The following is a 57308-nucleotide window of genomic DNA, read 5'->3' as shown; positions in this document are numbered from 1 at the left end:
GGCGTCCGCAAGGCATGCCAGGGCCGGCCCGTCACGGAGGACGCCCTCGCCAAACTCGGCCAGCGGGTCGAGGAGGCGGTGCGTGCCACCGGCAGTGCCGAGCTGACCACCCACGACGTGGGCCTGGCCATACTCGGTCCGCTGCAGGAGCTCGACCTCGTCGCGTACCTGCGCTTCGCGTCCGTCTACCGGGCGTTCGATTCTTTGGAAGACTTCGAGGCCGCCATCGTGGAGCTGCGCGGGCAGCGGCCCACCGCTGAGGAGCGCGGGAGCGGAGAGACCCCCGAGGTCCCCGCCCCCGCCATCGCCGCCGACTGAGCGGTACCGGCCCGTCACCGTCCGGCAGCATGTCCGCCGGCCGGCGACCGGGCGATTCAAGACCTGTTCCCGTGGACCGAGGCGGCCCGCGGGACGACGGACACAACACTGTGCCTGGGAAGAACTGGGCACTTCAGGGCGTTTTTGCCCATATATGGGAGGCGGCATGACAGAGACGGCGAGCGGCCCGGCACGAGGTTCCCGCACCAAGGGCACCAAGGCGAGCAAGGGTCTGCGCATCGAGCGCATCCACACCACCCCCGGCGTGCATCCGTACGACGAGGTCACGTGGGAGCGCCGTGACGTCGTCATGACCAATTGGCGCGACGGCTCGATCAACTTCGAGCAGCGTGGCGTCGAGTTCCCCGACTTCTGGTCGGTGAACGCGGTCAACATCGTCACCAGCAAGTACTTCCGCGGCGCTGTCGGCACGCCGCAGCGCGAGACCGGTCTGAAGCAGCTGATCGACCGGATCGTGAAGACATACCGGAAGGCCGGCGAGGAGAACAGCTACTTCGCCTCTCCCGCGGACGCCGAGATCTTCGAGCACGAGCTGGCGTACGCCCTTCTGCACCAGGTCTTCAGTTTCAACTCCCCGGTCTGGTTCAACGTCGGCACGCCCCAGCCGCAGCAGGTCTCCGCCTGCTTCATCCTGGCCGTCGACGACTCCATGGAGTCGATCCTCGACTGGTACAAGGAAGAGGGCATGATCTTCAAGGGCGGCTCCGGCGCCGGCCTCAACCTCTCCCGTATCCGCTCCTCCAAGGAGCTCCTCTCCTCGGGCGGCAACGCCTCCGGCCCGGTCTCGTTCATGCGCGGCGCCGACGCGTCCGCCGGAACGATCAAGTCCGGTGGCGCCACCCGCCGTGCGGCGAAGATGGTCATCCTCGACGTCGACCACCCCGACATCGAGGCCTTCATCGAGACCAAGGTGAAGGAGGAGGAGAAGATCCGCGCCCTGCGAGACGCGGGCTTCGACATGGACCTCGGCGGCGACGACATCACGTCCGTCCAGTACCAGAACGCCAACAACTCGGTCCGCGTGAACGACGAGTTCATGAAGGCCGTGGAGGCGGGCGGCAAGTTCGGGCTGCGCGCCCGGATGACCGGCGACGTCATCGAGGAGGTCGAGGCCAAGTCCCTCTTCCGCAAGATGGCCGAGGCCGCCTGGGCCTGCGCCGACCCCGGCATCCAGTACGACGACACCATCAACGCCTGGCACACCTGCCCGGAGTCCGGCCGGATCAACGGCTCGAACCCGTGCAGCGAGTACATGCACCTGGACAACACCTCGTGCAACCTCGCCTCGCTCAACCTGATGAAGTTCCTCAAGGACGACGGCCTGGGCAACCAGTCCTTCGAGTCCGAGCGCTTCTCCAAGGTCGTCGAGCTGGTCATCACGGCGATGGACATCTCGATCTGCTTCGCGGACTTCCCCACGCAGAAGATCGGCGAGAACACCCGCGCCTACCGCCAGCTGGGCATCGGCTACGCCAACCTCGGCGCCCTCCTGATGGCGACCGGCCACGCGTACGACAGCGACGGCGGCCGCGCCCTGGCGGGCGCCATCACCTCGCTGATGACCAGCACCTCGTACAAGCGCTCCGCCGAGCTCGCCGCGGTCGTCGGCCCGTACGACGGCTACGCCCGCAACGCCGAGCCGCACCAGCGCGTCATGAAGCAGCACGCCGACGCCAACGCCACGGCCGTCCGCACCGACGACCTGGACGCCCCTGTCTGGGCGGCGGCGACGGAGGCCTGGCAGGACGTGATCCGGCTCGGAGCGAAGAACGGTTTCCGCAACGCGCAGGCCTCGGTCATCGCGCCCACCGGCACCATCGGTCTCGCGATGTCCTGCGACACCACGGGCCTGGAGCCCGACCTCGCGCTGGTCAAGTTCAAGAAGCTGGTCGGCGGCGGCTCGATGCAGATCGTCAACGGCACGGTGCCGCAGGCCCTGCGCCGCATGGGCTACCAGCCGGAGCAGATCGAGGCGATCGTCGCCCACATCGCCGACCACGGCAACGTGATCGACGCCCCGGGCCTGAAGACCGAGCACTACGAGGTCTTCGACTGCGCGATGGGCGAGCGTTCCATCTCCGCGATGGGCCACGTCCGGATGATGGCGGCCATCCAGCCGTGGATCTCCGGTGCGCTCTCCAAGACGGTGAACCTGCCCGAGAGCGCCACCGTTGAGGACGTCGAAGAGGTCTACTTCGAGGCGTGGAAGCTGGGCGTCAAGGCGCTCGCGATCTACCGCGACAACTGCAAGGTCGGCCAGCCCCTCTCCGCCAAGACCAAGGACAAGAAGAAGGAAGAGGTCACCGCGAAGGCCGAGGAGACCATCCGTACGGCGGTCGAGAAGGTCATCGAGTACCGCCCGGTCCGCAAGCGTCTGCCCAAGGGCCGTCCCGGCATCACCACCTCCTTCACCGTGGGCGGCGCCGAGGGCTACATGACCGCCAACTCCTACCCGGACGACGGTCTCGGTGAGGTCTTCCTGAAGATGTCCAAGCAGGGTTCGACCCTCGCGGGCATGATGGACGCCTTCTCCATCGCCGTCTCGGTCGGTCTGCAGTACGGCGTCCCGCTGGAGACGTACGTCTCGAAGTTCACGAACATGCGCTTCGAGCCGGCCGGTATGACGGACGACCCGGACGTGCGGATGGCGCAGTCGATCGTCGACTACATCTTCCGCCGCCTGGCGCTCGACTTCCTGCCCTTCGAGACCCGCTCCGCCCTCGGCATCCACTCCGCCGATGAGCGTCAGCGCCACCTCGACACCGGGTCGTACGAGCCGTCCTTCGAGGCGGACGGTGTGGACTCCGAGAGCCTGGCCCAGTCGGCCCCGGTGCAGCCCGAGCCCCTGAAGGCGGTGGCGGCTCCCCGCGAGTCAGCCGAGAAGCCGGCTCCGGCGACCGCCCACACCTCGGCCGAGCTGGTCGAGATGCAGCTCGGTATCAGCGCGGACGCCCCGCTCTGCTTCTCCTGCGGAACGAAGATGCAGCGGGCCGGCTCCTGCTACATCTGCGAGGGCTGCGGCTCGACCAGCGGTTGCAGCTGAGTCTGAGCACTGCTGCGGCTCGACCAGCGGTTGCAGCTGAGTCTGAGCACTGAGGAGAGGGTGCCGGCCACGGGCCGGCACCCTCTCCGGCGTCCGCAGCCGCCCCTGTCGTTCGGAGAGGCTGCCCTGCCGGGTCGGCGATGCTGCGCTGCTGCCGGGCCCGACGGTCGGACATCGGCCGGGAAGGGAAGCGGCCGCCCTCTCCTGGCACAGGCATTGGCCGGAACTGGCCGGTACCGGTCAGGCCCCGGAGTCGCGGTCGCCCATCACCGCGGCGAACGTGTCGGGATCGGCGTCGAAGCCGCGTACGTCGGCGCGGAACACCCACAGCCCCGAGCCGGTACGGGAGAACTCCGCGACGACCGCCGCCGTCGACCGGGCGACGCGCGTGAAGTCGTCTTCCAGCAGGTTCGTGTAGCCCTCGCGTATCTGCACCGCGGTGCTGCCGACCTGGCCGAAGGTCTTGCGGCCCTCGCGCTGCTGGATGGCGACGCCGACCACCACCCTGCCGTAGGTGTCCGCCAGCCGGTCCAGCTCGATGGTCATGACCTCGTCGAAGCCGAACCCCTGGCCGGTCCTGCTGTCCCGGTTCAGCGTGATGGTGCCGTCCGGCGAGCGGCTGTCGAAATGCACCAGGTAGGAGGGGCGGCCGTACGGTGCGTCCGCCGGGTAGGTCGCCGCGATGATGTCGAGGTCGTTGGCCGGGTCACCGTGCGGGCTGGGGTCCCATTTGACGCGTACTTCGACCTTCTCGATGTCCTTGTTCGGAGTGCTCACCGGACTTCCCCTCCTGGCCGACGGTCCATGGACCGTTCTCATCACCCGATCATGTACGGAACGGGCCGCGCCGCCAACTGCCCCCGGGGCGGACGACGGATTCGGGCCAGGCGCCCACGGTGGGCGGGCGGCGTCGCCACGGTGGTCATCGGGCGAGCGGAACGTCCGGTTCGGGCGGTCCGCGCACGGCCGTGACCCCTGCCATGTTCCGCGCCGTACGATGGCGCGGTGCTGGTGAAGTGGATTCGCTGTTCCGTGGTGGACCGTCATGGTTTCGAGCAGGGGCAGCGGAAGTGGGCGGGGCTGCTCGGCGAGCCGGGGTTCAGGGGGCAGAGCGGCGGGTGGAGCCGAACACGCCCCGATGTCGCCCATGTCTTCGCGTTCTGGGACAACCGCGTCTTCTACGACTCCTTCATGGCCCGCGGCCACGACCGCCCGGCGACCGGGCAGGCGGGCACCTTCCGCGACATGCAGGTCATGCTCTTCGAGCGCCGCTTCGACGTGAAGACGGGCTTCGAACCCGACTTCACGGAAGCGGATGTCGTCAGGGTCGCGCACAGCAGCGTCCACGAGGACCGGGAGGAGCACTTCGTGCTGATGCAGAAGCAGGTGTGGAACCCGGCGATGGCCGGTTCCCCCGGGATGCTGCGCGGGGTCTTCGGAGAGGCGCCCGGCCATGAGTTCCTGGTGCTCTCCATGTGGAAGTCGAGCGCCGAGCGGGGCAAGTACCGCGCCGACGGTGCCCAGCGGCTGGCGGCCCGCGCGCAGACCGAGACGGACGTGGCCGCGCTGACCGGAGACGTCGTCGACCTGGAACCCTCCTGGACGGTCTGACACCGCCCGGTGCGCCTCCCGCGAGGTCTCCGCGGACACCGCGAGGTCCCTATGGATCACCCGCACTCCATGGGGCACGCGGAATGGCCGCACACCGCCTAGGGTCGGTGCATGGCACGACCGCAGCGCATAGTCCTCGTCCGGCACGGTGAGTCCGAGGGCAACGCCGACGACACGGTGTACGAGCGGGAGCCCGACCACGCGCTCCGGCTCACCGCGACGGGCCTGCGGCAGGCCCGGGAGACCGGGGCGCTCCTGCGCGAGCAGTTCGGCGACGAACAGGTGAGCGCCTATATCTCCCCCTACCGGCGGACCCACGAGACGTTCCGGGCCTTCGGCCTCGACCCCGCCCGGGTCCGGGTCCGCGAGGAGCCCCGGCTGCGAGAGCAGGACTGGGGCAACTGGCAGGACCGGGATGACGTACGGCTCCAGAAGGCCTGTCGGGACGCGTACGGGCACTTCTTCTACCGCTTCGCCCAGGGGGAGTCCGGCGCGGACGTGTACGACCGGGTGGGCGCGTTCCTGGAGAGCCTGCACCGCAGCTTCGAGGACCCCGGCCACCCCGAGAACGTCCTGCTGGTCACCCACGGGCTGACGATGCGGCTGTTCTGCATGCGCTGGTTCCACTGGTCGGTGGCCGAGTTCGAATCGCTCTCCAACCCCGGCAACGCCGAGACTAGGACCCTGCTCCTCGGCGAGAACGGCCGCTACACCCTCGACCGGCCCTTTCAGCGCTGGCGCACCCCTGAGTCGTACGGCGTCACCGGATAGAGTGGCAGGGCGATGACCGATGATTCTGCCTCCGAGCGGCGCTTCGAACGCGCCCTGGCCAGCCTGCGCGGCCTGTCCGTGGGAGACGCCCTGGGCTCCCAGTTCTTCGTCCCGGTCAACTACCCGCTGCTCAAACGGCGCGTCCTGCCACCTGGCCCCTGGCAGTGGACCGACGACACCGAGATGGCCTCCTCGGTCCTGGCCGTGCTCGCCGCCCACGGCCGCGTCGACCAGGACGCGCTCGCCCGCTCCTTCGCCGAGCACCACGACTTCGACCGGGGTTACGGGCCCGCCGTGAACCGGCTGCTCCGGCTCGTGCGGGAGGGCGGCGACTGGCGCGAGCTGGCATCGGCGCTCTTCAAGGGGCAGGGGTCGTGGGGCAACGGTTCGGCCATGCGGATCGCCCCGCTCGGTGCCTGGTACGCGGACGACCCGGAGCAGGCCACCCATCAGGCCGAGATCTCCTCGTACACCACGCACCAGCACCGTGAGGCCGTCGTCGGCGCCATGGCCGTCGCGGCGGCCGCCTCGCTCGCCGCTGCCCCGGACGGGCCGCCGAAGCCCGAGGAGCTCCTCGACGGCGTCATCGCGCTCGTGCCCCGCAGCGCCGTCGGCGCCGGGCTGCGCAGGGCCCGGGACATGCTCGACTACCAGGACGCCGGGACGGTCGCCGCGGTCCTCGGCAACGGCCGCCGGACCAGCGCCCACGACACCGTGCCATTCGCCCTCTGGTCGGCGGCCAGGAGCCTCGGCGACTTCGAGGAGGCCTTCTGGCTGACCGCCCAGGCGGGCGGCGACGTCGACACGACCTGTGCCATCGTCGGCGGAGTCGTCGCCGCCGGTACGGCCGGGGCGCCGCCCGCCGCATGGCTGGCACAGACGGAGGAACCTCCCGGCTGGCTGGTCCCGGCGCACCCCTGACCTCCGCCGGGACGACTGTCACGGTCCTGCCACAGGCCTCACTCTGAGTGTTCACGAACACCGATCGAGGATTACTCTTTCGGCCACACCGCCTCTGTTCGATCTTCACGGTCGACCTCCGGCGGCGCGCGCCGAATGAGATGCCGGGACCACGCGCCGCCCGAGGCCGTGCGCGGGTGCCCGGTGGGGGAGGGGTCCCATGTCCGAACGAACGTCCGAGCCGCCCGAGTCGTCCGCGCCGACAGGCCCACCGGCCGACGGCTCGCCCACTCCGCAGTCGTCGACCCCGCAGTCGTCGACCCCGCGATCGCCGTCTGCGCACCAGCCGTCTCCGCCAGCGCCGTCCCGGACGCAGGCGTCCTCGGTGACGGAGACGGCCGCCCCGGCCGCCCCCCTGCCATCGGCCCCGCAGCCCGGCCCCTACACGGCCCAGGGCACCCAGCCGCCGGCCATCCCCGCGTACCTCCACGCCCAGCGGCAACGGGCCCAGGGGGCGCAGCAGCCCTGGCAGCCCGGCCGGCCCTGGCAACCGCCCGTCAAGAGCCCCGGTGCGACGGCCAAGCTCCGTCCGGCCGCACCGACGTCGATCCGGTCCGCCGTCCTCTGGTCGGTCCTGGCCACCGGCGTAATCAGCGCGTTCCTGCTCGGCGACGGCCTCGGTGTGAACCTCCTGATCGTCGCGTTGCCCGCCGCTCTGGCCGCCGCGTCGGCGGCGCGGGGGGCGGGTCGCCGGCTGCGGCCCTGGACCGCCACCTGGGCCGTCGGCGGCCTCGCCCTGCTCGCGGTGCCGGCGCTCCGCGACGCGGGCTGGCCGACCTTCCTGGCCGTCGTGTCGGCCTTCGCGCTGGGCTCGCTCGCGCTGCACGGCAGCCGGACCTGGCTCGGCGTCCTGATCGGTTCCGTGGGCACCCTGGACTCGATCGTGCCGGGCATCCGGTGGGGCTGGCGCGGGGTGCGGGAGAGGGCCGACGGCTCCCGGGGACGCTGGGGCACCGCCGTCCGTACCACGGCTGTCGCCCTCGGGCTCCTGGTGGTGTTCGGAGCGCTCTTCGCCAGCGCGGATGCCGCCTTCGCCGACCTGCTGGGCCGGCTCACCCCCGATGTGTCGATCGTCGACGGCCCGTTGCGGACGTTCCTGTTCGTGGTGGGGCTCGTGGGCGCGCTGGCCGCCGCCCGTACCGCTGCCGCACCGGTGCGCTGGGACGGGCTCACCGTGAAGCGGGGCAAGCCCCGGGGACGTACGGAGTGGGCCCTTCCGCTCATCGTCCTCGACCTGCTCTTCGCCGCGTTCATCGCCCTTCAGCTCGTCGTCCTCCTCGGCGGCTACGACAAGGTGCGCGCGGAGACCGGGCTCGACCACGCCGAGTACGCCCGCCAGGGCTTCTGGCAGCTGCTCTGGGCCACCCTGCTCACGCTCCTCGTGATCGCCCTGGCCCTGCGCTGGGCGCCGCGCGGCGGCAGCCGGGACCGGACGCTGGTACGCGCGGTGCTCGGCACCCTCTGCGTGCTCACCCTCGTGGTCGTCGCCTCGGCGCTGCGCCGCATGGACCTGTACGTCGAGGAGTACGGGTTGACCCGGCTCCGGATCTCCGTGGCCGCGATGGAACTCTGGCTCGGCGTGGTGCTCGTCCTGATCCTGGCCGCCGGGGTCTTCGGCGCCAGGTTCCTGCCCCGCGCGATCGCCGTCAGCGCCGCGGCCGCCGTACTGGCCTTCGGGCTGATCTCGCCGGACGCGGTGGTGGCCGAGCAGAACGTCCGGCGCTTCGCCGACCGCGACTCCACCGACGGCGGCTCCATCGACCTCGACTACCTCAAGGACCTCTCCGCCGACGCCGTACCGGCCCTGGACAAGCTGCCGGAACCCCAGCGCTCCTGTGCCCTGCGGGTCATCCAGCGGGAACTGTGGACCTCCGACTCCCCCTGGTACGCCACCAGCCGGGGCGAGGCGCGGGCCGAGGAGATCCTCCGCAAGCGCCCCGCGACCACCGACCGCCGCCCCTGCTACGGGCTGGGTACGGACGGCGTACGGGAGGGCGAGCGGGACGGCTACGAGCAGGACCACGACGAGTACGACCCGTACTGATCCCACGCCGGCCCCCTGCCCCGGTCCCGGGCTCCGCCGGCCGGATCCCGCCGCCCGTCCCAGGCCGCCGGCCGGAGTCCGGTCTCCGTGTCGGGTTCCGTCGGCCGGATCCCGTGACCCGTCCCGGGTCCGTCGGCCGAATCTCGGTCTGCACGGTGCCCCGGGGTGTTGCTGCCGTCGCTCTCGGCGTACGCTGGCTGGCGCCATGCCGTACGAACCACCCACGCACACCGTCGAGCGCTCGCTTCGCGCTACCACCGGTGCCAGGACCGTTGCCGGTGTCGACGAGGTCGGACGCGGGGCGTGGGCCGGGCCCGTCACCGTGTGTGCTGCGGTCACCGGTCTGCGCCGGCCGCCCGAAGGCCTCACCGATTCCAAGCTGTTGACGCCCCGGCGGCGTGCCGAGCTCGCGCCTCTGCTGGAGAGCTGGGTCACCGCCCATGCCCTGGGTCACGCCACTGCGCAGGAGATCGACGACCTCGGCATGACCGCCGCGCTCCGGCTCGCCGCCGTACGCGCCCTGGAAGGGCTGCCGGTGCGGCCCGACGCGGTGATACTCGACGGCAAGCACGACTACCTGGGCGTCCCCTGGAAGGTCCGTACGGTCATCAAGGGGGACCAGTCCTGCATCGCGGTGGCGGCCGCCTCGGTCATCGCCAAGGTGCACCGCGACCGGATGATGGCCGAACTGGGCGGGGAGTCCGAGCAGTACACAGACTTCGCCTTCGGTGCCAACGCGGGATATCCCTCGCCCGTGCACCGGGCCGCACTGGAGGAGCGGGGGCCCACGCCCCACCACCGCCTCTCCTGGGCCTACCTGGACGCGCTGCCCAGGTGGCAGCACCTGAAGAAGGTCCGGTTCTCCGCCGATGCGGCCGCACTCGAAAGCGGGGGCCAGCTCGGCTTCGAATTCTGACCGCGCGCAGGCGCCCCTCCAGCGACGCCGACCCACCACGTCGGCCCACGACAGACCACCTTCCTGTCTCTCTTCCCCAGGAGCCCCAGATTCACGAGAGTGCCCAGGGTCCCCGCGTAGCTCCGGCCGCCGGCCGTACCGCGCCGACCCCCCGTCCCGTACCCGGCCCGCGTTCCGCGGCCACACCGCGTCCCGGCCGTCCGATCCCCGGCCCCGCGCGCCCCAAGCCTCCGGCACAGCGCGCACATCCCGCACCGGGACCCGCGCCCGCCGCGCCCAAGGGCGTTGCGAGCCGCCCGGAGAATCGTTCCGTGCCGCAGCTCCAGCTGATCCCGGCCCCGGCCGGGGGAGCCCTCGACGCGGCCGAGGAGGCGGTCGACCTGCTGCTGGACTCCGGCCGCGCACCCGGCGACATCCTGGTGCTCACCACCGGGGAGCAGCACCCGTGGGCCACCCACGAGCTGTCCTTCGGCGAAGCCGCCTATTGGGCCCAGCAGGACGCGGGCGACGACGTCTTCTTCGCGGACGCCTCCGCCGTCGACCGGGCCAAGCCCCGGCCGGTGGTCGTCGTGGCGGTCAACGGCGACATTGATGGCACCGTCGCCCGTGCGCTGCCCCTCGCGCGTGACCGTGCCGACGTGCTGCTGATCGTCTGCGGAGACCCGCAGACGATCAACTCCGCACTCGGCGCGGGCGTCTGAACCGTCCGACCGGAGTCCCGGCCGTCCGCGCGGGCGGCCGGGACTCCGGTCGGGTGGATGCTCGGCGTCGTCCGCTCAGCGGGCGGCCGAGCGGCGCAGGGCCTCCGCCGCCCCACCACCGGTCCGCGTCAGAGCGGGCTGCTGTTCGGCGACGGCGTCGGCCAGCGGGGCCGGCTCCGACAGGGAGCTGGGCCGCCGCCCGCCCCGCCCTTCGCCGAGCACCTGCCAACCCCCGCCGGTCAGTGTGATGTACGCGCCGCACCGCAGCCCGTGCAGGGTGCACGCGTCCCGCAGGCCCCACATCCACGCCCCGTCCTCCTCGGTCCACCGTTCGTCGCCGTCGCGGCAGTAGAGCAGCACGGCTGTCCGCACCGGGGTCCGGCGGCGCAGATCGTGCGGAATCACCCGCCGCAGATGCGCGAGCAGGGCGTTACGGAAGTCCCAGCCGTCCGCCGCCACCGTGTCCCGGCGCGTGAACGAGGCGCTCGCCGTGAGCCGTTCCTCGTGATCGAGGACCGCGACCACGGCCGTGGCGGGCGTCGGCCGGTGCCGCGAGTGCAGCCCGCTGACGACCTCCCGCGGGCTGCGCAGCAGCGGTATGCCCGCCGAGGCCCACTCGGCGGGTTCGAGCATCCGGGCAAGGCGGTTGACGGAGTCCGCGCCACCTGGTGGGGTCGAGAACGCCGAGATCGAAGTGGCTGCGGACGGGGCGAATCCGAAGGTCATGGTCCTCCCTTCGCTACGCGCCCATGGTGCGGGCAGGGTCGAGTGAGGGCGCGCCGCGGCACAGCCCTTCCGGGCCCGACGAGAACTGTGCGGGGAGCGGTCCCAATTCTTCCTGGCGTATCGGCAGGCGGCAACGAGCAATTGGCACGGCTGACGGGAATCGGCCGGAATGACACTGATATCCCTGCCCAGCCCCGGTCCGGACGACGCCTCCCCTCACCCCTGAACCGCGAGGACCAGCGGACACACCCCCTGAGCTCCGGCCCGCCGCAGCAGCCGCGCGGCGACGGCCAGCGTCCAGCCGGTGTCGGACAGGTCGTCGACGAGCAGGACCGGCCCGTCGGTGGACTTCAGCGCCTGTGCCAGCTCCGGCCCGACGACGAGGGCTTCGTGCAGGGCCCGTACCCGCTGCGCGCTGTTGGTCTGCGACATCGGCAGATCCTCGGTGCCCGGCGCGTACGTCACGGTCCCGAGCAGCGGCATCCGGCCGATCTCGGCGATGCGTTGCCCGAGGGACCCCACCAGCCGCGGTCGGCGGCGCGAGGCGACGGTGACCACACCGACCGGCCGGGGAGCGGCGTCGGGTGCGCCGGACGCCCAGCCGCCGGGGCCCTTCGCCCAGTCCGTGAGAACGGTGACCACGGCGTCCGTGACATCGTCCGGCACCGGTGCGTCCGGTGCCTGCGCCGCCAGCATGGGGCGCAGCCGATTGCCCCACCCGATGTCGGAGAGGCGGCCCAGCGCCCGGCCGGTGGAGGAGAGTTCACCGGCGGGGATGCGTCCCTTGAGGTCGACGCCGACCGCGGACAGCCCGGTGGGCCACATCTTGCGGGGGGCCACCTCCACACCCGGCCGGCCCAGCTCGTCGCGGGCGCCGTCCAGGGCGGCGGTGGAGACCTTGTCGTCGAAGCGGGCGCCGGCGCAGTTGTCACAGCGTCCGCAGGCGGTCGCCTGCTCGTCGTCCAGCCGCAGCCGCAGGAACTCCATCCGGCACGCCGTCGTGGTGGCGTAGTCCCGCATGGCCTGCTGCTCGGCCGCGCGCTGCCGGGCGACCCAGGCATAGCGCTCGGAGTCGTACACCCACGGCTCTCCGGTGGAGATCCAGCCGCCCTTGACCCGCTTCACCGCACCGTCGACGTCCAGCACCTTGAGCATCGTCTCCAGGCGGGTCCGCCGAAGGTCGACCAGGGGTTCCAGCGCCGGCAGGGAGAGCGGCCGCTCCGAGTGGGCCAGGACCTCCAGGGTGCGGCGCACCTGCTCCTCGGGCGGGAAGGCGACCGAGGCGAAGTACTGCCAGATCGCCTCGTCCTCCTTGCCGGGGAGCAGCAGCACCTCGGCGTGCTCGACGCCGCGCCCCGCTCGCCCGACCTGCTGGTAGTACGCGATGGGGGAGGAGGGTGAGCCCAGGTGCACGACGAAGCCGAGGTCGGGTTTGTCGAATCCCATGCCCAGCGCGGAGGTGGCGACCAGTGCCTTGACGCGGTTGGCCAGCAGGTCGTCCTCCGCCTGCTGGCGGTCCGCGTTCTCGGTCCGCCCGGTGTAGGAGGTGACCGGATGACCGTTCTGGCGCAGGTAGGCCGTGACCTCCTCGGCCGCCGCGACCGTCAGCGTATAGATGATCCCGGAACCGGGAAGCTCCCCCAGGTGGTCGCCCAGCCAGGCCAGCCGGTGCGCCGCGTCGGTCAGCCGGAGCACGCCGAGGCTCAGGCTCTCCCGGTCCAGCGGACCGCGCAGGACCAGCGCGTCCGTGCCCGCGCCCGTGCCCAGCTGTTCCGCGACGTCCGCCGTCACGCGCGCGTTCGCCGTGGCGGTGGTGGCCAGCACCGGCACACCGGCGGGCAGATCGGCGAGCATGGTCCTCAGCCGTCGGTAGTCCGGCCGGAAGTCGTGCCCCCAGTCGGAGATGCAGTGCGCCTCGTCGACCACCAGGAGGCCTGTCGCGGCGGCCAGCCGGGGCAGCACCTGATCCCGGAAATCGGGGTTGTTCAGCCGCTCGGGGCTGACCAGCAGGACGTCGACCTCACCGGCCGCCACCTCCTGCTGGACGCTCTCCCACTCCTCCGTGTTGGACGAATTGATCGTGCGGGCGCTGATCCCCGCCCGCGCGGCCGCCGCGACCTGGTTGCGCATCAGCGCCAGCAGCGGCGAGACGATCACGGTCGGGCCGCTGCCCTGCGCGCGCAGCAGCGAGGTCGCCACGAAATAGACCGCGGACTTGCCCCACCCGGTGCGCTGCACGACCAGCGCCCGGCGTTTGTCGGCGACCAGGGCTTCGATCGCCAGCCACTGGTCCTCGCGCAACCGGGCCTCACCCGTGGCATCCCCGACCAGGCGGGCGAGGACGGAGTCGGCCGAAGCCCTGAGTGCTGCACGGTCTGCGTTGGTCATCCCCCCATGCAACCCGATCACGACCACAAACCGCGAACGCCGGCGCGAGCCTGTGGATAACGTTATCCACAGGGGTCGCGGGATCCGGCGGACCGCGGGACCGTCGAGCCATGAACAAGCACCACGAATCCACCGGCCCGGCCGACGGTCAGCAGATCACCCTGCGCGGCCCCGCCGAACTGGCCGATGCCCTGCCGTATCTGATGGGCTTCCACCCCGACGACAGCGTCGTCATGGTGGCCCTGCACGGTGGCCGAGGCCGGTTCGGCGGTCGGCTCCGGCTCGGAATTCCGCCGGCGCCCGGCGAATGGGGGCCGGTCGCCGATCAGTTGGCGGAGAGCCTGATCTCGGGGAGCGAGCGCCGTGACGGGCGCCCCGACGGGATCGTGATCTTCCTCTGCCAGGACTCGCCGGACGGCGGGAGCGGCCGCTTGACCATGGAGCGCCTGCGCCCGTTCGCCCAGAGCCTGCGCACGGCGTGCGGAGCGCTCGACGTGCCCGTGCTCGAAGCGCTCTGCATCTCGGACGGCCGCTACTGGTCCTACTGCTGCCCCGACGGCCGGTGCTGCCCGACCGACGGAAAACCCCTGGCCATGCCCGGTACGACGGTGATGGCCGCAGCCGCCGCGTACGCGGGGATCCAGGTGCGGGGCACGCTGCGCGACCTGGAGGCGCGGCTCGCTCCCTGGCAGACGCCGGACGAGGCCTCCGCGCAGCTGCGGGCGCTGGACCGGGCCGCGCCGTCGCTGGTTCCCCGCATCCTCGACGAACGGGCGAAGGCCGGGGTGACGAAGGAGACCCTGGCGCTCGCGCACACCCTCATGGGCCGCCTCGGCAGGACGCGACCCGCTCCGGAAGCCGTCTCCGACTTCGGGGACGACCAGCTGATCAGCGATGACGAGGCCGCCGCCGTCATCCTCGGACTCCAGGACCGGGAGACACGTGACAAGGCCGCCGCCTGGATGGAAGGCCCGGACGGCCACCGCGCGCTGAGGCTGTGGCGAACGCTCGCCCGCCGCTGCGTCGGACCGTACGGCGAGCACGCGGCGGCTCCGCTCACCCTCGCCGGCTGGGTCTCCTGGTCCACCGGCGACGAGCCCGGCGCACGGGTCGCGCTGGCCATGGCGCTCCGCGCGGATCCGGAGTACACCTTCGCGCAGTTGCTGCACCGGGCGTGCAACGAGGGGCTGGACCCGGAGACGTTGCGCCGCTGCCTGCGCGGTGACGGCGAAGCGCCCCAGGGGGCGGTCCCGAGCGCCGATGGCGGCGGGTCGGCGGGCGAGGCCGGGGCCACCGGAGGGCCCGCCCTCCATGTCCGCCGAGTACGGCCGTCGGCGAACCGGGAGCGGCGGCGGGGGAGCGGCCGCCGGGTGACGCAGACCGGCGGGAGGACGCCGGTGCCTAGCCCCGCGCGGCCCAGGACGTCGGGCGGCCGCCGGATGCGGGACCTCCGGCGCTACGGCCGACGGGGCACCGGAATCCGCCGCTGAGGGTGGTGGGGCCGACAGCGCGCCGGGCCGGGCTCCGCTGTTGAGGGCGAGGGCGAGGGCGAGGGCGAGGGGGAGGGGTGGTGCGCTGGGCCGGGCTCCGCCGTTGAGGGTGAGGGGGACGGGTGTGCGGTGGGCCGGGCTCCGCCGCTGGGGGCATGGGGGCCGGCAGCGCGGTCAGCCGGTGGGCCGACACCCGCCCGACGGCACCGCCCGACGAGGACCGGTTAGACGCGTGCGGTCGGCTCCGGTCACGCGCATTCGCTGATCACCGAAGCACCGAAGGGAGTGTTTATCGTCAGGCAGACGACTATGATCGCGGCATGCCGCCCTACGACCCGTCGACCTTCCCGCCCTTCGCCGTCACCGTCGACCTGGTCGTGCTCACGGTGCGCCGCCACGCGCTCTGCGCGCTGGTCGTCCGCCGTGGCGAGACCCCGTTCCAGGGCCGGTGGGCGCTGCCCGGCGGCTTCGTCAGGACGGACGAGGACCTCGCGTCCGCGGCTGCGCGGGAGCTGGCCGAGGAGACGGGACTGTGCGCCCACGATCCGGCGAAACCGGCCGCGGGCAACGGCGCGCACCTCGAACAGCTGGCGACCTACGGTGACCCGGCGCGGGACCCCCGGATGCGGGTGGTCAGCGTCGCTCACCTCGCCCTCGCACCCGACCTGCCCGCGCCCCGGGCGGGCGGCGACGCCAACAGCGCCCGCTGGGCGCCCGTCGAGGACCTCCAGCGCCCCGGCAGCGGGCGGGAGGGCGAGCGGGCGGCACCTCTCGCGTTCGACCACGGGCGGATCCTCGCCGACGGAGTGGAGCGCGCCCGCTCCAAGATCGAATACTCCTCGCTGGCCACGGCGTTCTGCCCGCCGGAGTTCACGGTCGGCGAGCTGCGCCGGGTGTACGAGGCGGTATGGGGCGTGGTCCTCGACCCCCGCAACTTCCACCGCAAGGTCACCGGCACGCCCGGTTTCCTGGTGCCATCCGGCGGGACCACCACGCGACAAGGGGGCAGGCCCGCGCAGTTGTTCCGGGCCGGTGCGGCCACGGTGCTCAATCCGCCGATGCTGCGGCCGGAGATCTGAGGCCGCTCCCGGAAGTCCGAGGCCGCTTCCGGAAGTCCGAGGCCGCTCCGGAAGTCCGAGGCGGCTCCCCGCGCTGAAATGCGGAACACCCGCGGGCGCATTGCTGCACCAAAAGTCGGAAATGTCGCGTTATCTTGCTGCGGTACCCCTCTGCCGCCGAGCGGTCTCACCTTCCGTGAGAGAACGCGAGAGAAGCGATGCTCCAGGCCATCGGACTCACCAGCACCCCCCGCCGCGACGCTCCGCCCGCCGTGGACGACCTGACCTTCGAGGCCCCGCCCGGCCGCGTCACCGCCCTGCTGGGCGCCCCCGGCTCGGGCAAGACCACGGCCCTACGCCTGATGCTCGAACTCGACTCCGGGCGAGGCGTCGCCTACTTCCGTGGCAGGCCGCTGCACCGCATCGCCCACCCGGCGCGCGAAGTGGGCGTGCTGCTCGGTGATGTACCGGGGCATCCCTCCCGTACGGCCCGCGGTCAGCTCCGAATGCTCTGCGCGGCCGCTGGGACGTCCGCCACCCGAGCCGACGAGATGCTCGAAGTCGTGGGCCTCGCAGGGCTCGGGGACCAGCGCCTCGGCACCCTGTCGGTGGGCATGGACCGCCGGCTCGGCCTCGCCTCCGCCCTGCTCGGAGACCCGCACACCCTTGTCCTGGACGAACCCGCCGAGGGGCTCTCACCACGGGAGAACAGCTGGTTGTACGGGCTGCTGCGCGCCCACGCGGTGCAGGGCGGCACGGTCCTGTACGCCACCGCCGACCCCAAGGAGGCGGCCCGCACGGCTGATCGCGTCGTCACGGTCGACGGCGGCCGCCTCGTCGCGGACCAGGAGGTCGCCGACTTCGCCCGCACCCGGCTCCGCCCCCGGGTCGCCGTCCGGACCCCGCACGCCGCCCGGCTCGCCGCGGTCGTCAGCAGGGAGGCACGGGCCGCACAGCGATCCGTCGAGGTGGTCCCCGAAGCCGGCGGCCTGCTGACCGTGTACGGCAGCACCTGCGCGGAGGTCGGGGACACCGCGTTCCGGCACGGGGTCCCGGTGCACCGACTCGCGGACGAGATCGGCGACACCGGCCCCGCCGCCCCGCCCAGCAGCGACGACGCGGCGCGCCGGCCCTCCGCCGTCGCCCTGTCCGAACTGCCGCCGCCGATCCGGGCCCGTCCGGCACGCGGGCCGCTGCGCCCGCTCCGGTACGAACTGCGGCGCTCCCTCGGCGTCAGGACGACGACCGTGATCATGGCCTCCGTGGTGCTGACCTCCGTCGCGCTCTCCGTGCTGCTGGCCCGCACCGGCGGCACCCCCCTGCCGCGCGCGCTCGCCGCCTGGCCCGAGCTGCTGCCGCTGCCTCCCGCCGCCCTGGGCGCGGGCATCCTGGGCGCCCTGTCCTTCGGGGACGAGTTCCGCTACCCGGCGCTCGCCACGGGCCGTGGGACCGTGCCCCGGCGGATCGGCCTGCTGCTGGCCAAGCTGACGGTGACCGCGGGGTTCGCGCTCCTGCTGGCCCTGCTCGCCGTCGTCTGCGGCGCGCAGAGCCTCCGACTCTTCTACGGGCCGGAGTTGGTCACCGTTCCGGTCAATGCCGTTGCACTGGCGGCGAGTTGGGCAGGCCTGACGGTAGGTTGCGCCTGGGCGGGGCTGCTGGCGGCCGGTGTCTTCCGGGTGGCCGGGGCCGGCATCGCCGCCGTACTGGCTGTCCCGGTGCTGGTGGTTCCGCTGGTGCAGAAGGTGTTCGCCGCCCCGTCCGCGCGTTCGGTGACCGGGCTCCCCGGCCGGCTGCGTGAACTGGCCTGGTGGCAGCTGCCGCAGGAGGCGGACCACTGGGTCCTGGCGGTCGCGCGGGTGGTGGCACAGCCCGTGGGTGCCGCACTCACCCTGTCGTTGTCGGCCCTGATCTGTGCGTATCTGTTCACCAGCCTTCGCGGAAAGGTCCGTTGGTGACCGCTGTGGCCCGGCGCCGAGGAGAGGGGACCGTAACTCCCTGAGAAATGCCGGGTTCATTCGCATATGGCGTCAATTGTGGCGTGGGCGCCGATCACCCTTTCGTGTGCTTTTCACCAAAGACCTCAAGGGGCGGGCGAGCTCCGCCGACAAAGGATGCGTGAGTACCCTTGCGCACACCATGATGACCGCCGCCCGCTCCGCCGATTCCGGCCTGGCCGGCTCGGGCGAACTCGATCGCTATCCCTACACGGAGGCGCCGGCCGGCGAGCGCGCCGCGAGCCGGCCCTGGGGCGGCGCCGATTCCGAGTTGGGGCGGGCGAGCCGACGGGGGGCGGCCAGCCGCGGGCGCGGCCTCCACGGCCAACTCGTCCAGCAGCTGGGCCAGATGATCGTCTCCGGCGACCTCGGCGCCGACCGCCCCCTCGTTCCCGAGGAGATCGGCCAGCGCTTCGAGGTCTCCCGCACCGTCGTACGCGAGTCCCTGCGCGTCCTCGAAGCCAAGGGGCTTGTCAGCGCCCGTCCCAATGTGGGTACGCGGGTCCGCCCGGTCAGCGACTGGAACCTGCTGGATCCCGACATCATCGAATGGCGCGCCTTCGGCCCGCAGCGCGACGACCAGCGCCGTGAGCTGGCCGAGCTCCGCTGGACGATCGAGCCGCTCGCCGCCCGGCTCGCCGCCGGCCACGGCCGCGAAGACCTGCAGCAGCGGCTCGGCGACATGGTGGAGATCATGGGCCACGCGATGGGGCAGGGGGACGCGATCACCTTCTCCCGCGCCGACGCCGAGTTCCACGCCCTGCTCATCCAGGCCGCGGCCAACCGGATGCTCGAACACCTTTCCGGCATCGTCTCGGCCGCCCTGCATGTCTCCGGTGGCCCGGTCACCGGCTGTGACCGCCCGGGGGACGCCTCGCTCGCCCACCACGCGCGCATCGTCGACGCCCTGGCGTCGGGTGACTCCGCGGGGGCCGAGACGGCCATGCGCCAACTGCTCGTGGTCCACCCCGACGTGGAGCGTGTGGTTCCCGCGCCGCGCGAGCACTGACCCGTCCACGGCCGGGTGCCCAGGCCCTGTGCCGCCGGACCGCACGGGTCCGGCGGCACAATTGTGCGGGGATGCCCGCCCTGCCACGGTTCGTCGCCAATGGGGTGTGACTCGGGCCACGCGGATTGGCCGTAACACTCCTCGAAGCAGTGCGATGACTTAAGAGGTGACCGCCGCGGAAGGAATACAGCAGCCCCTGGGCGCGCTGTTCAGTTCTGAGGCCAAACCCGCGCCGTCGACGACATCCCCAGTCGACGGTCGTCGGTTCCAGCCCTCTCCAGGGCGGGGCCGGAAGCCGTTTCCATCGTTCCGAGAGGTTGTTCGTGTCGGCCAGCACATCCCGTACGCTCCCGCCGGAGATCGCCGAGTCCGAGTCTGTGATGGCGCTCATCGAGCGGGGAAAGGCTGATGGGCAGATCGCCGGCGATGACGTGCGTCGGGCCTTCGAGGCTGACCAGATTCCGCCAACCCAGTGGAAGAACGTTCTGCGCAGCCTCAACCAGATCCTCGAGGAAGAGGGTGTGACGCTGATGGTCAGTGCCGCGGAGTCGCCGAAGCGCGCCCGCAAGAGCGTCGCAGCGAAGAGCCCGGTCAAGCGCACCGCCACCAAGACTGTCGCGGCGAAGACCACCGTGACCAGGACCGTCGCGGCCGCCGCCCCGGCGGCCGAGAGCGCGGACGCGGTGGCCGACGACGCCGCCGCGGCCGCCCCCGCGAAGAAGGCGGCAGCCAAGAAGACGGCTGCCAAGAAGACCGCCGTGAAGAAGACGGCGGCCAAGAAGACGACGGCGAAGAAGTCCGGCAAGCAGGACGACGAGCTGCTCGACGGTGACGAGGCCGTCGAAGAGGTCAAGGCCGGCAAGGGCGAGGAGGAGGAGGGCGAGGGCGAGAATAAGGGCTTCGTCCTCTCCGACGACGACGAGGACGACGCGCCTGCCCAGCAGGTCGCCGTCGCCGGCGCCACCGCCGACCCGGTCAAGGACTACCTCAAGCAGATCGGCAAGGTCCCCCTCCTCAACGCCGAGCAGGAGGTCGAGCTCGCCAAGCGCATCGAGGCCGGTCTCTTCGCCGAGGACAAGCTGGCCAACGCCGACAAGCTCGCGCCGAAGCTCAAGCGCGAGCTGGAGATCATCGCTGAGGACGGCCGGCGCGCCAAGAACCACCTCCTGGAGGCCAACCTCCGCCTGGTGGTCTCCCTGGCCAAGCGCTACACCGGCCGCGGCATGCTCTTCCTGGACCTGATCCAGGAGGGCAACCTCGGTCTGATCCGCGCGGTCGAGAAGTTCGACTACACCAAGGGCTACAAGTTCTCCACGTATGCCACCTGGTGGATCCGGCAGGCGATCACCCGCGCCATGGCCGACCAGGCCCGCACCATCCGTATCCCGGTGCACATGGTCGAGGTCATCAACAAGCTCGCGCGCGTCCAGCGCCAGATGCTCCAGGACCTGGGCCGTGAGCCCACCCCGGAGGAGCTGGCCAAGGAGCTCGACATGACCCCGGAGAAGGTCATCGAAGTCCAGAAGTACGGCCGCGAGCCGATCTCGCTGCACACCCCGCTCGGCGAGGACGGCGACAGCGAGTTCGGCGACCTGATCGAGGACTCCGAGGCCGTCGTCCCGGCGGACGCGGTCAGCTTCACGCTCCTCCAGGAGCAGCTGCACTCGGTGCTGGACACGCTCTCCGAGCGTGAGGCCGGCGTGGTCTCGATGCGCTTCGGCCTCACCGACGGCCAGCCGAAGACGCTGGACGAGATCGGCAAGGTCTACGGCGTGACGCGTGAGCGCATCCGTCAGATCGAGTCGAAGACGATGTCGAAGCTCCGTCACCCGTCGCGCTCGCAGGTCCTGCGCGACTACCTCGACTAGGAGCGCCCGGCCGGGAGCACCGGTTCCCCGGTAGCACGCGAGTGCACCGGCCAAGGGCGGCCAAGAGCCCGGATCCCCCAGGGGAGCCGGGCCCTTCGGCGTGTCCGGGGGTGCGCAGGCGGACACCCTGGATCACGCTGGGTGGACCGTTGCCACCTCAGTGTCAGGAGCCTTCATGCCCCGTCCCGTCGTCCGTGCCCTGACCGGGGTCTTCGCCCTGACCGCCGCGGCCACCGTGCTGCCGCTCGCCGCACCGCTCCCGGCGGCCGCGGACAGCATCGTCGTCGGCGGACAGCCCGCCCCTGTGGCGGACAGCCCGTGGGTGGTGGCCCTGTCGAGCCGTGACCGGTTCGGAGGAGCGCGCTCGGGCCAGTTCTGCGGCGGTGTCGCCGTGGCGCCCACGAAGATCCTGACGGTCGCCCACTGTCTGGGTGAAGAGGCGCTCGGCGGACCCGTGAGCCGGGTGAAGGACCTGCGCGTCATCGCGGGACGGGACCGGCTGAGTGACGCGGCCGGCCAGGAGATCCCGGTCCGGGGGGTCTGGGTCAATCCGGCGTACGACCCCGCTACCAACGCCGGGGACCTCGCGGTGCTGACCCTGTCCCGGGCCCTGCCCAGGAGCAGCGTCATCCCGATGGCCCGGGCCGGGGACGAGGCGTACCGGGCCGGTACGGGGGCCGCGGTCTACGGGTGGGGGGACACCACCGGAAGCGGTACGTACGCCTCGGTGCTGCGCTCCGCCCGGGTCCAGGTCCTGTCGGACAGCGAGTGCGTCCGTGCCTACCCGGGCGGCCAGGAAGGCACGTACGACGCCTCGGGGATGCTCTGTGCGGGCGATCCGGCCGGGGGGCGGGACGCGTGCCAGGGCGACAGCGGGGGGCCGCTGGTGGCCCGGGGGCGGCTCATCGGCCTGGTGTCGTGGGGGAGCGGCTGCGGGCGCGCGGGCAGCCCCGGGGTGTACACCCGGGTCTCCGCCGTCGTGGACTGGGCCGCGGGCCGCCTCTGAGCCGCTGGGAGAGCGATGTGCGGGTGCCCGTCCTGAGCCGCTGGGAGGCGGCCGGCGCGGGACCCCGCGGAGACGAGAACGGGCGGCACCTCCTGGTGGAGGTGCCGCCCGTCGGCCGGTCCTGGACCGGCCCCTGGCTCGTCGTGGATGCGAGGTGTCAGTGTTGTTCCTCGTCGGCTGCGGTCGCCGGTACGGCGGTGAGCCGATCCGTCTCATCCTGTATTTCCGCGGCGATCTTCTTGAGTTCCGGCTCGAACTTGCGCCCGTGGTGGGCGCAGAAGAGCAGTTCACCGCCACTGATCAGGACGACGCGCAGATAGGCCTGGGCGCCGCAACGGTCACAGCGGTCTGCCGCGGTCAGCGGGCTCGCGGGGGTCAGAACAGTAGTCACGTCGCCTCTTCTCTAGCTCGACGAGCTGTCGTACCAGGGTCAACATCCAACCAGGCCGAAAACGTTCCCGCTCGTGGCTTTTCTTCGAAACTTCTTCTCGGGATGGCTGTCAGTTGCCGGTTGGCGGCGAATGTGCCGTATGCGGAGCGCTACGGTTTCGCGTTGCTTGTCTCGGGGGTGGGTCCCGTCGGCCGGCTTGCCGGTTTGTTCATGAGGACGTGCCCGGAGCCTAAATGGTTCATGCCTCGAAGGGAACGTGATGTGCACGTCACTCCGACGAATGATCGAACATGCATGCGAGCCCGGATGGGGCTCGACTAGCATGAGGATTCCCCGAGGGTGGCGTTACAACCGCTCTACCAGGCCTCTGTAGGCTCTCAGCGGCAACCGAAGCCGATCGTGATACCCACATGAGGCCCAGATGAAATTCAGCGAGGAGCGAACCGCGTGACCGCCGAAACGTCCGTGCCGTCCACCGCGATGCTGACCGCAGCAGGCGGCGACCGGGACAGCTCCAACTACACCGCGCGGCACCTTCTCGTCCTCGAAGGGCTCGAGGCGGTCCGCAAGCGCCCCGGGATGTACATCGGGTCCACCGACAGCCGCGGGCTCATGCACTGCCTCTGGGAGATCATCGACAACTCCGTCGACGAGGCCCTGGGCGGTCACTGCGACCAGATCGAGGTCATCCTCCACGACGACGCCTCCGTGGAGGTCCGGGACAACGGCCGCGGCATCCCGGTGGACGTGGAGCCCAAGACCGGGCTCTCCGGCATCGAGGTCGTCATGACCAAGCTGCACGCCGGAGGCAAGTTCGGCGGCGGCTCCTACGCGGCGTCCGGCGGCCTCCACGGCGTCGGCGCCTCCGTGGTCAACGCCCTCTCCGCCCGGCTGGACGTCGAGGTCGACCGCAACAGCGCGACCCACTCCATCAGCTTCCGGCGCGGCGTCCCGGGCATGTTCACCGAGCAGGGCCCCGACAGCCCCTTCGACCCGGCCAACGGGCTGCGTAAGGGGAAGCGGGTCCCGAAGACCCGTACCGGTACCCGGGTCAGGTACTGGGCGGACCGGCAGATCTTCCTCAAGGACGCCAAGCTCAACCTGGAGACGCTCTACCAGCGGGCCCGCCAGACCGCCTTCCTCGTCCCCGGCCTCACCATCGTCGTCCGCGACGAGCGGGGGCTCGACGGCGAGGGCAAGACCGAGGGGACGTTCCGCTTCGACGGCGGCATCAGCGAGTTCTGCGAGTACCTGGCGCAGGACAAGGCCGTCTGCGACGTCCAGCGACTGACCGGCACGGGCACGTTCAAGGAGACCGTCCCGGTCCTCGACGACCGCGGCCACATGACCGCGACCGAGGTCACCCGGGAGCTCGGCGTCGACATCGCGCTGCGCTGGGGCACCGGTTACGACGCCACCGTCAAGTCCTTCGTCAACATCATCGCCACCCCCAAGGGCGGCACCCACGTCAGCGGTTTCGAGCGCTCCCTCACCAAGACGGTGAACGAAGCGCTCCGCTCCCAGAAGCTGCTGCGGGTCGCCGAGGACGACGTGGTCAAGGACGACGCCCTCGAAGGGCTCACCGCCGTCGTCACCGTACGGCTGGCGGAGCCGCAGTTCGAAGGGCAGACCAAGGAGGTGCTCGGCACCTCGGCGGCCAACCGGATCGTCGCGGCCGTGGTCGCCAAGGAGCTGAAGGCCTTCCTGACCTCCACCAAGCGGGACGCCAAGGCCCAGGCCCGGGCGGTCCTGGAGAAGGCCGTCGCGGCCGCCCGTACGCGGATCGCGGCCCGCCAGCACAAGGACGCCCAGCGCCGCAAGACCGCGCTGGAGTCCTCCTCGCTGCCGGCCAAGCTCGCCGACTGCCGCAGCGACGACGTCGAGCGCAGCGAGCTGTTCATCGTCGAGGGCGACTCGGCGCTCGGCACCGCCAAGCTGGCCCGGAACAGTGAGTTCCAGGCGCTGCTGCCGATCCGCGGCAAGATCCTCAACGTCCAGAAGTCGTCCGTCTCGGACATGCTGAAGAACGCCGAGTGCGGCGCCATCATCCAGGTCATAGGAGCCGGGTCCGGGCGGACCTTCGACATCGACGCCGCCCGCTACGGCAAGGTCATCATGATGACCGACGCCGATGTCGACGGCTCCCACATCCGCACCCTGCTGCTGACCCTCTTCCAGCGCTACATGCGCCCGATGGTCGAGGCCGGGCGGGTCTTCGCGGCGGTGCCCCCGCTGCACCGGATCGAGCTGGTCCAGCCCAAGAAGGGCCAGGACAAGTACGTCTACACGTACTCGGACAACGAGCTGCGCCAGACCCTGCTGGAGTTCCAGCGCAAGAACGTCCGGATCAAGGAGTCCATCCAGCGCTACAAGGGCCTGGGCGAGATGGACGCCGACCAGCTGGCCGAGACCACGATGGACCCGCGCCACCGCACGCTGCGCCGGATCAACATCGGCGACCTGGAATCCTCCGAGCAGGTCTTCGACCTCCTGATGGGCAACGAGGTCGCGCCCCGCAAGGAATTCATCACCAGCTCGGCGGCGACCCTGGACCGTTCGCGCATCGACGCCTGACCCGCGTGACCGCTCGCCCCCGCTCCCCGGACGACCGGGGGGCGGGGGCCGCGTACGTTCGGGGGCTCGCGCAGCCGTCCGGCACTGCTGTCACCTGAAGAGGTGAATTCGGGCGAATGACACGCCTGGGATCCTCCCGCACCGCCCATGGTGGGCCACGCGGCCGACAAGGTCCGCGGACAAGGGAGTTGCCCGGTGGAGAAGGAAGCAGGGCCGACGGCCGCGGGAGTGCGGCTCGACGACCCGTGGTACGAGGCCCCGGCCGCGGGCCGGGGCGAGGCGGACGGGGCGACGGGCACGGCGGCCGACGGCCCACCGCGCCCCGGTGAGCCGCGGCCCGCGCCGAGCGCGGCCGAGATCTACCTGGAGGTGCACCGCAGCCCGGCCTTCCGCGAGGTGCGCCGCCGGTACCGCCGATTCGTGGTGCCCGCCGCCCTCGCCTTTCTCCTCTGGTACCTCGCCTATGTCGTCGCGGCGACCACGGCACCCGCGCTGATGGCCCGCCCGCTGGTCGGCGCGGTCAACGTGGCGATGCTGGCGGGCCTCGGCCAGTTCCTCACCACCTTCCTCCTGACCTGGGCGTACGCACGCCACGCACGGCTGCGCAGGGACCGGGCCGCGCTCGATCTGCGGTGGGACACCCAGGAGATGACGCGAGGGCTGACGGGGCAGTCGGTGGGAGGGACCGTATGGTGAGAGGCGACCACCAGACACTCGCCCTGCTGCTGTTCTGCGCGTTCATCGCGGTGACGCTCTTCATCACCACCTGGGTCAGCCGCAACCGGCAGGGCTCCGCCGAGGAGTTCTACGCCGGAGGACGCCTGTTCTCGCCGATGGAGAACGGTTTCGCCATCGCCGGCGACTACATGTCGGCCGCCTCCTTCCTCGGCATCTCCGGGCTGATCGCCCTGTTCGGCTACGACGGCATGCTCTACTCGGTCGGCTTCCTGGTGGCCTGGCTGGTGGTTCTGCTGCTCGTCGCCGAACTCGTCCGCAACTGCGGCCGGTTCACCCTCGCCGACGTGGTCGCCGCCCGCCTGGCGGAGCGGCCGGTGCGCACCGCGCTCGGCACCTCGTCCGTCACCGTCTCCGTGCTCTACCTCGTCGCTCAGATGGTCGGCGCGGGGTCCCTAATGGCCCTGCTGCTCGGCGGGACGAGCGACGCGGCCCGGTCCTGGACCGTGGTCGGTGTCGGAGCGCTGATGGTGATCTACGTGTCCTTCGGCGGGATGCGCGCCACCACCTGGATCCAGATCGTCAAGGCCGTGCTGCTGATGGGCGGAGCCGTCGCCCTCACCGTGCTCGTCCTGGTCCACTTCCGCGGCGACGTCAACAGCCTGCTGAACACCGCGGCCGAACGCAGCGGCCACGGCAAGGACTTCCTCGCCCCCGGCCTGCGTTACGGCGACGACTGGACCTCACGCTTCGACTTCATCAGCCTGGGTGTGGCCCTCGTCCTCGGCACGGCGGGGCTGCCGCACATCCTGTCGCGCTTCTACACCGTGCCCACCGCCCGCGCCGCGCGCCGGTCGGTCGTCTGGTCCATCGGCCTGATCGGCAGCTTCTACCTGATGACGATCGTGCTCGGCTTCGGTGCCGCCGCCCTCGTCGGGTCCGCCGATGTCCGGGCCTCCAACGCGGCGGGGAACACCGCCGTCCCCCTGCTCGCCCTGGTGCTCGGCGGCGGTGAGGGCTCCACCGGCGGAGCGGTTCTCTTCGCCGTCGTCGCCGCCATCGCCTTCGCCACCATCCTGGCCGTCGTCGCGGGCATCACGCTCGCCTCCTCGGCCTCCGTCGCCCACGACCTCTACGCCTCGTTCCGCCGCCCGGGCCGCAGGCAGTACGGCGAAGTGGCCGTCGCCCGGGTCGCCGCCGCCGGGATCGGGGCGGTCGCCATCGGGCTCGGCCTGCTCGCCCAGAACCTGAACGTGGCCTTCCTGGTCGGCCTCGCCTTCGCCGTGGCGGCGTCGGCGAACCTGCCGGCCCTGCTCTACTCCCTGTTCTGGCGGAACTTCACCACCCGGGGAGCCGTCTGGGCGGTGTACGGCGGCCTCGTCCCCGCCGTCGTCCTGGTCCTGGTCTCACCCGTCGTCTCGGGCAGCCCCACGTCCCTGTTCCCGGGCGTCGACTTCCAGCTCTTCCCGCTGGAGAACCCCGGGCTCGTCTCGATCCCGCTCGGCTTCCTGGCGGGCTGGCTCGGGACGGTCACCTCGCGCGAGGCGTCGGACGCGGCCAAGCACGCCGAGAGCGAGGTCCGGTCCCTCACGGGGGCGGGGGCGGTCTGACCGACAGGCCTCAGGGCGTGTCCGGCGGATCCCGACCGGATCCGGCCCTGATCCGCCGGACAGGCCCTAGGCCCAGGCGTAGCGGTGCTCCGGGCGGCCCGTCTCGCCGTACCGCAGGGTCAACCGGACCTTGCCGGTCCGCTCCAGCAGCTTCAGATAGCGCTGTGCCGTCTGCCGGCTCATCCCCGCGCTCTCCGCGATCTCCTGCGCGGAGAGCGGGCCGTCCGCGTCGCGCAGCGCCCGCCGGACCAGTTCCGCGGTGCTGGGGGAGTGGCCCTTGGGCAGGTCAGGCTCGCCCGCCGCCCACAGGGCGCCGAAGAGCCGGTCGACCTCCGCCTGCTCGGCCTCGCCGCCGCCGTCGAGCGTGTGGCGCAGCGCCGCGTACGCCTCCAGCTTCGTGCGCAGACCGGCGTACGTGAACGGCTTGACCAGGTACTGGAGCGCGCCGTGCCGCATGGCTTCCTGCACGGTGGCCACGTCGCGGGCGGCGGTCACCATGATCACGTCGACCTGACGGCCCAGGCGGCGCAACTCCCGCACGACGGCGAGGCCGTTGCGGTCCGGGAGGTAGTGGTCCAGCAGGATCAGGTCGACGGGCACCTCCTCGACCACGGCCAGCGCCCGGGCCGCCGAGTGCGCCTGCGCGGCCACCCGGAATCCGGCGACCTTGGCGACGTACGCCGCGTTGATCCCCGCCACCCGGACGTCGTCGTCCACGATCAGGACCTGGATCACCGGTTCTCTCCCGTCGTGGCCGGAAGTGTCGTGTCCGGAAGTGTCGCGGCCGCCCGCGCCGTCGTGGCCGGGTCCGGCTCGGCCAGCGCCTCCGGGAGGACGACGGTGAACACCGCACCGCCCCCGTCGGCCCCGGCGACGGTCACGCCGCCGCCCTGCCGCTCCGCGAGCCTGCGGACCAGCGGGAGCCCGAGGCCCCGCTTGCCGTGCGCGGGGAGGTCCTTGGTGGACCAGCCCTCGGTGAAGATCGACGCGTACTGCTCGGGGGCGATCCCGGGGCCGCTGTCCCGTACCCGTAGCACCACCGTACGGCCCTCGGCCCGCAGACCGACCTCGATCCGGGCGTCCCCCGACCCGGCCGCCGCGTCCGTGGCGTTGTCGACGAGGTTGCCGACCACCGTGACCAGGCCGCGCGGGTCGACCACCCGGTCCGGCAGCAGCGTGCCGGGCGCCAGCCGCAGCGAGACACCGCGCTCGGCGGCCACCGTCGCCTTGCCGACGAGCAGGGCGGCCAGCAGCGGATCCCGCACCTTCTCGGTGACCTGCTCCGCCGTCGCCCGGTGGACGCCCACCACCTCCGTGACGAACTGCATGGCGTCCTCGTGCATCTCCAGCTCCAGCAGGCCCAGCAGGGTGTGGAGCCGGTTGGCGTGCTCGTGGTCCTGGGCGCGCAGCGCGTCGATCAGCCCGGTGGTGGAGTCGAGCTCCCGGCCGAGGTGTTCGAGTTCGGTCCGGTCGCGCAGGGTCACCACGGCCCCGCCGTCGTCCGTCTCCATCCGGTTGGCCAGGAGCACCCGGCTGCCCTGGACGGCCAGCAGGTCCTCGCCCCGCACCCGGCCCGCCAGCACATCCGCGGTCCGGCCGCCGTCCAGCACCGCCTCCAGCGGCCGGCCCGCCGCCTCGGGGCCGAGGCCGAGCAGCCGCTGGGCCTCGTCGTTCAGCAGCCGGATGCGGCCCGTGCCGTCGAGCGCGACCACCCCTTCGCGGATCGAGTGCAGCATCGCCTCGCGCTCGGTCAGCAGCGCGGAGATGTCGGAGAACGCCAGGTCATGGGTCTGGCGTTGGAGCCGGCGGGAGATCAGGTACGCGGCGAGCGCGCCGACGGCCAGGGCCCCGCCCGCGTACGCGAGGAGCTCCGGGATCGCCCCCAGCAGGCGGGCGCGGACGCTGTCGTACTCGATCCCGACCGAGACGGCACCGGTCACCTCGCCGGAGACGCCGAGCAGCGGCACCTTGCCCCGGGCGGAGCGGCCGAGGGTGCCGCTGTCGATCTCCATGACCTCCCGGCCGCGGAGCGCCTTCCCGGGGTCGGTGGAGACCACATCGCCGATCCGGTCGCTCTCCGGGTGCGACCAGCGCACGCCCCGGCGGTCCATGACCACGACGTACTCCGCGCCGGTGGACCGCCGGATCCGCTCGGCGGCGGACTGTACGGGGCCGAGCGCGGACGGCTCCGTGGTGCGCAGGTCCTCCGCGATGCCCGGCTGGGCGGCCGTGCTCTGGGCGATGGCCAGTGCGCGGCGCATCGCCTCGTCGTCGAGCTGGGCGCTGAAGGGGGCCAGGAAAAGACCGGTGACCAGCACGGTGACGCCCGTGATGATGGCCAGCTGCATCAGCAGGACCTGGGAGAAGACCCGCTGCGGCCAGCCGAACCGTCGCGGTCCCCGGTCGGAGATCGGTGGGGCGTTCATCGTAGAGACGGTAAAGGGCGCGGGGGCCGCGCGGAAATCCCTGAGCGGGCCTGGAGGCACAAGGGAGGGGATCTCGTCCACCCCTTGCCCGGTGGCGCGCCTTCTGTGAGCGTTCTCCTACGGGCGGTCCGGGAGCGTTGCGGGGAGTTCGTCAGGAGCGCAATCTGCTTGCACTTCTTGCGCTAATCTTGCACTCATGGCGCGACGACTTGCTCAGGTGGCCCAGAAGGTGGGAGTCAGCGAGGCGACGGTCAGCCGGGTGCTGAACGGTAAGCCGGGCGTCTCCGACGCCACCAGGCAGGCCGTCCTCTCCGCGCTGGACGTTCTCGGCTACGAGCGGCCCACCCAGTTGCGGGGGGAGCGGGCCCGGCTGGTCGGGCTCGTCCTGCCCGAGCTGCAGAACCCGATCTTCCCGGCCTTCGCCGAAGTGGTCGGCGGCGCACTCGCCCAGCAGGGGCTCACCCCGGTGCTGTGCACCCAGACCAAGGGAGGCGTCTCGGAGGCCGACTACGTCGAGCTCCTCCTCCAGCAGCAGGTCTCCGGTGTGGTCTTCGCGGGCGGCCTGTACCACCAGGAGGACGCCCCGCACGACCATTACAAGGTGCTCGCCGACCGCAAGATCCCCGTCGTGCTGATCAACGCGGCCATCGACCGTCTCGGCTTCCCGGGCGTCTCCTGCGACGACTCCGTCGCCGTCGAGCAGGCCTGGCGCCACCTCGTCTCGCTGGGCCACGAGCGCATCGGCCTCGTCCTCGGCCCCTCCGACCACGTGCCCTCGCAACGCAAGCTCGCCGCCGCCCGGGTGCTCGCCGACGAGACCGGCACGAGCATCCCCGACGAGTGGGTGGCGCGGGCGATGTTCTCGCTGGAGGGCGGGCAGGCCGCCGCCACGCGGCTGCTGGAGCGGGGCGTCACCGGCATCATCTGCGCCAGTGACCCGCTCGCCCTGGGCGCGGTCCGGGCCGCCCGCCGCCGCGGGCTCTCGGTGCCCCACGACGTATCGGTCGTGGGGTACGACGACTCGGCGTTCATGAACTGCACCGAGCCGCCGCTGACCACCGTCCGCCAGCCCATCGAGGCCATGGGCCGGGCGGCCGTGGAGCTGCTGTCGGTACAGATCGGCGGGCGGACCGTGCCGTCGGACGAGCTGCTCTTCGAACCGGAACTGGTGGTGCGCGGATCCACCGCCCAGCCGCCGCGCGAGAATTCCCTCTGATTCGTAGCTAATTTGCGCTGCCCGCTCCTTGGTCCGGACCGGTGGGGCGGGCAGCGGCTGTGGCGGCCGGGCGCCGGTGTGCTGCCCGCTCGGCCGGATCCGCAGCGGACGCACCCCGTACTCCTCCGGCGCGTGCGCGATCCAGCCCGCCGTGCGGGAGACCGCGAACACCGTCTCGCCCGCCTCCGCCGCCATCCCGCAGGAGACCGAGAGGACGGCGAGCGCCAGGTCGATGTTGGCGTGCAGGGGCACGTGGCGGGCCGTCGTGCCGACCACCTCACGGGCCGCCGCCAGCGCCCCGGCCGCCTGCGGTACGTCCTCCGGCAGGGCGAACAGGGTCCGGGCCCGCGGGTCCTCGCCCTGGTACAGCCGGTGGCCCAGCCCCGGCACCCGGCGCCCGGTCCGCGGCTGGTCGGCGACCACGGGGACCGCGCCGCCCCGGTCCACGGCCTCCTGGAGCATCCGGTGGGCCGACCCGCTCGCGGCGCCGTGCAGCGGACCCTCCAAGACCCCGAGGCCCGCGGAGACCACGGCGTAGGGGTGGGCGTGCGCCGAGGCGGCGACCCGGGCGGCCAGGGTGGAGGCGGCGAGGTCGTGGTCGATCAGGAGCACCAGGGCGGCGTCCAGGACGGCGCGGGCCGGGGCGTCCGCCGGACCCCGGACCGACGTGGAGTTCTACGCCGGGGTCGTCATGGAGCTCTGCGGGCTGCCGCGCGCCATGTTCACGCCCACCTTCGCCGCGGCGCGGGTGATCGGGTGGAGCGCCAATATCCTGGAGCAGGCGGCGGACTCGAAGATCATCCGCCCCGCGGCCCGTCACGTCGGCACACCGCCGCCGCAGCCGGTTCCCGCACCCTGACCGCCCACCGAGGAAGGCCCCCGTTGACCCCGCCCCGCACCCAGCAGATCCCGGTCCTCGTCCTGGCGGGCTTTCTCGGATCAGGCAAGACCACGCTCCTGAACCACCTCCTCCGCAACCGCGCGGGCACCCGGATCGGCGTGATCGTCAACGACTTCGGGTCCATCGAGATCGACGCCATGACCGTCGCGGGGCAGGTCGGCTCGACGGTCTCCCTGGGCAACGGCTGCCTGTGCTGCGCGGTCGACGCGAGCGAACTCGACACCTTCCTGGAGACGCTCACCCGCCCCTCCGCGCGGCTGGACGTGATCGTCATCGAGGCGAGCGGCCTCGCCGAACCCCAGGAGCTCGTACGGATGCTGCTGGCCAGCGAGAACCCGCACATCCTGTACGGCGGTCTGGTCGAGGTCGTCGACGCCGCCGAGTTCGACGGGACCCGCAAGCGCCACCCGGAGATCGACCGCCATCTCGCCGTCGCCGACCTCGTCGTCCTGAACAAGACCGACCGGGTGGGGGAGGCCGAGCGGGACCGGCTGCGCGGGACCGTCGCGGCGCTGAGCGGGCCCGCCGCCGTCATCTCCGCCGTGCACGGCCGGATCGACCCCGAGCTGCTCTTCGATCCCGCGCTGCGGCCGGACGGCGAGGAGAAGGTCCGTCAGCTCACCTTCGAGGACCTGCTGCGGGAGGAGGAGTGCGACGGCCACGACGACGGACACGGGAACCATCTGCACGCGGCGTACGAGAGCGTCGACTTCACCGCGGACATCCCGATGGACCCACGCCGCTTCATGGCGTTCCTCGACTCCCGGCCCGAGGGCCTCTACCGGATCAAGGGGTTCGCGGACTTCGGCGCGGGGGACCGGGACAACAAGTACGCGCTGCACGCGGTCGGCCGGTTCCTGCGCTTCGTGCCGCAGCCGTGGGCACGGGGTGAACAGCGGCTCACCCAGCTCGTCCTGATCGGCGCGGGCGTCGACGCCGAGGCGCTGCGGACCGCGCTCGCAGCCTGCCGGGCCGACGACCGGGAATCGGTGCGGGCCGCCGACGGCCTCGACACCCCTGACGCCGAACGCGGCATGTGGGGCGTGCTCCGGTACGTACAGGAGGCGGAGCCGGCGCCGGAACACGCGCGGGAGGCGGCCGCGGAGGCGTAACCCTCCCGGCCGCTCCCCGTGGGCGTCCTGGACCCGCCTACAGCGGCGGTCCCGCGATCACGGCCACCGGCTGGAGCAGCGGCGTGCCCGAGCCGTCGCGCCGCGGGTCCGGCTCCGGCAGCTTCGCCGGGGTGCCGTTCTTCTGGGCGGCGCGGGCCGGAGTGGCGCCCGCCCAGGCGAAGACCAGGACGTCCTCCCCCTTCAGGAACCGCTGGCAGCGCACCCCGCCGGTCGCCCGGCCCTTGCGCGGATACTGGTCGAACGGCGTGAGCTTCGAGGTCAGCACCGAGTCGTCCAGCGTCCCGTGCGAACCGGCCACCGTGAACACGATCGCGTCCACCGCCGGATCGACCGCCGTGAACGACAGCACCTCGGCCCCCGCCGCCACCTTGACGCCCGCCATGCCCCCGGCGGCCCGCCCCTGCGGACGCACCGAGGCCGCCGGATAGCGCAGGAGCTGGGCGTCGGAGGTGATGAAGACCAGGTCCTCATCGCCCGTACGCAGCTCGGTCGCGCCCACGACGCGGTCACCCGCCCTGAGGGTGATGACCTCCAGCTCGTCCTTGTTGGCCGGATAGTCCGGCACCACGCGCTTCACCACACCCTGGAGCGTGCCGATCGCCAGCCCCGGCGACGCCTCGTCGAGGGTCGTGAGGCAGATCAGCTCCTCGTCCGCCTCCAGGTTGAGGAACTCCGAAATCATCGCCCCGCCCGAGAGGTTGGGCTCCGCGTGGGTGTCCGGCAGCTGCGGCAGGTCGATCACGGAGAGCCGCAGCAGCCGCCCGGTGGAGGTCACCGCCCCCACATCGCCGCGCGCCGTCGCCGCGACCGCCGAGACGATCACGTCGTGCTTGGTCCGCCGGGCGTCCTCGGAGATCTCGACCGGCTCCGCGTTGGCCGTCCGGGCCAGCAGACCCGTCGAGGAGAGCAGCACCCGGCACGGGTCGTCGGCGACCTCCAGCGGTACGGAGGCGATCTGCGAACCCGCCGACTCCAGCAGCACCGTGCGCCGGTCCGTGCCGAACTTCTTCGCCACCGCCGCCAGCTCGGTGGAGACCAGCTTGCGCAGCTCCGCGTCCGACTCCAGGATCGCGGTCAGCGCCTCGATCTCGCCGTTGAGCCTGTCGCGCTCGCTCTCCAGCTCGATCCGGTCGAAGCGGGTGAGCCGGCGCAGCGGGGTGTCCAGGATGTACTGGGTCTGGATCTCGCTCAGCGCGAAGTGCGCCATCAGGCGCTCCTTCGCCTGCGCCGAGTTGTCGCTGTCCCGGATGATCCGGATGACCTCGTCGATGTCGAGCAGGGCGACGATCAGCCCCTCGACCAGGTGCAGCCGGTCGCGGCGCTTGGTGCGGCGGAACTCGCTGCGCCGGCGCACCACCTCGAAGCGATGGTCGAGATAGACCTCCAGCAGCTCCTTGAGGCCCAGGGTGAGCGGCTGGCCGTCGACCAGTGCCACGTTGTTGATGCCGAAGGACTCCTCCATCGGCGTCAGCTTGTAGAGCTGCTCCAGCACCGCCTCCGGCACGAAGCCGTTCTTCACCTCGATGACCAGACGCAGGCCGTGCGCGCGGTCGGTGAGGTCCTTGACGTCGGCGATACCCTGGAGCTTCTTCGCCGAGACCAGGTCCTTGATCTTGGCGATCACCTTCTCCGGGCCGACGGTGAAGGGCAGTTCGGTGACGACGAGGCCCTTGCGGCGCGCCGTCACGTTCTCCACGGCGACGGTGGCGCGGATCTTGAACGTGCCGCGGCCCCCCGTGTACGCGTCCTTGATGCCGTTGAGCCCGACGATGCGGCCGCCGGTGGGCAGGTCGGGTCCGGGGACGAAACGCATCAGCGTCTCGACGTCGGCGCCCGGGTGCTTGATCAGGTGGCGGGCGGCGGCGATGACCTCGCCCAGGTTGTGCGGGGGCATGTTGGTCGCCATGCCGACCGCGATCCCCGAGACGCCGTTGACCAGGAGGTTGGGGTAGGCCGCCGGGAGGACGACCGGCTCGCGCTCCTGGCCGTCGTAGTTCGACTGGAAGTCGACGGTGTCCTCGTCGATCGCCTCGGTCATCAGTGACGTGGCGTCGGCCATCCGGCACTCGGTGTACCGCATGGCGGCCGGCGGGTCGTCGTTGCCGAGGGAGCCGAAGTTGCCGTGGCCGTCGACCAGGGGCAGCCGCATCGAGAAGGGCTGTGCCATCCGCACCAGGGCGTCGTAGATCGACGCGTCACCGTGGGGGTGCAGCTTGCCCATGACCTCGCCGACGACGCGCGCGCACTTCACATAGCCGCGGTCGGGACGCAGTCCCATCTCGTTCATCTGGGAGACGATGCGCCGGTGCACCGGCTTCATGCCGTCGCGGGCGTCGGGCAGGGCCCTGGAGTAGATCACCGAGTACGCGTACTCGAGGAAGGAGCCCTGCATTTCGTCGACGACGTCGATGTCGAGGATCTTCTCCTCGAAGTCGTCCGGCGGCGGGGTCTTCGTGCTACGGCGGGCCATCGCGGCTGCGACTCCTTCACGGATTCTGTTCGGACAACCTGAGCTTGTTCGGCACGACACGAGCTTGTTCGGGGCGACACGAGCTGACAAGTCGAGCTACTGACGCGGACCATTGTGGACCGCCGCACCGACAACGCCGACCTCGACCCGTCCGAAGCGGTCCGGGGGAGGCCGGCCCCGACGGCACCTACGACACCATCGACGGAAACTTCGGCGGAACGGGAACTTCGCCAGGTGCCGGTGCGCTTGCTTAGAGTGGCAGGTCTGGCAGGAAGTCCAGTATCGCGATCGAAGGGACGTACATGCCCATGGGTCACACGGCCACAGCACAGGCCGGCTCCGGCGGCTTGACAGCGACCGAGCACCGCCTGGCCAACGGCCTGCGTGTGGTGCTCTCCGAGGACCATCTGACCCCGGTCGCCGCGGTCTGCCTCTGGTACGACGTCGGCTCGCGCCACGAGGTCAAGGGACGCACCGGTCTGGCTCATCTCTTCGAGCACCTGATGTTCCAGGGCTCGGGACAGGTCAAGGGGAACGGTCACTTCGAGCTCGTCCAGGGGGCCGGCGGCTCGCTCAACGGGACGACCAGCTTCGAGCGGACCAACTACTTCGAGACCATGCCCACCCATCAGGTGGAGCTCGCCCTCTGGCTGGAAGCCGACCGTATGGGCTCCCTCCTCGCCGCGCTCGACGAGGAGTCCATGGAGAACCAGCGCGACGTCGTCAAGAACGAACGGCGCCAGCGCTACGACAACGTGCCCTACGGCACCGCGTTCGAGAAGCTCACCGCCCTCGCCTACCCCGAGGGCCACCCGTACCACCACACCCCGATCGGCTCCATGGCCGACCTGGACGCGGCGACCCTGGAGGACGCCCGCGCGTTCTTCCGTACGTACTACGCGCCCAACAACGCGGTGCTCTCGATCGTCGGGGACATCGACCCCGAGCAGACCCTGGCCTGGGTCGAGAAGTACTTCGGCTCCATCCCGTCCCACGACGGCAAGCGCTCGCCGCGCGACGGCACCCTGCCCGAGACCATCGGCGAGCAGCTGCGCGAAGTGATCCACGAGGAGGTCCCGGCGCGCGCGCTCATGGCCGCCTACCGTCTCCCGCACGACGGCACCCGCGCCTGTGACGCGGCCGACCTGGCGCTGACCGTGCTGGGCGGCGGCGAGTCCTCCCGGCTGCACAACCGGCTGGTCCGCCGCGACCGTACGGCGGTGGCGGCCGGCTTCGGGCTGCTGCGGCTCGCCGGGGCGCCCTCGCTGGGCTGGCTGGACGTGAAGACCTCCGGCGGGGTCGAGGTGGAGCAGATCGAGACCGCGGTCGACGAGGAGCTGGCCCGGTTCGCCGAGGAGGGCCCCACCCCGGAGGAGATGGAGCGCGCCCAGGCCCAGTTGGAGCGCGAGTGGCTGGACCGGCTGGGGACGGTCGCGGGCCGCGCCGACGAACTGTGCCGTTACGCGGTCCTGTTCGGCGACCCGCAGCTCGCTCTGAGTGCGGTGGGACGCGTCCTGGACATCACCGCGGACGAGGTGCGCGAGGCGGCCCGGGCGGCCCTGCGCCCCGACAACCGGGCGGTGCTGGTCTACGAGCCCATCGAGCCGGCCGACGAGGCCGAAGGCACCGACGAGCCCGAGGGGGCGGACAAGTGAGCGACGCCGCCGTGACTGGAGTAGCCATGGAGTACCACCCGCAGCCGACCCCGGGCACCGCCCGGCCGTGGGCGTTCCCCGCGCCCGAGCGCGGCGCCCTGCCCAACGGGCTGACCGTGCTGCGCTGCCACCGCCCCGGCCAGCAGGTCGTCGCCGTGGAGATCTTCCTGGACGCGCCGTTGGACGCCGAGCCCGAGGGCCTGGACGGCGTGGCCACGATCATGTCGCGCGCGCTCTCCGAGGGCACCGACAAGCACAGCGCCGAGGAGTTCGCCGCCGAGCTGGAGCGCTGCGGCGCCACCCTGGACGCGGGCGCCGACCACCCCGGCGTCCGGGTCTCCCTGGAGGTCCCGGCCTCCCGGCTGGCCAAGGCGCTCGGCCTGGTCGCCGAGGCCCTGCGCGCCCCGGCCTTCGCCGAGAGCGAGATCGAGCGGCTCGTCGGCAACCGCCTCGACGAGATCCCGCACGAGCAGGCCAACCCGTCCCGGCGCGCCGCCAAGCAGCTCTCCAAGGAGCTCTTCCCGGCCACCGCCCGGATGTCCCGCCCGCGGCTGGGCACCGAGGACACCGTGCGGCGGATCGACGCCGCCGCCGTGCGGGCCTTCTTCGACGCCCACATCCGCCCGGCCACCGCGACGGCCGTGATCGTCGGCGACCTCACCGGCATCGACCTGGACGCCCTGCTCGCCGACACCCTCGGTGACTGGTCGGGCGACGCCGGCCGGGCCCGCCCGGTCCCGCCGATCACCGCCGACGACACCGGCCGTGTGGTGATCGTGGACCGCCCCGGCGCGGTCCAGACCCAGCTGCTCATCGGCCGCATCGGCGCCGACCGGCACGAGCGCGTGTGGCCCGCGCAGGTGCTCGGCACGTACTGCCTGGGCGGCACGCTCACCTCCCGGCTGGACCGGGTGCTGCGCGAGGAGAAGGGCTACACCTACGGCGTACGGGCCTTCGCCCAGGTCCTGCGCTCCAGCGGCCCCGACGCGGGCGGCGCGGCGATGCTCGCCATCAGCGGTTCGGTGGACACCGAGTCCACCGGCGCGGCGCTGGAGGACCTCTGGACGGTCCTGCGGACGCTGGCGGCCGAGGGGCTGACCGACGCCGAGCGCGAGAGCGCCGTGCAGAACCTGGTGGGCGTCGCCCCGCTGAAGTTCGAGACGGCCGCCTCGGTGGCGAGCACACTGGCCGACCAGGTCGAGCAGCACCTGCCCGACGACTACCAGGCCCAGCTCTACGCCCGCCTCGCCGAGACGGGCACCGTGGAGGCGACCGCGGCCGTGGTCAACGCCTTCCCGGTGGACCGACTGGTCACGGTCCTGGTGGGCGACGCGGCCCAGATCGCGGAGCCGGTGAAGGCGCTCGGCATCGGAGAGGTGACCGTCGTCAGCGGCTGACGCACCGTCGGCACACATCAGAACGAAGAGGACCCCGGCGGACAAGGATTCGCCGGGGTCCTCCCTTATATTCGCCAGGTCCTTTTCATCCCCTTTGCAGGAGAGAGTGACTCTTCGCCCTGTGGGATGCGCGACAAATCCCCTTGTCCGCTTGGTGGTGGGAAGTCTGCCCGCCTAGCGTCGGCCCGGCTGTCCGTCACCCGTATGCCGCATCCGCGGCGCCGGGCAGCCATCGCCGAGTCCCTGTCAGGCGCGAGCCTGGGGAGCCGGGGACCCACGCAGTCCCTGGGGTGAATCGGAAGCCCGTGCCGCGACCCGGCGTGGGAATCCGTAGGAGACCTTCCTGCTCCGAACCCGTCAGCTAACCCGGTAGGCGAGAAGGAAGGAAAGGAACCAGCTCCTCCATGGCGTTCACCCGTGCCACCGGGAAGCACCGTGCCCCGAGCCGCCTGACGCGCCGCGGCGCCCAGGCCGCCGGCATCGCGGCCCTGGCCACCACCGGAGTCCTCGGCTCCCTGGCCTCCCCGGCCGCCGCTGCGGACCCCGAGACCCCCAAGGCCGCCGAGAGCGGCCTCGCCCAGGCCATCGCCCTCGATGCCACGCTCGCCGAGCAGATCGACGCGCAGGCCCAGGTGCAGCACGAGCAGGCCGAGGCCCTGGCGAGGGCGAAGGCCAAGGCGGCCGCCGAGGCCAAGGTCAAGGCCGCGAAGGCCAAGGCGAAGGCGGAGGCCCAGCGCGAGGCCGACGCCCGCGCCGAGGAGGTCCGCGAGGAGAAGACCCGGGCCGCCCGCGCCGCCGAGCGCGCCCGTCTGAACGCCTTCCACCTCCCGGTCGCCGGCTCGTCCGTCACCACCGGCTACAAGTCGGGCGGCGCGCTCTGGTCCTCCGGCAGCCACTCCGGCGTGGACTTCCAGGCCGCCTCCGGCAGCTCCGTCGTCGCGGTCGGCGCCGGCACGGTCGTGGAGGCCGGCTGGGGCGGGGCGTACGGCAACAACATCGTGCTGCGGATGACGGACGGCACATACACCCAGTACGGCCACCTCTCCTCGATCGGCGTCTCCGTCGGTCAGAGCGTCACCTCCGGCCAGCGGATCGGCCTCTCCGGCTCCACCGGCAACTCCACCGGCCCGCACCTGCACTTCGAGGCCCGGACCACCCCGGAGTACGGCTCGGACATGGACCCGGTCGCCTACCTGCGCTCGCACGGCCTGAACGTCTGACCCCGCCTCGCGCGGCCTCCCCGCCCGAAGGCCCCGGTTTCCCGCCGGGGCCTTCGGCCATGCGCCGGGAAACCGCCGTGACCGACATCTCCGTCCCCGGCCTCCGGCCAGAAGATATCCATCAATTCCGGCCTGCCATCGGAAATTGCTGCGGATTGCAATAGAGTCACGGAACAGGCGTCGGCCGGCCGCGTTTCGCGGGGATTAAGGCGGAGGTTCGGACATGCGCATTCCCGCGCATTCGGTATGCACGGCGATCCGTGACGACATCGTCTCCGGTGTCTACGAGCGCGGCAGCCGCCTCACCGAGGAGCTGCTGGCACGGCGGTACGGGGTCTCCCGCGTCCCGGTGCGCGAGGCGCTGCGCACCCTGGAGTCCGAGGGCTTCGTCGTCACCCGCAGGCACGCCGGGGCCTGTGTCGCCGAGCCCACCGAGCAGGAGGCCGCCGACCTGCTGGAGGTGCGGATGCTCCTGGAGCCGCTCGGCGCCGCCCGGGCCGCCCAGCGCCGCACGGAAGCGCACCTCAAGGTGCTCCGCGGGCTGGTCAGGCTGGGCCAGGAGCGGGCCCGCCGGGGGGAGGGGGAGGATCTGCGGTCGCTGGGCGGATGGTTCCACGAGACCCTCGCCCAGGCCTCCGGCAGTCCTGGCCTCATCGCCCTGCTCACCCAGCTCAGACACAAGATCGCATGGATGTACGCCGTCGAGCAGCCGGCTCGCCCGGTCGACTCCTGGGTCGAGCACGGGGCCATCGTGGACGCGGTGGCGCGCGGCGACGCGGAACGGGCCAGGGCGCTGACCGCCCAGCACGCGGAACGAGCCGTCGGCGCCCACCGGCTGCGCCGCCCGGACCGTCCCGGCCGGCGCGCGGCTCCGCCGCCCCGGGTGAGTTCTTCGCAACATGGCGTAAACATCGCGGGTGTCCGTCATTAACAAGGACGCCGTATACAAAGAGAAGTAATTTCCGAGGGCTTCATTCGTGCTGCCCGAATAGGGCCTGCAATGGCCGACGCTTCGGTGTCAGAAATAACGAAGAAGCCGTGGTCCCCCACAGCGGAACCACGGCTCAGGTCCGTCGCCGTTGTACGGCCCCGGGATCGTCAGACGGTCTCGGGAAGCTCTTCGAGGCCCTCGGCGACCAGCTTCGCCAGACGGTTCAGAGCGGCCTCGGCGTTGTCCGCGTCGGACGAGAGCACGATCTCCTCGCCACCCTGCGCGCCCAGGCCGAGCACCGCGAGCATGGAGGCGGCGTTCACCGGGTTGCCGTCGGACTTGGCGATCGTCACCGGGACGCCGGAAGCCGTGGCGGCACGGACGAAGATGGAAGCGGGGCGGGCGTGCAGGCCCTCGGCCCAACCGACGTTTACGCGGCGCTCAGCCATGGTTCTGCCCTTCACATGTCAACGGTTGTCTAGACCAGTCTCTCACGCGGTGCGCAATGCTGTGCCCGGTCTCCCTCCGGCCGGCCTCCACCCGGTCGTCCTCACACTGCCCCGGTACCGATCCCTCCGCGACCGGGATGCCGGCCGTAGGCTTTGCCCATGGAGCCCACCCCGGAGCAGAGTCCGCATCAGGCGTACCCCGACCACTGGGAAGCGGACGTGGTGCTCCGCGACGGTGGCACCGCGCGCATCAGGCCGATCACCACGGACGACGCCGAGCGGCTGGTCAGCTTCTACGAGCAGGTGTCCGACGAGTCGAAGTACTACCGGTTCTTCGCCCCGTACCCCCGCCTTTCCGACCGGGACGTGCACCGCTTCACCCATCACGACTACGTCGACCGGGTGGGGCTGGCCGTCACGATCGGCGGTGAGTTCATCGGGACCGTCCGCTACGACCGCATCAACGAGCAGGGCAGGCCCGCCTCCGCCCCCGCCGACGAGGCCGAGGTCGCCTTCCTCGTCCAGGACGCCCACCAGGGCCGCGGAGTCGCCTCGGCACTGCTCGAACACATCGCCGCCGTCGCCCGCGAGCGCTCCATCCGACGGTTCGCCGCCGAGGTGCTCCCCGCCAACAACAAAATGATCAAGGTCTTCCGGGACGCCGGCTACACCCAGCAGCGCACCTTCGAGGACGGCTCCGTCCATCTCACCCTCGACCTCGAACCCACCGAGAAGTCCCTCGCCGTCCAGCGCGGCCGCGAGCAGCGCGCCGAGGCCCGCTCGGTGCAGCGCCTCCTCGCTCCCGGCTCCGTCGCGGTGATCGGCGCCGGCCGCACGCCCGGGGGAGTGGGCCGTACGGTGCTGCGCAACCTGCTGGCCGCCGGCTTCACCGGCCGCACCTACGCCGTGAACCGCGCCTTCGACGAGGGCCCGGCCACCCTCGACGGGGTGCCCGCCCACCGCTCGCTCGGCGAGATCGACGAGCAGGTCGACCTCGCCGTCATCGCGGTCCCCGCCCACCGGGTCCCCGAAGCCGTCGCGGACTGCGGCGAACACGGCGTCCAAGGCCTCGTCGTCCTCTCCGCCGGATACGCCGAGCGGGGCTCCGCCGGCCGCGAGCTCCAGCGCGAACTGGTCCGCCAGGCCCGCTCGTACGGCATGCGCATCATCGGCCCCAACGCCTTCGGCATCATCAACACCGCCGACTCCGTCCGGCTGAACGCCTCCCTCGCCCCCGAGTCGCCCGCGCGCGGCCGGATCGGCCTGTTCACCCAGTCCGGCGCGATCGGCATCGCCCTCCTCTCCGGTCTCCACCGGCGCGGCGCGGGCCTCTCCTCGTTCATCTCCGCGGGCAACCGGGCCGACGTCTCCGGCAACGACTTCCTCCAGTACTCGTTCGAGGACCAGGACACCGACGTCGCCCTCCTCTACCTCGAATCGCTCGGCAACCCCCGCAAGTTCACCCGCCTCGCCCGCCGCACCGCCGCCGTGAAGCCCGTCGTCGTGGTGAAGGGCGCCCGGCACAGCGGCACCAACCCGCCCGGTCACGCCGTCCCGGTCAGCCGCATCCCCGACGCCACCGTCTCCGCCCTGATGCGGCAGGCGGGCGTCATCCGGGTCGACACGGTGACCGAGATGGTGGACGCCGGACTGCTCCTGGCCGACCAGCCGCTCCCGGCCGGCCCCCGGGTGGCGATCCTCGGCAACTCCGAGTCCCTCGGCCTCCTGACCTACGACGCCTGCCTCGCCGAGGGCCTCCGCCCGCGCCCGCCGATCGACCTCACCACCGCCGCCTCCCCGCAGGACTTCCGGGACGCGCTGGCGGAGGCGCTCGCCGACGGCACCTGCGACGCCGTGATCGTCACCGCCATCCCGTGGGTGGGCGAGAACGGCGAGGCCGAGACCGGCGACGGCGAGGTGCTGGCCGCCGCCCTGCGCGGAGCCGCCGCCGGGGGACCGGCCAAGCCGGTCGCCGTCGTCCACGTGGAGATCGGCGGCCTCGCGGAGGCGCTGGCCGCCGCGAGCAGCACGGCCGCACCGCGCACCCGACCCACGACGCTCGCCGCCCAGCCCTCCGCCACGTCGGGCACACCCACCGGAGCCACCACGGCCACCCCGGCCGCCCCCACGCAGACCGAAACCGAAGCAACCGCAACCGAAGCAACCGCAGCAACCGAAGCCGAAGCAACCGCAGCAACCGAAACCGCAGCAACCGCAGCAACCGCAGCCGAAGCAACCGACCCCCCCGGCCGCATCCCCGCCTACCCCGCCGCCGAACGCGCCGTACGCGCGCTGGCCGAGGCCGTGAAGTACGCCCAGTGGCGGCGCCAGTCGGCCACCCAGGGCAAGGTGCCCGAGTTCCTCGACGACACCATCGACGAGCCCGGCACGGCCGCCCTGATCGACACCCTGCTCGGCACCGCCCCCGACCCGCGCGGCCGCCCCCTCACCCACGACGAGGCCCGCGAGCTGCTGGACCGCTACGGCATCCCCGTACGCCCCACGCTGCCTGCCCCGGACCCCGGGGCCGCCGTCGCCGCGGCCGCCCGCCTCGGCTACCCGGTGGCGCTCAAGACCACCGCACCCCACCTGCGCCACCGCGCCGACCTCGGCGGCGTACGGCTCGACCTCGCCGACGAGGACGCGCTGCGCCGGGCGTACGGGGAGTTCACCGAGCTCCTCGGCAAGCCCGCCGAACTCCTCCCGGTCGTCCAGTCCATGGCCCCGCGCGGCGTGGACACGGTCGTACGGGCGTCCATCGACGCCGCCGCCGGGGCCATCCTCTCGTTCGGTCTCGCGGGCGCCCCCTCCGAGCTGCTCGGCGACACCGCGCACCGGCTGGTTCCGGCCACCGACCGGGACGCCGCCGAGCTGATCCGGTCGATCAAGGCGGCCCCGGTCCTCTTCGGCTGGCGTGGCTCGGCGCCCGTCGACACCCCGGCCCTGGAGGAGCTGCTGCTGCGGCTGTCCCGCCTCGTCGACGACCATCCCGAAGTGGTCTCCGTGGCGCTCGAACCGGTGGTCGTGGCCCCCCAGGGCCTCACCGTGCTCGGCGCGAGCGTCCGGCTGGCGCCACCGCCCCCGCGCGGCGACCTGGGCCCGCGCCGCCTCCCGAACTACTGACAGGTCCCAGGCAGCCACCGGCCCCCCGTAGGATGGTGCACATGGCAAAGACCGGTACGACGACCCAGGGGCTGCGCGCGGCGATCGAGCGCAGCGGCTACTACCCGGCCCTCGTGGCCGAGGCGGTCGAGGCCGCCGTCGGCGGGGAGCCGGTCGCTTCGTACCTGGTCCACCAGGAGACCACCTTCGACTCCAACGAGGTCCGTCGCCATGCCACGGTCCTCGTCCTGACCGAGCACCGCTTCATCGTCAGCCACACCGACGAGCAGGCCGCCGACACCAGCTCCCCGACGCCGTACGCCACCACCTCCACCGAGTCGGTCAAGCTGGAGCGGATCTCCTCGGTCGTGGTCAGCCGGGTGGTGGCCAACCCGGAGAAGTACGTTCCGGGCACGCTGCCCCGCGAGGTCGTCCTCACCATCGGCTGGGGCGCGGTGTCCCGGATCGACCTGGAGCCCGCCGCCTGCGGCGACGCCAACTGCGAGGCCGACCACGGCTACACGGGCAGCTCCACCGCGGACGACCTGAGCCTGCGCGTCAGCGAGGCCGGGGACGGACCGGACGCCGTCCGTCAGACCCTCGCCTTCGCCCAGTCGCTCTCCGAGGCCACGGCCGCCACCGCGGCGACCGGCCGGTGATGGCCCAGCCCGCCTGGCAGGACCCCGTCCCGCTCGCTCTCGACACCGCCCCCGTCCCCGCGTACGGCAGCGGCTCGCTGGCCGACCTGCTGCCGACGCTCGCAGCCGGGCAGGGGGTGGAGGGCCTCACCGCCACCATCGGCGAACTGACGCCCGCCGACCGCAACTGCGTCTTCCTGATCGACGGCCTCGGCTGGGAGCAGATCAAGGCCCACCCGGACGAGGCGCCCTTCCTGCACTCCCTGCTCCCCACCTCGCGCGGCGGCACGGGCCGCCCCATCACCGCCGGCTTCCCCTCCACCACCGCGACCTCGCTCGCCTCGGTCGGTACGGGGTTGCCGCCCGGCGAGCACGGCCTGCCCGGCTACACCGTGCGCAACCCGGAGACCGGCGCGCTGATGAACCAGCTCCGCTGGAAGCCGTTCACCGCGCCGAAGGTCTGGCAGCCCTACCCCACGGTCTTCCGGCTCGCCGACGCGGCGGGCGTGCACACCGCACAGGTCTCCTCCCCGGACTTCGAGCAGACCCCGCTCACCAAGGTCGCGCTCAGCGGCGGCTCCTTCCTCGGCCGGCTCTCCGGCGAGGAGCGGATGGACGTCTCCGCCCAGCGCCTCGCCGCCGGTGACCGCTCGCTCGTCTACACGTACTACAGCGAGGTCGACGGCAAGGGCCACCGCTTCGGCGTCGACTCCGACGCCTGGCGCGGCCAGTTGATGTACGTCGACGGGCTCGCCCGGCGCCTCGCCGAACAGCTCCCGCCGCGCTCCGCGCTCTACATCACCGCCGACCACGGCATGATCGACATCCCGTTCGACGAGCGGTCCCGGATCGACTTCGACGAGGACTGGGAGCTGCGTGCGGGCGTCGCCCTGCTCGGCGGCGAGGGCCGTGCCCGTCACGTCTACGCGGTGCCCGGCGCCCAGGGGGACGTCCTGGCGGTCTGGCGCGAGGTGCTCGGCGAACAGTTCTGGGTGGCGAGCCGGGACGAGGCGATCGCGGCGGGCTGGTTCGGGCCCGTCGTCGACGAGCGGGTGTACGGCCGGATCGGCGATGTGGTCGCCGCCGCCCATGACGACGTCGTCATCACCGCGTCGGTCAACGAGCCGCACGAGTCGGCGATGGTCGGCATGCACGGCTCCCTGACCCCCGTCGAACAGCTCGTCCCGCTGCTCGAAGTACGCTCGTAACCGCGTTTCTCCGCCGAACGTCTCCCCCTTGCCGCTGTGAAAGGTGCTCGACCCCTCATGCCCGAGCTGGTGTTCTTCTCCGGAACCATGGACTGCGGAAAGAGCACGCTGGCCCTGCAGATCGGTCACAACCGCTCCGCGCGCGGGCTCCAAGGCGTGATCTTCACCCGGGACGACCGGGCGGGCCAGGGCAAGCTCTCCTCCCGTCTCGGCCTGGTGACCGACGCGGTCGAGGCGGACGAGGGCATGGACGTGTACGCGCACATCGTCGACCGGGTCAGCCGCGGCGGCCGGGTCGACTACGTGATCGTGGACGAGGCGCAGTTCCTCGCCCCGGTCCAGATCGACCAGCTGGCCCGGGTCGTCGACGATCTGGGCCTGGATGTCTTCGCCTTCGGCATCACCACCGACTTCCGCACGAAGCTCTTCCCCGGCTCCCAGCGGCTGATCGAGCTGGCCGACCGGATAGAGGCACTCCAGGTCGAGGCGCTGTGCTGGTGTGGCGCCCGCGCCACGCACAACGCCCGTACGGTGGACGGCGAGATGGTCGTCGAGGGCGCCCAGGTCGTCGTCGGGGACGTCAACCGGCAGGCGGGCGAGGTCGGTTACGAGGTGCTGTGCCGACGCCACCACCGTCGCCGGCTGACCGCGGAGACGGCCCGCGCGGGCACGCTCTCCCCGGACGTGCTGCCGGTCGCCGCCGAGGGCTGAGGCCTCCCCCGAAGGGGCGTCGGCTCCGGGCGACCGGCGGGAGGGCGGTCAGCCCTCGGACGTCCGTACGATCGTGAAGACCGCGCCCTCCGGATCGGCCACCGTCGCCAGCCTGCCGCTCGCCCCTTCCCGCGGCGGCCGCAGGACGCGCCCGCCCAGCTCCACCACCCGGGCGGCCGACTCGTCCACGTCGGTGACCTCGAAGTACGTCATCCAGTGCGGGCCCCGGTCGCGCGGCAGCGACTGGCCGACCCCGTGCAGGGCGGCCACCGGGCGGCCGTCCAGGTGCAGGGTCTGGTAGTCGAAGTCGGCGGAGACCACCGCCTCGGTCTCGTAGCGGAAGACCGTCTGGTAGAACTTCGCGACCATCGAGGTCTCCCGGGTCACCAGCTCGTTCCAGACGGGGGTGCCGGGGACGCCCGCCGTCATGGTCCCGATGTGCTCCGAGCCCTGCCAGGCGCCGAAGACCGCCCCGCCCGGGTCCGACGCGATGACGAGCCGTCCCGCCTCACCCGCGTCGAGCGGGCCGACCGCGACCGTGCCGCCGCAGGACCGGATCGCCTCGGCCGTCAGGTCCGCGTCGTCCGTCGCCAGGTAGGTGGTCCAGGCGATCGGGAGGTGCCGGTCGGGCGGCAGCCGGCCGACGCCCGCGACCTCATTCCCGTCGAGCAGACCGCGGACGTAGGGCCCCAGCTGGTCGGGTCCCGGCCGGAACTCCCAGCCGAACAGAGCCCGGTAGAACTCCTGGGTCGCGGTCAGGCCGTGCACGATCAGACTCACCCAGCAAGGTGTTCCGGGCGTGCGCCGGGCAACAGCCTCGGTCATCTTCTTGTCTCTCCTCGGACCGTTGTGTGGCCGTACGGGGGAACGGGGCGGGTACGCCGTCCCGGGTCAGGACGCGGTCCGCACACCCCGTGCAGATGCTCGCACCACCCGGCGCCGGCGCGGCTCCGGCCGCGCCGCGTTCTCCGGCGTTGTTGACGGAGGAAGGCCGATTTGTAGGGGTTTGTCCGTTCGGGTACCGGTACGGGTGCCACCGCCTCTGCGCGAGGATGGCACCCATGAAGCCCATCATCACCGCATCCGAATGCGCGAGCGAGTCGGCGGGACCGCGGCCCCCGGTGCTCCTGGACGTCCGCTGGCAGTTGGGTGGTCCGCACGGCCGCCCCGCCTACGAGGCCGGTCATCTGCCCGGCGCCGTCTTCGTCGACCTCGATACGGAACTGGCCGGACCGGCGGGCAGCGGCGGCCGCCATCCCCTCCCGGACCCGGAGGCCTTCGGCGCCGTGATGCGCCGCGCCGGGGTCGGGCAGGACACCCCGGTCGTGGTGTACGACGGCGGGCAGGGCTGGGCAGCCGCGCGCGCCTGGTGGCTGCTGCGCTGGTGCGGGCACGCGGACGTACGGGTCCTGGACGGCGGCCTCGCCGCGTGGACCGGCGACCTCTCCACCGAGATCCCGCACCCCGCCGAGGGCGATTTCCGGCCGGAACCCGGCGCCCTGCCCACCCTGGACGCGGACGCGGCCGCCGCCCTCGCCCGCACGGGGCTGCTGCTGGACGCCCGGGCGGCCGAGCGCTACCGGGGCGACGTCGAGCCGATCGACCGCGTCGGCGGCCACATCCCCGGTGCCGTCTCCGCCCCGACCACGTCGAACGTCGCCGAGGACGGGCGCTACCTTCCGGCCGGACGGCTCACCGAGCGGTTCGCCGGCCTCGGAGCGGGCACGAGCGGCGAGGCCGTCGGTGTCTACTGCGGATCGGGGGTCTCCGGCGCCCACGAGGTGCTCGCCCTGGAGATCGCCGGAATCCGCGCCGCGCTCTACCCCGGCTCCTGGTCCGAGTGGTCCGCCGACCCGGCCCGCCCGGTCGCCACCGGCCCCGAGCCGCAGTAGGGCCCGGCCCTCCGAGCGGGAAGGCCGCAACGGAGAGGGGCCCGTACGCCATCGCGTACGGGCCCCTCTCCCGCTGACCGGCACTCCCGGTCAGTCCTGCTTCTTGCGGCGGGTGCCGAAGACGATCTCGTCCCAGCTCGGCACGGCGGCCCGGCGTCCCGGCCGGACCCCGTCCGCCTCGGCCTGACGGTCCGTCGTCCCGGTCAGCCGGTCGCGGTGACCGGCCACCGCCCGGGGCATCAGCACATCCGCGTACGCCGAACCGGCACCGGCCGAGGCCGCGGCGGCGGGCGGCTCGTCCGCCTCGACCTCCTCGGCCGCCGGTTCGAGCGCGGGCGGCTCGGGCTGCGTGGGCCGTTCCGGGACGACCATGTCGCCGCGGAAGCTCGGCACCGCCTCCAGCAGGCTGGTCAGCGAGTCGCGCTCGCCGGCCGAGGCGCTGCTGACGAACTCCTCCGGCTCGGCGGCCGGTGCGGGACGCTCGATCTGCCGGTCGAGCGCGCGGTCCAGCGGCCGGTCGCGCGGCAGCCGGGCGATCCGGGGCACGAACGGGAAGCTCGGCTCGGCCGCCGCGCCGTCGGTCTCACCGATCAGCGAGCGCGCCTCGTCGTCGACGGCCTGGACGAGCCGCCGGGGCGGGTCGTACGTCCAGCTCGCCGAGTGCGGTTCGCCCGCCACCCGGTAGACGAGCAGGACTTCCCAGATGCCGTCGTCGCGGCGCCAGGAGTCCCACTGGACGGTCTCCTTGTCGGCGCCGCGCAGCAGGAGCCGCTCCTGCACCGCCTCGCCGAGCTGGGGGCCGGTGTTCTCGCCGGGACGGCGCACGGGGGTCTTCCGGGCCCGCTCGGCCATGAAGGCGCGCTCCGCGAGCACGGGGCCCTCGAAGCGGCGTACCCGGTCGACCGGGATGCCGGCGAACTGCGCGACCTCCTCCGCGGAGGCACCGGCTCGTATGCGCGCCTGGATGTCGCGGGGGCGGAGGTGGCTCTCCACCTCGATCTCGATCTGGCCGAGCCGGGCGCGGTCGTTGCGCACGGCGGCGCGCAGCCGCTCATCGATCGGAAGCGTGTATTCCGTGCTGTCCGCAGCCTTGAGCACCAGTCGTGTGCCGTCGTTGGAGACGGCCACGACACGCAGTTCGGGCATGGGGACCTCCCGGGTGGTGCCTGCCGACGTCACGTGCGTCGCTGCTTCCGCTAGTCGAGTGTGACCTGCCCGGGTGCAGCCTGCCACAACCTTGCCAAGTCGCCCGGCGTGTCGGGCGCTCGCCCCGTAGCCGCGGATACCCACGTGGGAGTCCGCCCCAGGGCTCGTCACAGTACTCCATTCGGGCCACCGGGGTGGACCGGCGCGCCGCCGAACTTCTCGGGAGGCATGGGAGTTGGGTTACCCGGTTCTCCATGAAATGCCCCCGACGCGTGTCGTGCTTCACACAATCACCGGAAACGGAACTGTCCACCTCGCTCATTTGTCCCTTCCTGTTGCATGGTGGGAGAGATGTCAAGCAGAGGCTGGTAATGGTTCAGAAGCCGGAAACTGACGTAGAACCCAAGGAAGGGCGCATAGATCTGAGTCTGCCGCAGGTCGCCGGGAGTGCCGTCGCGGCCGTCGCGGCAGCGGTGGCGGCCTCGCAACTGGGCGTGTACGGCACCATCGCCGGAGCCGGCGTGATGAGCGTCGTCGCCACCTGCGGAGGCTCCGTCTTCCAGCACTTCTTCCGCCGCACCGGCGAGCAGATCCGTGAGGTGACGGTCCAGGTGACCCACCCGGAGGGCCGCCAGGTGACGGTACACACCAAGGAGACGACGCCCTCGGCGCACAGAGGTGCCGAGCGGCGGCCGCAGCCGGAGTCCACGGCCGACGCGACCACGGTGCTGCCCACGGCCGACCCGGGCGCGGTGCCGCGGGTGGTGCCGGACGCGGAGAGCACGCAGCCGCTGAGACCGGCCGCCGACGCGGACCGGACGCAGCTGCTGGACCTCGGCGACGCGCGGAGCCGGATGCCGCGGGCACGGCCCGGCCCGGGCGCGGAGGCCGGATCCCGTCCGGACCGTACGCAGTTGCTGCCCCAGGCCGGAGCGGGCCAGGCCGGCACCGGTGACGTGTCCACCGACGACGCGTTCACCGCAGGCACCACCCACGGCACCCGTCTGCGCGGCTGGAAGCGCCCCGCGCTCGCGGCCGCCGCGGTCTTCGCCGTGTCCATGGCCGGGATCACCGTCTTCGAGGTGATCTCGGGCAACGACCTCAGCGGCGGTCACGGGACCACCCTCAGCTCCGTCGTACGCGGCGGTGGCGACCGCGACCCCGGACCGGCCGGTCCCACGCCCTCCGGAGAGACCGGCCAGGACGGGGGAGAGGACGAGCGGCAGACCCCCGGCGACGGCTCCGGCTCCGCCCCCGCCCCCGATCCGGACGACGGCGCCAGCACCAGCCCCGACCCCGGTACGGGCACGGGTGGCGAGAGCCCGGGCACCGGCTCGGCCCCCGCGCCGACGCCCTCGGACTCCGGCGGCGACGAGATCACGCCCGACCCGGCCCCGACCCCGTCGACCCCCGGCGACAACGGCACCGGCGCGCCCGATCCGACCGGTACGGGCTCCGGCGGCGCCCCCGGCCAGGGGGAGCAGGTCCCGCCGGCCGACGGCACCGGCGGCGAGTGACCGGCCTGCCGCGGACCGGACAGCACATCGGCCCCCTTGCGACGCAAGACGTCAAGGGGGCCGCTGTGCTGTCCGGGAGGTCACTCGCCGAGGACGCGTCGCAGGTAGTCGTTGCCGAACATCCGGTCCGGGTCGAGCCGGTCGCGTACGGCCGTGAACTCGCCGAAGCGCGGGTAGACCCCCGCCAGGTAGGCCGCGTCCCGGGTGTGGATCTTGCCCCAGTGCGGCCGGCCGGAGTGCTCGGCCATGATCCGCTCGACCGCGGTGAAGTACGAGCGGTGGGGCGTGCCCTTGTAGAGGTGCACGGCGATGTACGCGCTGTCGCGGCCCGAGGCCGTCGACAGGGCCATGTCGTCGGCGGGCGCGGTGCGCACCTCGACCGGGAAGCTGATCTTCAACGGTGAGCGCTCGACCATCGCCTTGAGCTCTCGCAGCGCCGCCACGGCCTGCTCGCGCGGAACGGCGTACTCCATCTCCACGAACTTCACCCGGCGCGGGCTGGTGAACACCTTGTAGGGAATGTCGGTGTAGGTCCGGGCCGAGAGGGCGCGGCTGGAGAGCCGGGCGATCGAGGGGATGGTCGCCGGAACCGCCCGACCCACCGAACAGGCCACCTGGAAGATGCCGTTGGAGAGCAGCTCGTCATCGATCCAGCTGCTCACCTTCCCGGGCGGGGCGGCGGGGCCCGCGCTGCGGTTGTTGCGCTTGGTGCTGCAGTTGCCGGTGTGCGGGAACCAGTAGAACTCGAAGTGTTCGTTCTCGGCGACCAGCTGGTCGAACTGGGCGGTCACCCGGTCGAAGGCCATCGGCTCCTCCCGGGCGGTCAGCAGGAAGACCGGTTCCACGGCGAGGGTGACGGCGGTGATCACCCCGAGGGCGCCGAGCCCGACCCGGGCGGCGGCGAACACCTCCGGGTTCTCCCGCTCCGAGCAGACCAGCACCGTGCCGTCGGCGGTGACCAGCTCCAGGGCGTGGATCTGGGCGGATATCGACGCCGAGTCGCGGCCGGTGCCGTGCGTTCCGGTGGCGGTCGCCCCGGCGATCGTCTGCTCCATGATGTCGCCCATGTTCGTGAGCGAGAGCCCCTCGCGGGCGAGCGCGGTGTTGAGGCGCTTGAGCGGAGTGCCCGCCTCCACGGTGACCGTCATCGCCGTGCGGTCGATCTCCCGGATGCCGGTGAGCAGGTCCGGGCGGATCAGTACGCCGTCCGTGGCCGCGGCCGCCGTGAAGGAGTGGCCGGTGCCGACCGGCTTCACCCTCAGGCCGTCCGCGTGCGCCCGGCGCAGTACGTCCACGAGCTCGTCCACGGACGCGGGTGACTCGGCCCGGGCCGGCCGGGCGGTGACATTGCCCGCCCAGTTACGCCACGCGTTCGTCGTCTTCCGTGCGTAGGTGTCGGTCATCTTCCCCGCGCCCTCCCGTAGGAACCGGCTTCGCCAGCCGGCGATACCCCAGGAACGCCACAGCTGCCGCGAGCCCTCCCGCCACGGCGGGCACCGCGTACCCCGCCTTCGCCCCGGCGGCGTCGACCACCCAGCCGGCGGCCGAGGAGCCGAGCGCCACTCCGACCGCGAGCCCGGTACTGGTCCAGGTCATGCCCTCGGTCAGCTTGGTGCGCGGTACGTGCGCTTCGACGAGGGCCATGGTGGTGACCATCGTCGGTGCGATGGCGAGGCCCGCGACAAAGAGCGCCACGGCCAGCAACGCGAGGTTCCCGGCCAGTTGGAGGGGGATCATACTCACGGCCATCGCGCAGACCCCCACCAGCCACCTGGTCGCGGGCTTCCCCTTCAGGTGCAGCAGCCCGAAGACGGCCCCCGCCAGACAGGAACCTAGCGCGTAGACGGCCAGCACCAGGGAGGCCGCGGCCTTGTGGCCGCTCTCCTCGGCGAACGCCACCGTCACCACGTCGACGGCCCCGAAGATCGCTCCCGTCGCCACGAAGGTGATCACCAGGACCTGGAGGCCCGGCGAGCGCAGCGCCGAGCCGCCGGTGTGCAGCGACTTCGGGTGCGGGATGGGCTCGGTGGCACGCTGGGCGGTCAGCCAGAAGACCCCGACCAGCAGGAACGCGGCGGCGATCAGCGGACCGGCCTCCGGGAACCAGGCGGTGGACAGGCCGATCGAGATGATCGGGCCGAAGATGAAGCACACCTCGTCGACGATCGACTCCCAGGAGTACGCCGTGTGCAGCTCACGGCTGGAACCCCGGTAGATCGCCGCCCAGCGGGCCCGGACCATCGAGCCCACGCTCGGCACACAGCCCGCGCCGGCCGCGAAGACGAACAGGGTCCAGTCCGGCGCCCCCTGCTGGGCACAGACCAGCAGCCCCGCCACCGCGGCCACCGAGACCAGCGTGACGGGGCGCAGCACGCGCCGCTGCCCGTACCGGTCGACCAGGCGCGAGACCTGCGGGCCGAAGACCGCGGCGGCCATGGCGAGGGCCGCGGTGAGCGCCCCGGCCAGCCCGTAGCGACCGGTGAGCTGGGAGATCATGGTCACGACGCCGATGCCCATCATGGACAGCGGCATCCGCCCCAGGAACCCGGCGGCGGAGAACCCCCGGGAACCGGGGGCGGCGAAGATGGCGCGGTACGGGCTGGGCAAGGGGTACTCCGGTCATGCCTGTCAGGCGTGTGGCTGGCTGATACAGCTTACGACCGGGCGGCCCCGCCGGACACCGGATTTCCGGGTCGGCCGGGGCGTGGCCGAAAGCGGATTTCCGCCAGTGGCCCGCCGGGTTCCCGACGGGGCGTCGGATGTCGGGTGCCGCGCTGTCAGCGCCGGGTGGCAGGATCGATGCCATGGCCGATCTGCGCGATCCCGCTCCCTACGACGCCCTGCTCCTGCTCTCCTTCGGCGGTCCCGAAGGCCCGGACGACGTGGTTCCGTTCCTGGCGAACGTGACCCGCGGCCGGGGCATCCCCGAGGAACGGCTCAAGGAGGTCGGCAAGCACTACTTCCTCTTCGGCGGGGTCAGCCCGATCAACGCCCAGAACCGCGCGCTGCTGGACGCCCTGCGCAAGGACTTCGCCGACCACGGCGTGGACCTGCCCGTCTACTGGGGCAACCGCAACTGGGCGCCGTACCTGACCGACACCCTGCGCGAGATGACCGCCGACGGGCACCGCCGGATCGCCGTCCTCGCCACCAGCGCCTACGCCTCGTACTCGGGCTGCCGCCAGTACCGCGAGAACCTCGCCGAGTCGCTCGCCGCCCTGGAGGCGGAGGGGCTCGCAGTGCCGCGCGTGGACAAGCTGCGGCACTACTTCAACCACCCGGGCTTCGTCGCGCCCATGGTGGACGGGGTGCTCGCCTCCCTCGCCGACCTCCCCGAGGACGTCCGGGCCGGCGCCCACCTCGCCTTCACCACGCACTCCATCCCGACCTCCGCCGCCGACGCCTCGGGGCCCGAGGAGGCGCACGGCGAGGGCGGGGCGTACGTCGCCGAGCACCTGGACGTGGCCCGGCTGATCGTCCGGGCGGTACACGAGGAGACCGGCGTCGACCACCCCTGGCAGCTCGTCTACCAGTCCCGCAGCGGCGCCCCGCACATCCCGTGGCTGGAGCCCGACATCTGCGACCACCTGGAGACCCTGCACGGCGAGGGCGTCCCCGCGGTCGTGATGGCGCCCATCGGCTTCGTCTCGGACCACATGGAGGTCCTGTACGACCTCGACACCGAGGCGACCGCGAAGGCCGCCGAGCTCGGCCTGCCGGTCCGCCGGTCCGCCACCGTGGGCGACGACCCGCGCTTCGCCGCCGCCGTACGGGACCTGCTCCTGGAGCGGGCCGCGAGCGAGCGGGGCCGGACCGTCCAGCCGTGCGCGCTCGGCTCCCTCGGCCCTTCCCACGACCTCTGTCCGGTCGGCTGCTGCCCGGCCCGGGCCCCCGAGCCGGCCGCCGCGGGCGCCGACAGCCCGTACGCGTGAAGCCTCCGCCCCAGGCGTGCAGCCCCTGTTCTCGTCGAGCCCCTTAGGGAGCACCGTGACCGACCCCGCCCTGACCGAACTGCTCGACCTCGCCCTGGAGGCCGCCCGCCGCGCCGGAGCCCTGCTGCGCGACGGCCGCCCCGCCGACCTGGGCGTGGCCGCGACCAAGTCCAGCCCCATCGACGTGGTCACCGAGATGGACATCGCCGCCGAGAAGCTGATCACCGGCTACCTCTCCGACTTCCGCCCCGACGACGGCTTCCTCGGCGAGGAGGGGGCCAGCTCCCCGGGCAGCACCGGCATCCGCTGGGTCATCGATCCGCTGGACGGCACCGTGAACTACCTGTACGGCCTGCCCACCTGGGCCGTCTCCATCGCCGCCGAGCGTGACGGTGAGCGGGTCGTGGGCGTCGTCGAGGCCCCGATGCGCCAGGAGACGTACCAGGCGGTCCTCGGCGGCGGTGCGTACGCGAACGGCAACGCCCTGCGCTGCCGCCCCGCCCCGCCGCTGGACCAGGCCCTCGTCTCGACCGGTTTCAACTACGTCGCCCACGTCCGCCGCCACCAGGCGGACATCGCCCAGCAGCTGATCCCGCGGCTGCGCGACATCCGGCGCGGCGGCTCGGCGGCGGTCGACCTCTGCGATGTGGCGGCGGGCCGGCTGGACGGCTACTACGAGCGCGGACTGCACCCCTGGGACCTGGCGGCGGGGGACCTCATCGCCCGGGAGGCGGGCGCACTGACCGGCGGCCGCCCCGGGCTGCCGGCCGACGGCGACCTGACCGTGGCCGCCACTCCTGGGGTCTTCGAGCCGCTGCAGGCCGCCCTCGACGAGCTGGGCGCCTGGCACGACTGACACCGAAGACCCTGGTGAGAGCCGAGAGGGCCGCGGCACAGCACAGGGCCCCGGGCGCCGTGACGGCATCCGGGGCCCTGGGCCGTACGACTCAGACGCTGGTGACGCCGATCTCCACGCCGTGCTCGGCCGCGAGGCGGTGCAGGTCGTCCAGCTCGCCCTGCTCGACATCCGCGAGGAAGTCGTCGCCGTCCTCGCGGGCCCGCGTGAGGTCGGACTCGGTCGTCTTGATGCGGTGCAGCAGACCTGCGGTGAAAGCGTCCATGATGCGCCCCCTCATCGTGGGTCGGTGGCACGGGGGTGTGCCCGGAATACCTCCGGCCGGGGTGCCGAAGGTGCGGGTGATCTCGCCGCTTCTCCGGGTACCGGAGAGGGAGTCGTGGACTGCCACGTGCCGGGCGTGATCGCGGGTGTGAACCCCTCATCCCCATGCGCGGTCACGGAGAAACCTCGACCGACCGGTAATTCCGCACCGTCCCCGGGGCCCGGTCGGCCCGACGCCGCCTTACCGCCGGTTTATGGGCGTTGCGGGCAGGATGGACGCACACGGTCGGCCTCCCCGGGAGGCCGTTCGCTGTGTGGACCCGTAGAAGGACCTAGGGAAGGACTGCGCTGTGCGCGTACTCGTCGTCGAGGACGAGCAGCTGCTCGCCGATGCGGTGGCCACCGGACTGCGCCGGGAGGCCATGGCCGTCGACGTCGTCTACGACGGTGCCGCGGCCCTGGAGCGCATCGGGGTCAACGACTACGACGTCGTCGTGCTCGACCGGGACCTTCCGGTGGTGCACGGCGACGACGTCTGCCGCAAGGTCGTCGAGCTCGGCATGCCCACCCGGGTCCTCATGCTCACCGCGTCCGGCGACGTCAGCGACCGGGTCGAGGGCCTGGAGCTGGGCGCCGACGACTACCTGCCCAAGCCCTTCGCCTTCAGCGAGCTGACCGCCCGCGTGCGCGCGCTCGGCCGCCGTACGACGGTCGCGCTGCCGCCGGTCCTGGAGCGGGCCGGCATCAAGCTCGACCCGAACCGCCGCGAGGTCTTCCGGGACGAGGTGGAGATCCAGCTCGCCCCCAAGGAGTTCGCGGTGCTGGAGGTCCTGATGCGCAGCGAGGGCGCCGTCGTCTCGGCGGAGCAGCTCCTGGAGAAGGCCTGGGACGAGAACACCGACCCCTTCACCAACGTGGTGCGGGTCACGGTCATGACGCTCCGCCGCAAGCTCGGCGAACCCCCCGTCATCGTCACCGTGCCAGGCTCCGGATACCGGATCTGAGGACCATGGCCGCCACCCCGCCGCCCCCCACGGCACCCCCGAAGCCCACCTGGGAGCCCAAGCAGC

46 protein-coding genes, 2 pseudogenes and 1 riboswitch (2 of these 49 only partly in view) are annotated in these 57308 nt (G+C 72.2%); of the genes and pseudogenes, 34 read left to right on the top strand and 14 right to left on the bottom strand.

The features are described from left to right. Both nrdR and ACIQAK_RS22655 read left to right on the top strand, forming a co-directional pair. Positions 1–318, top strand: partial view of a transcriptional regulator NrdR gene (gene nrdR / locus ACIQAK_RS22660; protein WP_366390706.1) — the 3' portion only. The gene continues 195 nt to the left of window position 1, outside the view; the window shows 318 of its 513 coding nt (coding positions 196–513); the start codon falls outside the window, past its left edge; the stop codon is at positions 316–318. Positions 319–484: 166 nt separating this feature from the next. Further along, positions 485–3382 (top strand): vitamin B12-dependent ribonucleotide reductase, encoded by a 2898-nt coding sequence (locus ACIQAK_RS22655; RefSeq protein ID WP_366390705.1) that lies wholly within the window; start codon positions 485–487, stop codon positions 3380–3382. A 240-nt stretch (positions 3383–3622) separates the two neighbouring features. On the opposite strand, the gene ACIQAK_RS22650 is transcribed toward ACIQAK_RS22655, so the two are convergent. Then, positions 3623–4159: a TerD family protein gene (locus ACIQAK_RS22650; protein WP_366390704.1), complete on the bottom strand. Its 537-nt coding sequence runs from the start codon at positions 4157–4159 to the stop codon at positions 3623–3625. A 228-nt stretch (positions 4160–4387) separates the two neighbouring features. Here ACIQAK_RS22650 and ACIQAK_RS22645 point away from each other — a divergent pair, with 228 nt between their 5' ends. The 6 genes from ACIQAK_RS22645 to ACIQAK_RS22620 all read left to right on the top strand — a co-directional run bounded on the left by ACIQAK_RS22645 (position 4388) and on the right by ACIQAK_RS22620 (position 10385). After that, positions 4388–4993: a YdbC family protein gene (locus tag ACIQAK_RS22645; protein WP_366390703.1), complete on the top strand. Its 606-nt coding sequence runs from the start codon at positions 4388–4390 to the stop codon at positions 4991–4993. Between the two features lie 111 nt (positions 4994–5104). Then, positions 5105–5764: a histidine phosphatase family protein gene (locus tag ACIQAK_RS22640; RefSeq protein ID WP_366390702.1), complete on the top strand. Its 660-nt coding sequence runs from the start codon at positions 5105–5107 to the stop codon at positions 5762–5764. 12 nt (positions 5765–5776) lie between these two features. Beyond that, positions 5777–6685 (top strand): ADP-ribosylglycohydrolase family protein, encoded by a 909-nt coding sequence (locus tag ACIQAK_RS22635; protein ID WP_366390701.1) that lies wholly within the window; start codon positions 5777–5779, stop codon positions 6683–6685. Positions 6686–6884: 199 nt separating this feature from the next. Beyond that, positions 6885–8768 carry a DUF4153 domain-containing protein gene (locus tag ACIQAK_RS22630; RefSeq protein WP_366390700.1) on the top strand — a complete coding sequence of 628 codons (1884 nt, stop codon included), beginning with the start codon at positions 6885–6887 and terminating at the stop codon, positions 8766–8768. Positions 8769–8973: 205 nt separating this feature from the next. Next, on the top strand, positions 8974–9684 hold the full coding sequence (locus tag ACIQAK_RS22625; RefSeq protein WP_366390699.1) for a ribonuclease HII: 711 nt from the start codon (positions 8974–8976) through the stop codon (positions 9682–9684). A gap of 89 nt (positions 9685–9773) precedes the next feature. After that, on the top strand, positions 9774–10385 hold the full coding sequence (locus tag ACIQAK_RS22620; RefSeq protein ID WP_366390754.1) for a hypothetical protein: 612 nt from the start codon (positions 9774–9776) through the stop codon (positions 10383–10385). 75 nt (positions 10386–10460) lie between these two features. Here the strand turns inward: ACIQAK_RS22620 and ACIQAK_RS22615 are convergent, their stop codons facing one another. Both ACIQAK_RS22615 and ACIQAK_RS22610 read right to left on the bottom strand, forming a co-directional pair. Continuing rightward, complete coding sequence (locus tag ACIQAK_RS22615; RefSeq protein ID WP_366390698.1) at positions 10461–11111, bottom strand: hypothetical protein; 651 nt, start codon at positions 11109–11111, stop codon at positions 10461–10463. A 216-nt stretch (positions 11112–11327) separates the two neighbouring features. Next, positions 11328–13499, bottom strand: a complete 2172-nt coding sequence (locus ACIQAK_RS22610; RefSeq protein WP_366390697.1) for a RecQ family ATP-dependent DNA helicase — start codon at positions 13497–13499, stop codon at positions 11328–11330. A 110-nt stretch (positions 13500–13609) separates the two neighbouring features. Between ACIQAK_RS22610 and ACIQAK_RS22605 the strand changes: the two genes are divergently transcribed. From ACIQAK_RS22605 to ACIQAK_RS22580, 6 genes are all read left to right on the top strand, one after another. Further along, positions 13610–14989, top strand: coding sequence for a DUF4192 domain-containing protein (locus ACIQAK_RS22605; protein ID WP_366390696.1), 1380 nt, complete (start codon positions 13610–13612; stop codon positions 14987–14989). Positions 14990–15309: 320 nt separating this feature from the next. Continuing rightward, entirely contained in the window at positions 15310–16068 is a 759-nt protein-coding gene (locus tag ACIQAK_RS22600) for an NUDIX domain-containing protein (protein WP_366390695.1), read from the top strand. Positions 16069–16265: 197 nt separating this feature from the next. After that, positions 16266–18002 (top strand): ATP-binding cassette domain-containing protein, encoded by a 1737-nt coding sequence (locus ACIQAK_RS22595; protein WP_366390694.1) that lies wholly within the window; start codon positions 16266–16268, stop codon positions 18000–18002. Between the two features lie 160 nt (positions 18003–18162). Continuing rightward, the gene (locus ACIQAK_RS22590) at positions 18163–19050 is read left to right on the top strand and encodes a FadR/GntR family transcriptional regulator (protein ID WP_366390693.1); all 888 of its coding nucleotides are present in this window, start codon (positions 18163–18165) and stop codon (positions 19048–19050) included. Positions 19051–19373: 323 nt separating this feature from the next. After that, positions 19374–20918, top strand: a complete 1545-nt coding sequence (locus tag ACIQAK_RS22585; RefSeq protein ID WP_366390692.1) for an RNA polymerase sigma factor — start codon at positions 19374–19376, stop codon at positions 20916–20918. Positions 20919–21093: 175 nt separating this feature from the next. Beyond that, positions 21094–21924, top strand: coding sequence for a serine protease (locus ACIQAK_RS22580; protein ID WP_366390691.1), 831 nt, complete (start codon positions 21094–21096; stop codon positions 21922–21924). 157 nt (positions 21925–22081) lie between these two features. Here the strand turns inward: ACIQAK_RS22580 and ACIQAK_RS22575 are convergent, their stop codons facing one another. Beyond that, a complete protein-coding gene (locus tag ACIQAK_RS22575; protein WP_366390690.1) occupies positions 22082–22315 on the bottom strand; it encodes a hypothetical protein in 234 nt (77 codons plus the stop codon). Between the two features lie 447 nt (positions 22316–22762). Between ACIQAK_RS22575 and ACIQAK_RS22570 the strand changes: the two genes are divergently transcribed. The 3 genes from ACIQAK_RS22570 to ACIQAK_RS22560 all read left to right on the top strand — a co-directional run bounded on the left by ACIQAK_RS22570 (position 22763) and on the right by ACIQAK_RS22560 (position 27174). After that, on the top strand, positions 22763–24889 hold the full coding sequence (locus tag ACIQAK_RS22570) for a DNA topoisomerase IV subunit B (protein WP_366390689.1): 2127 nt from the start codon (positions 22763–22765) through the stop codon (positions 24887–24889). Between the two features lie 228 nt (positions 24890–25117). Next, entirely contained in the window at positions 25118–25585 is a 468-nt protein-coding gene (locus ACIQAK_RS22565; RefSeq protein ID WP_366390753.1) for a DUF485 domain-containing protein, read from the top strand. Continuing rightward, positions 25582–27174, top strand: a complete 1593-nt coding sequence (locus ACIQAK_RS22560) for a cation acetate symporter (protein ID WP_366390752.1) — start codon at positions 25582–25584, stop codon at positions 27172–27174. The genes ACIQAK_RS22565 and ACIQAK_RS22560 overlap by 4 nt, the downstream gene beginning before the upstream one ends. 66 nt (positions 27175–27240) lie before the next feature. Here the strand turns inward: ACIQAK_RS22560 and ACIQAK_RS22555 are convergent, their stop codons facing one another. Together ACIQAK_RS22555 and ACIQAK_RS22550 are read right to left on the bottom strand one after the other, a co-directional pair. After that, a complete protein-coding gene (locus tag ACIQAK_RS22555) occupies positions 27241–27909 on the bottom strand; it encodes a response regulator (RefSeq protein ID WP_366390688.1) in 669 nt (222 codons plus the stop codon). Further along, a complete protein-coding gene (locus ACIQAK_RS22550) occupies positions 27906–29600 on the bottom strand; it encodes a sensor histidine kinase (protein WP_366390687.1) in 1695 nt (564 codons plus the stop codon). The genes ACIQAK_RS22555 and ACIQAK_RS22550 overlap by 4 nt, the downstream gene beginning before the upstream one ends. 196 nt (positions 29601–29796) lie before the next feature. On the opposite strand from ACIQAK_RS22550, the gene ACIQAK_RS22545 reads away from it, so the two are divergent. Then, positions 29797–30816 (top strand): LacI family DNA-binding transcriptional regulator, encoded by a 1020-nt coding sequence (locus tag ACIQAK_RS22545; protein ID WP_366390686.1) that lies wholly within the window; start codon positions 29797–29799, stop codon positions 30814–30816. A gap of 48 nt (positions 30817–30864) precedes the next feature. On the opposite strand, the pseudogene ACIQAK_RS22540 reads toward ACIQAK_RS22545, so the two are convergent. Beyond that, positions 30865–31470, bottom strand: a pseudogene (locus ACIQAK_RS22540) (citrate/2-methylcitrate synthase); the annotation flags it as partial. A gap of 7 nt (positions 31471–31477) precedes the next feature. Here ACIQAK_RS22540 and ACIQAK_RS22535 point away from each other — a divergent pair. Further along, positions 31478–31675, top strand: a pseudogene (locus ACIQAK_RS22535) (citrate/2-methylcitrate synthase); the annotation flags it as partial. A gap of 23 nt (positions 31676–31698) precedes the next feature. Next, entirely contained in the window at positions 31699–32829 is a 1131-nt protein-coding gene (locus tag ACIQAK_RS22530) for a GTP-binding protein (RefSeq protein WP_366390685.1), read from the top strand. Between the two features lie 37 nt (positions 32830–32866). Here the strand turns inward: ACIQAK_RS22530 and ACIQAK_RS22525 are convergent, their stop codons facing one another. After that, on the bottom strand, positions 32867–35320 hold the full coding sequence (locus ACIQAK_RS22525) for a DNA topoisomerase IV subunit A (RefSeq protein ID WP_366390684.1): 2454 nt from the start codon (positions 35318–35320) through the stop codon (positions 32867–32869). 302 nt (positions 35321–35622) lie between these two features. Here ACIQAK_RS22525 and ACIQAK_RS22520 point away from each other — a divergent pair, with 302 nt between their 5' ends. From ACIQAK_RS22520 to ACIQAK_RS22505, 4 genes are all read left to right on the top strand, one after another. Next, entirely contained in the window at positions 35623–36975 is a 1353-nt protein-coding gene (locus ACIQAK_RS22520) for a pitrilysin family protein (RefSeq protein WP_366390683.1), read from the top strand. Between the two features lie 26 nt (positions 36976–37001). Further along, positions 37002–38372 carry a pitrilysin family protein gene (locus ACIQAK_RS22515; RefSeq protein WP_366390751.1) on the top strand — a complete coding sequence of 457 codons (1371 nt, stop codon included), beginning with the start codon at positions 37002–37004 and terminating at the stop codon, positions 38370–38372. 223 nt (positions 38373–38595) lie between these two features. Further along, a riboswitch (cyclic di-AMP (ydaO/yuaA leader) is annotated at positions 38596–38762 on the top strand. 14 nt (positions 38763–38776) lie between these two features. Beyond that, entirely contained in the window at positions 38777–39592 is an 816-nt protein-coding gene (locus tag ACIQAK_RS22510; protein WP_366390682.1) for a M23 family metallopeptidase, read from the top strand. Positions 39593–39815: 223 nt separating this feature from the next. After that, entirely contained in the window at positions 39816–40523 is a 708-nt protein-coding gene (locus ACIQAK_RS22505) for a GntR family transcriptional regulator (protein WP_366390681.1), read from the top strand. 167 nt (positions 40524–40690) lie between these two features. Here the strand turns inward: ACIQAK_RS22505 and ACIQAK_RS22500 are convergent, their stop codons facing one another. Further along, positions 40691–40972: an HPr family phosphocarrier protein gene (locus tag ACIQAK_RS22500; protein WP_366390680.1), complete on the bottom strand. Its 282-nt coding sequence runs from the start codon at positions 40970–40972 to the stop codon at positions 40691–40693. 159 nt (positions 40973–41131) lie between these two features. On the opposite strand from ACIQAK_RS22500, the gene ACIQAK_RS22495 reads away from it, so the two are divergent. Genes ACIQAK_RS22495 through ACIQAK_RS22480 form a run of 4 tightly spaced genes read left to right on the top strand, consistent with a single transcriptional unit; the run spans position 41132 to position 46631 of the window. Next, positions 41132–44095, top strand: a complete 2964-nt coding sequence (locus ACIQAK_RS22495; RefSeq protein ID WP_366390679.1) for a GNAT family N-acetyltransferase — start codon at positions 41132–41134, stop codon at positions 44093–44095. Between the two features lie 41 nt (positions 44096–44136). Next, positions 44137–44733 carry a DUF5998 family protein gene (locus tag ACIQAK_RS22490; RefSeq protein ID WP_366390678.1) on the top strand — a complete coding sequence of 199 codons (597 nt, stop codon included), beginning with the start codon at positions 44137–44139 and terminating at the stop codon, positions 44731–44733. Then, on the top strand, positions 44733–45920 hold the full coding sequence (locus tag ACIQAK_RS22485) for a nucleotide pyrophosphatase/phosphodiesterase family protein (protein WP_366390677.1): 1188 nt from the start codon (positions 44733–44735) through the stop codon (positions 45918–45920). The genes ACIQAK_RS22490 and ACIQAK_RS22485 overlap by 1 nt, the downstream gene beginning before the upstream one ends. Positions 45921–45977: 57 nt before the next feature. Then, entirely contained in the window at positions 45978–46631 is a 654-nt protein-coding gene (locus ACIQAK_RS22480; RefSeq protein WP_366390676.1) for a thymidine kinase, read from the top strand. Positions 46632–46679: 48 nt separating this feature from the next. On the opposite strand, the gene ACIQAK_RS22475 is transcribed toward ACIQAK_RS22480, so the two are convergent. Then, positions 46680–47456 carry a VOC family protein gene (locus tag ACIQAK_RS22475; RefSeq protein WP_366390675.1) on the bottom strand — a complete coding sequence of 259 codons (777 nt, stop codon included), beginning with the start codon at positions 47454–47456 and terminating at the stop codon, positions 46680–46682. Positions 47457–47692: 236 nt separating this feature from the next. Here ACIQAK_RS22475 and ACIQAK_RS22470 point away from each other — a divergent pair, with 236 nt between their 5' ends. Next, positions 47693–48523: a sulfurtransferase gene (locus ACIQAK_RS22470; RefSeq protein WP_366390674.1), complete on the top strand. Its 831-nt coding sequence runs from the start codon at positions 47693–47695 to the stop codon at positions 48521–48523. 90 nt (positions 48524–48613) lie between these two features. Here the strand turns inward: ACIQAK_RS22470 and sepH are convergent, their stop codons facing one another. Continuing rightward, positions 48614–49669, bottom strand: a complete 1056-nt coding sequence (gene sepH / locus ACIQAK_RS22465) for a septation protein SepH (RefSeq protein ID WP_366390673.1) — start codon at positions 49667–49669, stop codon at positions 48614–48616. A gap of 371 nt (positions 49670–50040) precedes the next feature. Here sepH and ACIQAK_RS22460 point away from each other — a divergent pair, with 371 nt between their 5' ends. After that, positions 50041–51186, top strand: a complete 1146-nt coding sequence (locus ACIQAK_RS22460) for a hypothetical protein (protein WP_366390672.1) — start codon at positions 50041–50043, stop codon at positions 51184–51186. Between the two features lie 80 nt (positions 51187–51266). Here ACIQAK_RS22460 and ACIQAK_RS22455 read toward each other — a convergent pair whose 3' ends face one another. Together ACIQAK_RS22455 and ACIQAK_RS22450 are read right to left on the bottom strand one after the other, a co-directional pair. Then, positions 51267–52589, bottom strand: a complete 1323-nt coding sequence (locus ACIQAK_RS22455; protein ID WP_366390671.1) for a D-arabinono-1,4-lactone oxidase — start codon at positions 52587–52589, stop codon at positions 51267–51269. Further along, on the bottom strand, positions 52546–53793 hold the full coding sequence (locus ACIQAK_RS22450) for an MFS transporter (RefSeq protein WP_366390670.1): 1248 nt from the start codon (positions 53791–53793) through the stop codon (positions 52546–52548). The genes ACIQAK_RS22455 and ACIQAK_RS22450 overlap by 44 nt, the downstream gene beginning before the upstream one ends. A gap of 197 nt (positions 53794–53990) precedes the next feature. Between ACIQAK_RS22450 and ACIQAK_RS22445 the strand changes: the two genes are divergently transcribed. Both ACIQAK_RS22445 and ACIQAK_RS22440 read left to right on the top strand, forming a co-directional pair. Further along, a complete protein-coding gene (locus ACIQAK_RS22445) occupies positions 53991–55118 on the top strand; it encodes a ferrochelatase (protein WP_366390669.1) in 1128 nt (375 codons plus the stop codon). Positions 55119–55173: 55 nt separating this feature from the next. Further along, positions 55174–55974 (top strand): inositol monophosphatase family protein, encoded by an 801-nt coding sequence (locus ACIQAK_RS22440; RefSeq protein ID WP_366390668.1) that lies wholly within the window; start codon positions 55174–55176, stop codon positions 55972–55974. Between the two features lie 91 nt (positions 55975–56065). On the opposite strand, the gene ACIQAK_RS22435 is transcribed toward ACIQAK_RS22440, so the two are convergent. Continuing rightward, positions 56066–56239 carry a hypothetical protein gene (locus tag ACIQAK_RS22435; protein ID WP_366390667.1) on the bottom strand — a complete coding sequence of 58 codons (174 nt, stop codon included), beginning with the start codon at positions 56237–56239 and terminating at the stop codon, positions 56066–56068. A 349-nt stretch (positions 56240–56588) separates the two neighbouring features. On the opposite strand from ACIQAK_RS22435, the gene ACIQAK_RS22430 reads away from it, so the two are divergent. Further along, positions 56589–57242, top strand: coding sequence for a response regulator transcription factor (locus tag ACIQAK_RS22430; RefSeq protein WP_366390666.1), 654 nt, complete (start codon positions 56589–56591; stop codon positions 57240–57242). A gap of 5 nt (positions 57243–57247) precedes the next feature. Beyond that, on the top strand, positions 57248–57308 hold the 5' portion of the coding sequence (locus tag ACIQAK_RS22425) for an ATP-binding protein (protein WP_366390665.1). The gene runs 1172 nt beyond the window's last position; 61 of the gene's 1233 nt are visible here — the first part of the coding sequence; it begins with the start codon at positions 57248–57250; its stop codon lies off the right edge, out of view.

The sequence above is a fragment of the Streptomyces sp. NPDC088706 genome (assembly GCF_044752765.1).
Lineage (GTDB): Bacteria > Actinomycetota > Actinomycetes > Streptomycetales > Streptomycetaceae > Streptomyces.
Note: the sequence above shows the minus strand (reverse complement) of the source record. Positions and strands in the feature narration are given on the sequence as shown.

What these genes read in the sequence shown, in the direction of transcription:
- ACIQAK_RS22655 (WP_366390705.1), top strand. Translation starts at nt 485, where the DNA reads ATGACAGAGACGGCGAGCGGCCCGGCACGAGGTTCCCGCACCAAGGGC.
- ACIQAK_RS22640 (WP_366390702.1), top strand. Translation starts at nt 5,105, where the DNA reads ATGGCACGACCGCAGCGCATAGTCCTCGTCCGGCACGGTGAGTCCGAG.
- ACIQAK_RS22635 (WP_366390701.1), top strand. Translation starts at nt 5,777, where the DNA reads ATGACCGATGATTCTGCCTCCGAGCGGCGCTTCGAACGCGCCCTGGCC.
- ACIQAK_RS22630 (WP_366390700.1), top strand. Translation starts at nt 6,885, where the DNA reads ATGTCCGAACGAACGTCCGAGCCGCCCGAGTCGTCCGCGCCGACAGGC.
- ACIQAK_RS22625 (WP_366390699.1), top strand. Translation starts at nt 8,974, where the DNA reads ATGCCGTACGAACCACCCACGCACACCGTCGAGCGCTCGCTTCGCGCT.
- ACIQAK_RS22615 (WP_366390698.1), bottom strand. Translation starts at nt 11,111, where the DNA reads ATGACCTTCGGATTCGCCCCGTCCGCAGCCACTTCGATCTCGGCGTTC.
- ACIQAK_RS22610 (WP_366390697.1), bottom strand. Translation starts at nt 13,499, where the DNA reads ATGACCAACGCAGACCGTGCAGCACTCAGGGCTTCGGCCGACTCCGTC.
- ACIQAK_RS22605 (WP_366390696.1), top strand. Translation starts at nt 13,610, where the DNA reads ATGAACAAGCACCACGAATCCACCGGCCCGGCCGACGGTCAGCAGATC.
- ACIQAK_RS22600 (WP_366390695.1), top strand. Translation starts at nt 15,310, where the DNA reads ATGCCGCCCTACGACCCGTCGACCTTCCCGCCCTTCGCCGTCACCGTC.
- ACIQAK_RS22595 (WP_366390694.1), top strand. Translation starts at nt 16,266, where the DNA reads ATGCTCCAGGCCATCGGACTCACCAGCACCCCCCGCCGCGACGCTCCG.
- ACIQAK_RS22580 (WP_366390691.1), top strand. Translation starts at nt 21,094, where the DNA reads ATGCCCCGTCCCGTCGTCCGTGCCCTGACCGGGGTCTTCGCCCTGACC.
- ACIQAK_RS22550 (WP_366390687.1), bottom strand. Translation starts at nt 29,600, where the DNA reads ATGAACGCCCCACCGATCTCCGACCGGGGACCGCGACGGTTCGGCTGG.
- ACIQAK_RS22545 (WP_366390686.1), top strand. Translation starts at nt 29,797, where the DNA reads ATGGCGCGACGACTTGCTCAGGTGGCCCAGAAGGTGGGAGTCAGCGAG.
- ACIQAK_RS22525 (WP_366390684.1), bottom strand. Translation starts at nt 35,320, where the DNA reads ATGGCCCGCCGTAGCACGAAGACCCCGCCGCCGGACGACTTCGAGGAG.
- ACIQAK_RS22520 (WP_366390683.1), top strand. Translation starts at nt 35,623, where the DNA reads ATGCCCATGGGTCACACGGCCACAGCACAGGCCGGCTCCGGCGGCTTG.
- ACIQAK_RS22515 (WP_366390751.1), top strand. Translation starts at nt 37,002, where the DNA reads ATGGAGTACCACCCGCAGCCGACCCCGGGCACCGCCCGGCCGTGGGCG.
- ACIQAK_RS22510 (WP_366390682.1), top strand. Translation starts at nt 38,777, where the DNA reads ATGGCGTTCACCCGTGCCACCGGGAAGCACCGTGCCCCGAGCCGCCTG.
- ACIQAK_RS22505 (WP_366390681.1), top strand. Translation starts at nt 39,816, where the DNA reads ATGCGCATTCCCGCGCATTCGGTATGCACGGCGATCCGTGACGACATC.
- ACIQAK_RS22500 (WP_366390680.1), bottom strand. Translation starts at nt 40,972, where the DNA reads ATGGCTGAGCGCCGCGTAAACGTCGGTTGGGCCGAGGGCCTGCACGCC.
- ACIQAK_RS22495 (WP_366390679.1), top strand. Translation starts at nt 41,132, where the DNA reads ATGGAGCCCACCCCGGAGCAGAGTCCGCATCAGGCGTACCCCGACCAC.
- ACIQAK_RS22490 (WP_366390678.1), top strand. Translation starts at nt 44,137, where the DNA reads ATGGCAAAGACCGGTACGACGACCCAGGGGCTGCGCGCGGCGATCGAG.
- ACIQAK_RS22485 (WP_366390677.1), top strand. Translation starts at nt 44,733, where the DNA reads ATGGCCCAGCCCGCCTGGCAGGACCCCGTCCCGCTCGCTCTCGACACC.
- ACIQAK_RS22480 (WP_366390676.1), top strand. Translation starts at nt 45,978, where the DNA reads ATGCCCGAGCTGGTGTTCTTCTCCGGAACCATGGACTGCGGAAAGAGC.
- ACIQAK_RS22475 (WP_366390675.1), bottom strand. Translation starts at nt 47,456, where the DNA reads ATGACCGAGGCTGTTGCCCGGCGCACGCCCGGAACACCTTGCTGGGTG.
- ACIQAK_RS22470 (WP_366390674.1), top strand. Translation starts at nt 47,693, where the DNA reads ATGAAGCCCATCATCACCGCATCCGAATGCGCGAGCGAGTCGGCGGGA.
- sepH (WP_366390673.1), bottom strand. Translation starts at nt 49,669, where the DNA reads ATGCCCGAACTGCGTGTCGTGGCCGTCTCCAACGACGGCACACGACTG.
- ACIQAK_RS22460 (WP_366390672.1), top strand. Translation starts at nt 50,041, where the DNA reads ATGGTTCAGAAGCCGGAAACTGACGTAGAACCCAAGGAAGGGCGCATA.
- ACIQAK_RS22455 (WP_366390671.1), bottom strand. Translation starts at nt 52,589, where the DNA reads ATGACCGACACCTACGCACGGAAGACGACGAACGCGTGGCGTAACTGG.
- ACIQAK_RS22445 (WP_366390669.1), top strand. Translation starts at nt 53,991, where the DNA reads ATGGCCGATCTGCGCGATCCCGCTCCCTACGACGCCCTGCTCCTGCTC.
- ACIQAK_RS22435 (WP_366390667.1), bottom strand. Translation starts at nt 56,239, where the DNA reads ATGGACGCTTTCACCGCAGGTCTGCTGCACCGCATCAAGACGACCGAG.